General features: G+C 71.1%; 50 protein-coding genes and 1 pseudogene (2 of these 51 only partly in view). 14 read left to right on the forward strand and 37 right to left on the reverse strand.

What is annotated here, in order from left to right; all coding sequences use genetic code 11:
• Both OG948_RS10045 and OG948_RS10050 read right to left on the reverse strand, forming a co-directional pair.
• Positions 1 to 185, reverse strand: partial view of a helix-turn-helix domain-containing protein gene (locus OG948_RS10045; protein WP_020553538.1) — the 5' portion only. Its footprint begins 49 nt before the window's first position; 185 of the gene's 234 nt are visible here — the first part of the coding sequence; its start codon is at positions 183 to 185; its stop codon lies off the left edge, out of view.
• 408 nt (positions 186 to 593) lie between these two features.
• Positions 594 to 2192, reverse strand: a complete 1599-nt coding sequence (locus OG948_RS10050) for an ABC-F family ATP-binding cassette domain-containing protein (RefSeq protein ID WP_406295584.1) — start codon at positions 2190 to 2192, stop codon at positions 594 to 596.
• A 264-nt stretch (positions 2193 to 2456) separates the two neighbouring features.
• On the opposite strand from OG948_RS10050, the gene OG948_RS10055 reads away from it, so the two are divergent.
• Positions 2457 to 2954, forward strand: a complete 498-nt coding sequence (locus tag OG948_RS10055; protein ID WP_406295585.1) for a neutral zinc metallopeptidase — start codon at positions 2457 to 2459, stop codon at positions 2952 to 2954.
• A gap of 119 nt (positions 2955 to 3073) precedes the next feature.
• On the opposite strand, the gene OG948_RS10060 is transcribed toward OG948_RS10055, so the two are convergent.
• Positions 3074 to 3592, reverse strand: coding sequence for a hypothetical protein (locus OG948_RS10060; RefSeq protein ID WP_406295586.1), 519 nt, complete (start codon positions 3590 to 3592; stop codon positions 3074 to 3076).
• A 223-nt stretch (positions 3593 to 3815) separates the two neighbouring features.
• On the reverse strand, positions 3816 to 4304 hold the full coding sequence (locus OG948_RS10065) for an ATP-binding protein (protein ID WP_406295588.1): 489 nt from the start codon (positions 4302 to 4304) through the stop codon (positions 3816 to 3818).
• Between the two features lie 384 nt (positions 4305 to 4688).
• On the opposite strand from OG948_RS10065, the gene OG948_RS10070 reads away from it, so the two are divergent.
• Positions 4689 to 7568, forward strand: coding sequence for a hypothetical protein (locus tag OG948_RS10070; protein WP_406295590.1), 2880 nt, complete (start codon positions 4689 to 4691; stop codon positions 7566 to 7568).
• Between the two features lie 284 nt (positions 7569 to 7852).
• Here OG948_RS10070 and OG948_RS10075 read toward each other — a convergent pair whose 3' ends face one another.
• The 8 genes from OG948_RS10075 to OG948_RS10110 are packed head-to-tail and all read right to left on the reverse strand — an operon-like array spanning position 7853 to position 14518.
• Positions 7853 to 8185 carry a metal-sulfur cluster assembly factor gene (locus OG948_RS10075; RefSeq protein ID WP_355541487.1) on the reverse strand — a complete coding sequence of 111 codons (333 nt, stop codon included), beginning with the start codon at positions 8183 to 8185 and terminating at the stop codon, positions 7853 to 7855.
• Positions 8182 to 8643, reverse strand: a complete 462-nt coding sequence (sufU, locus tag OG948_RS10080) for a Fe-S cluster assembly sulfur transfer protein SufU (protein WP_406295592.1) — start codon at positions 8641 to 8643, stop codon at positions 8182 to 8184. The genes OG948_RS10075 and sufU overlap by 4 nt, the downstream gene beginning before the upstream one ends.
• Before the next feature lie 36 nt (positions 8644 to 8679).
• Complete coding sequence (locus tag OG948_RS10085; protein WP_395862626.1) at positions 8680 to 9939, reverse strand: cysteine desulfurase; 1260 nt, start codon at positions 9937 to 9939, stop codon at positions 8680 to 8682.
• Positions 9936 to 10700 carry a Fe-S cluster assembly ATPase SufC gene (sufC, locus tag OG948_RS10090; protein WP_395862625.1) on the reverse strand — a complete coding sequence of 255 codons (765 nt, stop codon included), beginning with the start codon at positions 10698 to 10700 and terminating at the stop codon, positions 9936 to 9938. Before sufC ends, OG948_RS10085 begins: the two co-directional genes overlap by 4 nt.
• A gap of 7 nt (positions 10701 to 10707) precedes the next feature.
• Positions 10708 to 11025 carry a non-heme iron oxygenase ferredoxin subunit gene (locus tag OG948_RS10095; RefSeq protein WP_395862622.1) on the reverse strand — a complete coding sequence of 106 codons (318 nt, stop codon included), beginning with the start codon at positions 11023 to 11025 and terminating at the stop codon, positions 10708 to 10710.
• Positions 11022 to 12254 (reverse strand): Fe-S cluster assembly protein SufD, encoded by a 1233-nt coding sequence (sufD, locus tag OG948_RS10100; protein ID WP_406295595.1) that lies wholly within the window; start codon positions 12252 to 12254, stop codon positions 11022 to 11024. Before sufD ends, OG948_RS10095 begins: the two co-directional genes overlap by 4 nt.
• Positions 12255 to 12257: 3 nt before the next feature.
• The gene (sufB, locus tag OG948_RS10105; RefSeq protein ID WP_355541505.1) at positions 12258 to 13670 is read right to left on the reverse strand and encodes a Fe-S cluster assembly protein SufB; all 1413 of its coding nucleotides are present in this window, start codon (positions 13668 to 13670) and stop codon (positions 12258 to 12260) included.
• Positions 13667 to 14518, reverse strand: a complete 852-nt coding sequence (locus tag OG948_RS10110) for a helix-turn-helix transcriptional regulator (protein ID WP_406295597.1) — start codon at positions 14516 to 14518, stop codon at positions 13667 to 13669. The genes sufB and OG948_RS10110 overlap by 4 nt, the downstream gene beginning before the upstream one ends.
• 201 nt (positions 14519 to 14719) lie before the next feature.
• Between OG948_RS10110 and OG948_RS10115 the strand changes: the two genes are divergently transcribed.
• The 3 genes from OG948_RS10115 to OG948_RS10125 all read left to right on the forward strand — a co-directional run bounded on the left by OG948_RS10115 (position 14720) and on the right by OG948_RS10125 (position 17495).
• Positions 14720 to 15649 carry an ABC transporter ATP-binding protein gene (locus OG948_RS10115; RefSeq protein ID WP_406295598.1) on the forward strand — a complete coding sequence of 310 codons (930 nt, stop codon included), beginning with the start codon at positions 14720 to 14722 and terminating at the stop codon, positions 15647 to 15649.
• Between the two features lie 74 nt (positions 15650 to 15723).
• A complete protein-coding gene (locus OG948_RS10120) occupies positions 15724 to 16449 on the forward strand; it encodes an ABC transporter permease (protein WP_406300220.1) in 726 nt (241 codons plus the stop codon).
• A 92-nt stretch (positions 16450 to 16541) separates the two neighbouring features.
• On the forward strand, positions 16542 to 17495 hold the full coding sequence (locus OG948_RS10125; protein ID WP_406295599.1) for a COX15/CtaA family protein: 954 nt from the start codon (positions 16542 to 16544) through the stop codon (positions 17493 to 17495).
• Between the two features lie 132 nt (positions 17496 to 17627).
• On the opposite strand, the gene egtD is transcribed toward OG948_RS10125, so the two are convergent.
• The 4 genes and pseudogenes from egtD to egtA form a co-directional block, all read right to left on the reverse strand.
• Positions 17628 to 18605 (reverse strand): L-histidine N(alpha)-methyltransferase, encoded by a 978-nt coding sequence (egtD, locus tag OG948_RS10130; RefSeq protein WP_406300221.1) that lies wholly within the window; start codon positions 18603 to 18605, stop codon positions 17628 to 17630.
• A 252-nt stretch (positions 18606 to 18857) separates the two neighbouring features.
• A pseudogene (locus OG948_RS10135) lies at positions 18858 to 19469 on the reverse strand (hypothetical protein); the annotation flags it as partial.
• Positions 19469 to 20950: an ergothioneine biosynthesis protein EgtB gene (gene egtB, locus OG948_RS10140; RefSeq protein WP_406295601.1), complete on the reverse strand. Its 1482-nt coding sequence runs from the start codon at positions 20948 to 20950 to the stop codon at positions 19469 to 19471. The gene egtB and the pseudogene OG948_RS10135, both read right to left, overlap by 1 nt.
• Entirely contained in the window at positions 20947 to 22197 is a 1251-nt protein-coding gene (gene egtA, locus OG948_RS10145) for an ergothioneine biosynthesis glutamate--cysteine ligase EgtA (protein ID WP_406295602.1), read from the reverse strand. The genes egtB and egtA overlap by 4 nt, the downstream gene beginning before the upstream one ends.
• A gap of 312 nt (positions 22198 to 22509) precedes the next feature.
• On the opposite strand from egtA, the gene OG948_RS10150 reads away from it, so the two are divergent.
• Positions 22510 to 23073, forward strand: coding sequence for a hypothetical protein (locus OG948_RS10150; protein WP_406295604.1), 564 nt, complete (start codon positions 22510 to 22512; stop codon positions 23071 to 23073).
• 168 nt (positions 23074 to 23241) lie between these two features.
• On the opposite strand, the gene sigJ is transcribed toward OG948_RS10150, so the two are convergent.
• On the reverse strand, positions 23242 to 24216 hold the full coding sequence (gene sigJ, locus OG948_RS10155) for an RNA polymerase sigma factor SigJ (protein ID WP_406295606.1): 975 nt from the start codon (positions 24214 to 24216) through the stop codon (positions 23242 to 23244).
• Positions 24217 to 24365: 149 nt separating this feature from the next.
• On the opposite strand from sigJ, the gene OG948_RS10160 reads away from it, so the two are divergent.
• The gene (locus OG948_RS10160; protein WP_406295608.1) at positions 24366 to 25466 is read left to right on the forward strand and encodes a nuclear transport factor 2 family protein; all 1101 of its coding nucleotides are present in this window, start codon (positions 24366 to 24368) and stop codon (positions 25464 to 25466) included.
• 217 nt (positions 25467 to 25683) lie between these two features.
• On the opposite strand, the gene OG948_RS10165 is transcribed toward OG948_RS10160, so the two are convergent.
• The 3 genes from OG948_RS10165 to OG948_RS10175 form a co-directional block, all read right to left on the reverse strand.
• Complete coding sequence (locus OG948_RS10165) at positions 25684 to 26622, reverse strand: MerR family transcriptional regulator (RefSeq protein ID WP_406295610.1); 939 nt, start codon at positions 26620 to 26622, stop codon at positions 25684 to 25686.
• A 126-nt stretch (positions 26623 to 26748) separates the two neighbouring features.
• On the reverse strand, positions 26749 to 27108 hold the full coding sequence (locus OG948_RS10170; protein ID WP_395862606.1) for a hypothetical protein: 360 nt from the start codon (positions 27106 to 27108) through the stop codon (positions 26749 to 26751).
• A 91-nt stretch (positions 27109 to 27199) separates the two neighbouring features.
• Complete coding sequence (locus tag OG948_RS10175) at positions 27200 to 28144, reverse strand: heme o synthase (protein WP_406300222.1); 945 nt, start codon at positions 28142 to 28144, stop codon at positions 27200 to 27202.
• A gap of 424 nt (positions 28145 to 28568) precedes the next feature.
• Here OG948_RS10175 and tkt point away from each other — a divergent pair, with 424 nt between their 5' ends.
• The 6 genes from tkt (at position 28569) to pgl (ending at position 37234) form a co-directional block, all read left to right on the forward strand.
• Positions 28569 to 30659, forward strand: a complete 2091-nt coding sequence (gene tkt, locus OG948_RS10180; RefSeq protein WP_406295612.1) for a transketolase — start codon at positions 28569 to 28571, stop codon at positions 30657 to 30659.
• Positions 30660 to 30785: 126 nt separating this feature from the next.
• Positions 30786 to 31898, forward strand: a complete 1113-nt coding sequence (gene tal, locus OG948_RS10185) for a transaldolase (protein ID WP_402231657.1) — start codon at positions 30786 to 30788, stop codon at positions 31896 to 31898.
• A 194-nt stretch (positions 31899 to 32092) separates the two neighbouring features.
• Positions 32093 to 33775 carry a glucose-6-phosphate isomerase gene (locus OG948_RS10190; RefSeq protein ID WP_406295614.1) on the forward strand — a complete coding sequence of 561 codons (1683 nt, stop codon included), beginning with the start codon at positions 32093 to 32095 and terminating at the stop codon, positions 33773 to 33775.
• Complete coding sequence (zwf, locus tag OG948_RS10195; RefSeq protein ID WP_402231660.1) at positions 33772 to 35328, forward strand: glucose-6-phosphate dehydrogenase; 1557 nt, start codon at positions 33772 to 33774, stop codon at positions 35326 to 35328. Before OG948_RS10190 ends, zwf begins: the two co-directional genes overlap by 4 nt.
• Positions 35325 to 36482 (forward strand): glucose-6-phosphate dehydrogenase assembly protein OpcA, encoded by a 1158-nt coding sequence (opcA, locus tag OG948_RS10200; RefSeq protein WP_406295616.1) that lies wholly within the window; start codon positions 35325 to 35327, stop codon positions 36480 to 36482. The genes zwf and opcA overlap by 4 nt, the downstream gene beginning before the upstream one ends.
• Complete coding sequence (gene pgl, locus OG948_RS10205; RefSeq protein WP_406295617.1) at positions 36479 to 37234, forward strand: 6-phosphogluconolactonase; 756 nt, start codon at positions 36479 to 36481, stop codon at positions 37232 to 37234. Before opcA ends, pgl begins: the two co-directional genes overlap by 4 nt.
• 240 nt (positions 37235 to 37474) lie before the next feature.
• Here the strand turns inward: pgl and OG948_RS10210 are convergent, their stop codons facing one another.
• Positions 37475 to 38086, reverse strand: a complete 612-nt coding sequence (locus OG948_RS10210) for a hypothetical protein (protein ID WP_406295619.1) — start codon at positions 38084 to 38086, stop codon at positions 37475 to 37477.
• A gap of 275 nt (positions 38087 to 38361) precedes the next feature.
• Between OG948_RS10210 and OG948_RS10215 the strand changes: the two genes are divergently transcribed.
• Complete coding sequence (locus tag OG948_RS10215) at positions 38362 to 39726, forward strand: tetratricopeptide repeat protein (RefSeq protein WP_406295620.1); 1365 nt, start codon at positions 38362 to 38364, stop codon at positions 39724 to 39726.
• Between the two features lie 191 nt (positions 39727 to 39917).
• On the opposite strand, the gene OG948_RS10220 is transcribed toward OG948_RS10215, so the two are convergent.
• The 16 genes from OG948_RS10220 to uvrA all read right to left on the reverse strand — a co-directional run.
• Positions 39918 to 40205: an RNA polymerase-binding protein RbpA gene (locus tag OG948_RS10220; RefSeq protein WP_020553570.1), complete on the reverse strand. Its 288-nt coding sequence runs from the start codon at positions 40203 to 40205 to the stop codon at positions 39918 to 39920.
• A 209-nt stretch (positions 40206 to 40414) separates the two neighbouring features.
• The gene (gene secG, locus OG948_RS10225) at positions 40415 to 40651 is read right to left on the reverse strand and encodes a preprotein translocase subunit SecG (RefSeq protein ID WP_026218871.1); all 237 of its coding nucleotides are present in this window, start codon (positions 40649 to 40651) and stop codon (positions 40415 to 40417) included.
• Between the two features lie 126 nt (positions 40652 to 40777).
• Positions 40778 to 41131 carry a hypothetical protein gene (locus OG948_RS10230; protein WP_406295622.1) on the reverse strand — a complete coding sequence of 118 codons (354 nt, stop codon included), beginning with the start codon at positions 41129 to 41131 and terminating at the stop codon, positions 40778 to 40780.
• On the reverse strand, positions 41128 to 42792 hold the full coding sequence (locus OG948_RS10235) for a hypothetical protein (RefSeq protein ID WP_406295623.1): 1665 nt from the start codon (positions 42790 to 42792) through the stop codon (positions 41128 to 41130). Before OG948_RS10235 ends, OG948_RS10230 begins: the two co-directional genes overlap by 4 nt.
• Before the next feature lie 307 nt (positions 42793 to 43099).
• A complete protein-coding gene (gene tpiA / locus OG948_RS10240; protein ID WP_406295625.1) occupies positions 43100 to 43900 on the reverse strand; it encodes a triose-phosphate isomerase in 801 nt (266 codons plus the stop codon).
• A gap of 5 nt (positions 43901 to 43905) precedes the next feature.
• Positions 43906 to 45093, reverse strand: coding sequence for a phosphoglycerate kinase (locus OG948_RS10245; protein WP_406295627.1), 1188 nt, complete (start codon positions 45091 to 45093; stop codon positions 43906 to 43908).
• A gap of 118 nt (positions 45094 to 45211) precedes the next feature.
• Positions 45212 to 46216: a type I glyceraldehyde-3-phosphate dehydrogenase gene (gene gap, locus OG948_RS10250; protein WP_020553576.1), complete on the reverse strand. Its 1005-nt coding sequence runs from the start codon at positions 46214 to 46216 to the stop codon at positions 45212 to 45214.
• A gap of 197 nt (positions 46217 to 46413) precedes the next feature.
• Positions 46414 to 46983, reverse strand: coding sequence for a hypothetical protein (locus OG948_RS10255; protein ID WP_406295629.1), 570 nt, complete (start codon positions 46981 to 46983; stop codon positions 46414 to 46416).
• A 144-nt stretch (positions 46984 to 47127) separates the two neighbouring features.
• A complete protein-coding gene (locus OG948_RS10260; protein WP_406295631.1) occupies positions 47128 to 50253 on the reverse strand; it encodes a M14 family zinc carboxypeptidase in 3126 nt (1041 codons plus the stop codon).
• 280 nt (positions 50254 to 50533) lie between these two features.
• Complete coding sequence (locus OG948_RS10265) at positions 50534 to 51778, reverse strand: GNAT family N-acetyltransferase (RefSeq protein ID WP_406295632.1); 1245 nt, start codon at positions 51776 to 51778, stop codon at positions 50534 to 50536.
• Positions 51779 to 51920: 142 nt separating this feature from the next.
• Positions 51921 to 52901 (reverse strand): DNA-binding protein WhiA, encoded by a 981-nt coding sequence (gene whiA, locus OG948_RS10270; RefSeq protein WP_020553580.1) that lies wholly within the window; start codon positions 52899 to 52901, stop codon positions 51921 to 51923.
• On the reverse strand, positions 52892 to 53857 hold the full coding sequence (gene yvcK / locus OG948_RS10275; protein ID WP_406295634.1) for a uridine diphosphate-N-acetylglucosamine-binding protein YvcK: 966 nt from the start codon (positions 53855 to 53857) through the stop codon (positions 52892 to 52894). Before yvcK ends, whiA begins: the two co-directional genes overlap by 10 nt.
• The gene (rapZ, locus tag OG948_RS10280; protein WP_406295635.1) at positions 53854 to 54747 is read right to left on the reverse strand and encodes an RNase adapter RapZ; all 894 of its coding nucleotides are present in this window, start codon (positions 54745 to 54747) and stop codon (positions 53854 to 53856) included. The genes yvcK and rapZ overlap by 4 nt, the downstream gene beginning before the upstream one ends.
• Positions 54748 to 54771: 24 nt before the next feature.
• Positions 54772 to 56871: an excinuclease ABC subunit UvrC gene (gene uvrC / locus OG948_RS10285; protein ID WP_406295637.1), complete on the reverse strand. Its 2100-nt coding sequence runs from the start codon at positions 56869 to 56871 to the stop codon at positions 54772 to 54774.
• A gap of 39 nt (positions 56872 to 56910) precedes the next feature.
• Complete coding sequence (locus OG948_RS10290) at positions 56911 to 57387, reverse strand: Rieske (2Fe-2S) protein (protein WP_406295638.1); 477 nt, start codon at positions 57385 to 57387, stop codon at positions 56911 to 56913.
• A gap of 102 nt (positions 57388 to 57489) precedes the next feature.
• Positions 57490 to 57494, reverse strand: the end of a protein-coding gene (uvrA, locus tag OG948_RS10295; RefSeq protein WP_395862570.1) for an excinuclease ABC subunit UvrA. It continues 2842 nt past the right edge of the window; 5 of the gene's 2847 nt are visible here — the last part of the coding sequence; its start codon lies off the right edge, out of view; its stop codon occupies positions 57490 to 57492.

Genomic DNA, 57494 nt, shown 5'->3' on the forward strand with positions numbered 1-57494 from the left:
CCCCTGCCTCGGAGGGTCACCCCGGATTCGCTGAGCATCCGGTGCACGAAGCCGTAGGAACGGCCCGTCTCCTCCGCGAGGGCGCGGATGCTGGCACCGGAGTCGTACTTCTTCTTGAGGTCAGCCGCGAGCTGCTCGCGCGCGGCACCGGTCACCCGGCTGCCCTTCTTCAGAGTCTCGGCCACACGTGCCTCCTCATAGGAAGTGCGCTCTGGAATCCCATGATCACCCCTGGGGCATGGCATGGCCAGTGATTCCACCAGGCCCGATGGCTTGATCATCGCGGCGCGTGGCCCGTTGCACACAAAGATCACCCGAGCGGAATCACGCCTTCCTGTGCCGAATGCTTGACCGAATCCTGTGTCCGCCGACAAAGGCGCTGGTCACCCATGAGATTCGGGACCTTGCTCTGTGTCGCCGTCGAGCCTGGTGACCGGCATCACGTACGGACCGGAAGGATGGCTTCCCCTTGTGAGGATTTCGTGGTGAAAACCGGTCGGGGGGACGAAAGCGATCACCCCGTCGGGTTGCCGAGGACGGCGACCCGACGGGGTGTCGGTGGTTCGGGTTCCCGGGCGCGTGCGCCCGAACGATCAGGCGAGCGCGACCAGGTCGGCGTAGTCCTCGTTCCACAGGTCCTCGACGCCGTCCGGCAGCAGGATGATCCGCTCCGGCTGGAGCGCCTCGACCGCGCCCTCGTCGTGCGTGACGAGCACGACCGCGCCCTCGTAGGTGCGCAGCGCGTCCAGCACTTCGGCGCGGCTGGCCGGGTCGAGGTTGTTGGTCGGCTCGTCCAGCAGCAGCACGTTCGCCTTGGAGACCACCAGCGTCGCCAGCGCGAGCCGGGTCTTCTCACCGCCGGAGAGCACCCCGGCCGGCTTGTCCACATCGTCGCCGGAGAACAGGAACGAACCGAGCACCTTGCGCACCTCGACCAGGTCGAGGTCGGGCGAGGACGAGCGCATGTTCTCCAGCACCGTGCGCTCCGGGTCGAGCGTCTCGTGCTCCTGCGCGTAGTAACCGAGTTGCAGCCCGTGGCCGGGCTCGATCTTGCCGGTGTCCGGGTCCTCGACCCCGCCGAGCAGGCGCAGCAGCGTGGTCTTGCCCGCGCCGTTGAGGCCCAGGATGACCACGCGCGAGCCCTTGTCGATGGCCAGGTCGACGTCGGTGAAGATCTCCAGCGAGCCGTACGACTTGGACAGGCCGGTCGCCATCAGCGGGGTCTTCCCGCACGGAGCCGGCTTGGGGAAGCGCAGCTTGGCCACCTTGTCCGACTTACGCTCGCTCTCCAGTCCGGACAGCAGCTTCTCGGCACGACGGGCCATGTTCTGCGCGGCCACCGTCTTGGTCGCCTTGGCCCGCATCTTGTCGGCCTGCGTGAAGAGTTGGTCGGCCTTCTTCTCCGCGTTGGCCCGCTCGCGCTTGCGGCGCCGCTCGTCGGTCTCACGCTGGAGCTTGTAGGCGTTCCAGCCGACGTTGTAGATGTCGATGGTGGTGCGGTTGGCGTCCAGGTAGAACACCTTGTTGACGCACGCCTCCATCAGGCCGACATCGTGACTGATCACGATGAAGCCGCCCTTGTAGGTCTTGAGGAAATCGCGCAGCCACCCGATCGAGTCGGCGTCGAGGTGGTTGGTGGGCTCGTCCAGGAGCAGCGTGTCGGCGTCCGAGAAGAGGATCCGGGCCAGTTCGACCCGGCGGCGCTGGCCGCCGGAGAGGGTGTGCAGTTCCTGACCCAGGATCCGGTCCGGCAGACCCAGGCTGGCCGCGATGGTGGCCGCCTCGGCCTCGGCCGCGTAGCCGCCCTTGGTCAGGAACTCGGTCTCCAGGCGGGAGTACCTGCGCATCGCCTTCGCGGCGGTCTCACCGCTCGCGCTGGCCATCAGACCCTCGGCCTCGCGCATGCCGGAGAGCGCCACGTCCAGCCCGCGCGCGGACAGGATCCGGTCCCGGGCGAGCACGTCCAGGTCACCGGTGCGCGGGTCCTGCGGGAGGTAGCCGACCTCGCCGGTACGGGTGATGGTGCCGGACGCGGGCTGGGTCTCCCCGGCCAGCGTCTTGGTCAGCGTGGTCTTGCCGGCGCCGTTGCGGCCGACCAGGCCGATCCGGTCGCCGGCCGCGACCCGGAAGGAGGCCGGCTCCAGCAGGATGCGGGCGCCGGCGCGTAGTTCGACGTTGGTTGCGTTGATCATGAAGGACTGGACTCCCGGTCGGGGACTGACGAAGACGGACGGTCGCGCGGGGCTCGCGGGGAAGCCGCACCGCTCTAAGGCCGCTCGCGGGGATATCCAGAGAAACCGACCATGCCCACGAGTCTACGGGAGGGCTCGCACCGGATTCCCGGGCGTCCCACGGCCACGAAGGGGACGCCGGCGATAAAAACCCGGAAAAGGGATATCCGTCACCCGACATCTTTCGTCTGGCCCTGTTCCCCCCAGCCCGCAGGCGGTGCCGTGATGCAGTTCGACGACGACGCGGATCTCGACACGTCGCAGATCGAGGACCGTCGCGGCTCGGGCGGCGGCGGCCTGCGCCGGCCGGGACTCGCGGTGGGCGGCGGGGCGGCGGGCCTGATCGCGGTGGTGCTCGGCCTGATCGTCGGCCTGAGCCCCGACCAGCTCGGGCTGAGCGACGACGGCGGAGGCGACCCGGTACCGGCGGACAACCGGGCACTACAGGACTCGTGCCGCAAGGGCACCGACGCCAACGCGCGCGACGACTGCCGGATCGTGGGCGTGGTCAACAGCGTGCAGGCGTATTGGACGGACGAGTACCGGCGCCGGGGCGCGACCTACAAGCCGGCGCCGACCCAATTCTTCACCGGCGGCACCTCGACCGCGTGCGGCGGGGCGACCTCGGCGGTGGGCCCCACCCGAGCACACACACCCCAACCAACCCGCGACACCACCCAGCCCGGCCGGCGCTTGAGGCCACCCAGCCCGTGCGGCGCTTGAGCACACTCAGCCCGGCCGGCGCTTGAGGCCAACCCAACGGAGCCACCACCCAACGCCGGCCGAACACCAAAACAGCCCGGCCGGCGTTTGAGGCCAACTCGCCACCACAAGGCCCGAGTTCAGCCAACCGCGACCCGCGCCCGATCCACGATGTCCTCCGCATCGGCAACAGCCGAAAGATGCCGCGCCAACCGAGACCGGACCTCGCGCCCCCCACCATCGGCAACAACCAGCGAGACCCACGCCGCCGAAGCCTCCAGCGCCGCCCGCGCACTGGCCGCCGCAGCCGCGAGGTACGGAAGCACGTCCTCGTCCCCGCCATCGCGGACCGTACCCGCCAGCCCGATCAGATCCGCCGCCAACGCCGCGATGCGCAAAGGCACTTCCGCCTCGCCCACGGCAACGGAATCCACCCCGGCCGCATGGCCCACCCGCATCGCCCGCTCCCGCATCCGCCCCGCCTCGGCCCGCGCCGCCCGCATCGTCTCCTCGGCGTCGGTCGTGTGCAGCGCCAGCGCGGCCGCCCGCTCGATCAGCGCCGCGGCCTGCGCGGCCTGGAGCGCGGCGGCGGCCCCTCGTACCGCGACGTCGGGACTGGCCAGTCGGTCGAGGTGTTCCCCGATGGTCTGTTCGCGCAACGGACCCTCCTTGCACAGCGTGGACAAACAGTCGAACCGTCCCTGCCAGAGTGCACGCCGAGATCCAATTACGCCATTTTTCCGCCGTGTTGGTTTAAACCCGCCCCAACTCCGATCACCAACCGCACACACCCGCACACCGCACGCGCCCGCCCCCGCCCACGAAGCCCCGCGGACCAAACCCCACGCACCCCGCGCGCCCCACGCGCTTCCGCGCCCGAGTTCACTGCACGGTCTTCACGTCGCACCAGACAACCTTCCCGTCCGGCACGGGATAGCTCCCCCACTCCTCCGCCATCGCGTCCACGAGCAACAACCCGCGCCCGTGCTCGTCGAGCAGATCCACCGCGTCCCCGGGCTCGGGGAGCGCCGGGTCGTGGTCCACGACCGCGATCCGAATCGAGTTCTCCCGACGCAGAATCGCCACCGCGACCGTATGACCCCGCACCGAGTGCTTGACCGCGTTGGTCACCAGTTCCGACAGCAGCAGTTCCAGGGTGTCCACGGGCGCGTCCGGAACCCGTTCCCCCAGCACCCGCCGCAGCGCGTGACGCGCCCGAGGCACCGCCTCCACCGTGGCCGTCAACCTCAGTGACAGGAGCAGTGGGCCGGCCGAAGACTCCCCGGATCGCGGCGATGATGCGGTTTCGCCCACGTCTCCCCCTGTATCCCCGGTATCCCCTGGTGGCGCGAATGAGGCTGCCGGAGGCATCGGCGACCTTTGTCCAAACTAGCCGCCCTTGTCTCCACTGTTGGTGAGATCGACTTCTTTACCCCCGGTGAAACGTGGCGCGGGCCGGCGATGGACGTGCGACCGGCGCTCGATCGGCGCGCACGATCGATACGAGCGCCGTCGGGCGCCCGGGGCGCGGTTCCCGGCCCGCGTCGCGGGGTAGCGATCTGCGACGACAACGCTCCGAGCAGCACGTCGAGGCCGACACGTGACCGGTATCGCAGGGCCCGAGAGGGCGCTCGGGGAACCAACCGATCCGCCGCTTCGTCCCGCAAGCAGATGGCAACGGCCCGGGACACCCGGTGCCGGCTCGCCACCCGGCCGCTAACGTCGGGGGTACCGACCGCGTCACGGAGGACCTGCATGCAGCCCCGGCTCCAGGCCACTCTGGCCGATTTCGTCCCAGCCCTGCGCTTCGTCGCGCCCGAACTCGTCGCCGACTACCTCGAACACGAGGACCTGCCCGCGGCGTGGTGGATGAGCGTGCCCGTGGTGCGGGCCGCGGACACCTTCGGTCGCGACGAGCTCCCGGGGCGGCTCGCCGATCTGGCCTACACCGAGCTTCGCCACCTGCGCCTGGGCGACCTGCTGCCGGGCGCGTGGCTGGCCCGCAACGGCTTCCGGCTGTCCCAGTGGCCGGACGGCGCCCGGACGAACGTGATGGTGCGTACGCCGGACTGGGCGGACCTGCTGACCACGACCGTGCGCGAGGTCGGCGACTGGACCCAGATCGGCACCTCGACGGTACGACCGCTGGTGGCCCGGTTGTTCGAGGAGGTGCTCGGGCTGCTGCCCGCGGACGACGAATCGGTGGACGTGGACGCGGTGTTCGGCACGCCGGAGACCGCCTCGAGCGTGCCGGCCGTCGCCTCGACCCCCGAGCCGGAGCCGCACCCGGCCGAGCCGGAGCCGCACCCCGAGCCGGAACGCGAGCCCGAGCCGAAGCCGGTCCCCACCGTGTCCGACGCGATTCCGGCAGCGCCGCCCGAAGGCGACTGGGACACCCCGGACGAGTGGGGCGACCTGGACGAGGACGAGCTGTACCCGGTCAAGCTGCCCGAGCCGTTGACCGACGAACTGGGCACGGTGGTGCGCTGGCTGGCCGCCCAGGCACCGGACGTTCCGCTGATGGCCCAGCTCGCCCAGGTCACCCTGGAGACCGCGGCCGTGGTCGGCTTGGAGGACGCCACGGACGAGGTCCGGACGGCACTGACCGCGCTGCTCACCCAAGTCCCGTCCGGCCTGCGCGCGTCGCTCGCGATGCCACCCGCACCGGTCGAGGCCGCGCCCGAGGCGGACGAGGCGGAGTCCGCGTCGACCGCCGGCACCACGGCGGGCCGGGACGCGTACGGCGAGGTCCCGCCGCCCACCCGAGCGGACGTGGCCCCGACCGCCCCGACCGGTCGCAAGCCGGCCGAACCGCGCTCCGAGCCCGCACCCGAGCCCACGGCCGAGTCGACGTCCACCGGAAAGCGGCAGCCGCGGGTCCGGACCGAGGACACCTCCGAGGACGCGCCGCCGCGCGCCGTGTCCGCCGAGCCCGCGACCGAGGGCGACTACCCGGGTCTGGACGCGTACGGCGAGACACCACCGATGACCGTCGCGGACATCCCGATCCGCACGATCAAGGACCGCGGCCGGGCCGACGCGCCCGCCGCCCGGTCGCCCAAGCAGGCCCCCGAGCAGGCCGAGGACGAGGACGAGGACCCCGGGCAGGACGCGTTCGGCGAGGTCCCACCGCCCACCGCCGGCGAGCTGCCCGTCGTCGCCGAATCGAACGTGCCGCGCACTCCCGAGGGACTGCGCATCCCGCCGCGCCCGAGCCACCCACCGCGCACCGCGCCCGCCACGAACCCGAGCGCCCGGAATCCGACCACGGCGCTGCCCGCCGCCGAGGCCGCCGCGACCGCCGCCGAGATGCCGTCCGTGCCCGCGCCGCCGGACCACTCGGTGGTACCGCGGACGAACCGCGGTACGAAGGCCGCAGCCGACCCGGAGGCCACCGTCGAGATGGTGCCGGGCACGCTGCCCGGGACCGAGGACGTCACGATGCTCGTCGACCGGCCGCTGCCCCGCGCCGGCGAACCCGGCGGCGGTGACCTCGTCGCGATCCTGACCACGTGGTTCGCCGCTGTCGAACCGCAGCGCAAGGTGCTCGCCCGGGATCGGCTGTTCACCGACGCACCGCGCGAACTGGAGTCGCTGGCAGCCGAGTTCAGCACCTCGCCGGCCGAGGTCAAGATCATGGAGCGGGACCTGCGGCGCACTCTGGACGAACGGATCGCCCGCTCCGACGGCGCGCCGGTCCGGGTCCACCTGAGCTTCGTCCGGGACCGACTCGGCGTGCTCACCACGGTGTCCGAGCTGCGCGCGCTGCACCCCAAGCACACCGAGACCGTGCCGGGTCTGGAGATCCAGGTCTGGCAGGTGCTGCGCGGCCTGCTCGGGCTGCACATGTCGGTGGACGGCTGGCTGTCGAGCGCCCCGCTCGGCGAGTTGTCCGACCGCACCCAGAGCACCCTGGACGCGGCCTGCGCCCACGGCCCGGTCCCGCTCGAGGCGCTGGAGCGGGACCTCGCCGCGATGGGCATCCGCAAGCCGCTCCAGATCGCCTGGGTCGGCCGGCTGGACGGCTTCCAGGTGGAGAACGGTCACGTGCTCTCCCGCTCGGCGGACACCCTGGAACGGCCCGCCCAGAAGCAGCAGTCGGCGCCGATCGGCGACCCGTCCTGGACGGCGGGCTGCTTCCGTGAGGACACCGGCGCGTGGGCGTTCCGGGTGGACGTGTCCACCGCGATGCTCGAAGGCGAGCCGGTGAAGCTGCCGCCGGCGTTCGCACAGTCCCTGGGGGTCACCCCCGGGGGCCAGGTCCGGCTGCACCACGGGCACGGCCCCGCCGCGCTGCGCTGGTCCGATACGCCCTACCTGGTGTCGATGCGGGCGATCCTGACCGGTCTGGCCGCGCACGAGGGCGACATGGTCTTCATCTCGTCCATCCACCAGGGCCGCCTGGAGGCACGCCTGGTTCGCGGCGACGCCACCGTACGCCTCCCCCGCTGGGCCCGCGCGCTACGCCACACCGGCGTCGACCCGGTCCCCGAGCAGGTCAACCTCCCCGAACTCCTCGGCGCCCGGATCGGCCTCGAACCCGGCATCGACCTCAAGGCAGTCCTGCACCGCCTCCAACAACGAGGCGACACCGACGTCCTCGAACTCCTCGGCGTAACCCAACCCCGCCCCTGACCCAACAAAAAAGCGCCGGGCGGGCCGACCCAAGTCGACCCACCCGGCACCCGACACCGGCCAAAACCAAAACCACCCCGGCCGGCACCTGAGCCCACTCGGCCCGGCCGGCGCTTGAGGCCACCCAGCCCGGCCGACACTTGAGGCCACCCCAACCAAACCAAACGCCAACGCCGGCCAAAAGCCAAAATCAGCCCGGCCGGCGCTTGAGGCCGCCGAGGCCGCAGGCCAGGCAACAAGCCCGGCCGGCGCTTGAGGCCAAAGGGCCCAGCCGGCCCGGGAGGCTACAGGTTGAACCCGAGCGCCCGCAGTTGCTCGCGCCCGTCATCGGTGATCTTGTCCGGCCCCCACGGCGGCATCCAGACCCAGTTGATCCGCATGTCCGCGACGATCCCCTCGGTCGCGGTCCGCGTCTGGTCCTCGATCACGTCCGTCAGCGGACACGCCGCGCTGGTGAGCGTCATGTCGATGGTGGCGATGTTCGCGTCGTCGACGTGCACCCCGTACACCAGGCCCAGGTCGACGACGTTGATCCCGAGCTCCGGGTCGACCACGTCGTACATCGCCTCGGTGACGTCCTCCGGCGTAGCCGCGGGACGCGCCTGCGTCTCGGTCATTTCTGCCCTTCCGTCGTCTGCAGCGTCTGCAGCGCCTGCGCGGTGGCGTCCTTGAAGGCCATCCACCCCAGCAGCGCACACTTCACCCGCGCCGGGTACTTGCTGACGCCGACGAACGCCACGGCGTCCTCCAGGACGTCCTCGTCCGGCTCACCCTGCCCCTTGGACTGCATGAGCGCGAGGAACTCGTCCCCGGCGTGCATCGCGTCCTCGATGGTGTGCCCGATCACCAGATCGGTCATCACGGACGCGCTGGCCTGGCTGATCGAACAGCCCTGACCCTCGTAGCTGACGTCGAGAACCTTCTCGCCGTCCAGCTTCACCCGCAGCGTGACCTCGTCCCCACAGGTCGGGTTGACGTGGTGGACCTGGGTGTCGAACGGGTCGCGCAGCCCCTTGTTATGGGGGTGCCGGTAGTGGTCCAGGATGATCTCCTGGTACATCCCGTCAAGCTTCATCTCTTCGCCTCCCGCCCCACTGAGCCGGAACCAGTGCTAACCGAAAAACTGTCGGACATGTTCCAGCCCGGCCACCAGCGCGTCGACCTCGGCCGGCGTGGAGTACAGGTAGAACGAGGCTCGCGTGGTCGCCGGCACTCCGTAGCGCAGGCACACCGGACGCGCGCAGTGGTGACCCACCCGCACCGCGATGCCCTGCTCGTCGAGTACCTGACCCACGTCGTGCGGGTGGATGTCGCCGAACGTGAAGGAGATCGCCGCACCGCGCGCGACATTGTCCGCCGGGCCGATGATCTTCAGACCCTCGACGCCGTTCAGCGCGTCGATCGCATAGCCCGTGATCGCGTGCTCGTGCGCGGCGACGCGGTCCATGCCGATCGCCGACAGGTAGTCGATCGCCGCACCGAGCCCGACCGCTTCCGCGATCGGCGGGGTGCCGGCCTCGAACTTGTGCGGCGCGGGCGCGTACGTGGACGCGCTCATCGTCACGGTCTCGATCATCTCGCCGCCGCCCAGGAACGGCGGCAGTTCCTCCAGCAGACCGAGCCGACCCCAGAGCACGCCGATGCCGGTCGGACCGCACATCTTGTGCCCGGTGAACGCGACGAAGTCGGCGCCCAGGGCCTGTACGTCCAGCACGGTGTGCGGCGCGGCCTGCGACGCGTCGACCACGACCAGCGCGCCGACGTCGTGCGCGCGGCGCACGATCGGCTCCAGGTCGTTGACCGTGCCGAGGATGTTCGAGGTGTGCACCACCGAGACGACCTTGGTCTCCTCGGTGATCACCTGCTCGATGTTCGACAGGTCCAGCCGGCCGTCGTCGGTGAGCCCGAACCACTTGAGCTGCGTGCCGGTGCGCTGCGCGAGCAACTGCCACGGCACGATGTTCGAGTGGTGCTCCATCTCGGTGATCACCACGTCGGCGCCCACGCCGACCTTGAACGGTTCGTCCGCCCAGGTCAGCATGTTCGCCACGAGGTTGATCGCCTCGGAGGAGTTCTTGGTGAAGATCACCTCGTCCCGGCTGGGCGCGTTGATGAACTCCGCGACCTTGTCCCGGGCACCCTCGTACAGCGCGGTGGCCTCTTCGGCCAGCACGTGCACGCCGCGGTGCACGTTCGCGTTGCTGTTCGCGTAGTAGTGCGTCATGGCGTCGATCACCTGGCGCGGGGTCTGCGACGTGGCCGCGTTGTCCAGGTAGACAAGCGGTCGGTCGCCGTGCAGGAGCCGTTCGAGGATCGGGAAATCCTTGCGGATCGCGTCCGTGTCGAGCAGCCCCGGCAGGTGCACTGTCATGCAGTCTCCCCCTTGCCGGTGTAGGCCTCGTAGCCTTCGTCCTCGAGCTTGTCCGCGAGTTCGGCGCCGCCGGATTCGACGATCCGGCCGCCCGCGAAGACGTGCACGTGGTCGGGCTTGATGTACTTCAGGATGCGGGTGTAGTGGGTGATCAGCAGGGTGCCGATCTCGCCGGTCGCCTGCACCCGGTTGACACCCTCGGACACCACGCGCAGCGCGTCGACGTCCAGACCGGAGTCGGTCTCGTCGAGGATCGCGATCTTCGGCCGGAGCAGTTCGAGCTGAAGGATCTCGTGGCGCTTCTTCTCACCGCCGGAGAAGCCCTCGTTGACGTTGCGCTCGGCGAAGGCGGGGTCCATCTGGAGGCGCTCCATGGCCTCCTTGACCTCCTTGATCCACAGCCGCAGCTTGGGGGCCTCGCCACGGGTGGCGGTGGCGGCGGTGCGCAGGAAGTTGGACACCGAGACGCCGGCGACCTCGACGGGGTACTGCATGGCCAGGAACAGGCCGGCGCGGGCCCGCTCGTCGACGGTCATGGACAGCACGTCCTCGCCGTCGAGCAGCACAGTGCCGCCGGTGACCTTGTACTTCGGGTGGCCCGCGACCGAGTACGCGAGGGTCGACTTGCCGGAGCCGTTCGGGCCCATGATGGCGTGGGTCTCGCCCTGCTTCACGGTCAGGTCGACGCCGCGCAGGATCTCGCGCGGACCGTTCTCGGCGTCCACACTGACGTGCAGGTCGCGGATCTCAAGCGTTGCCATAACGGACTCAGGACTCCTGGTTCACTTCGACGAAGACGGCGCCGCCGTCGATCTTCACGGGGTACACGGGGACCGGCAGGTTTGCCGGGGGGCCCGAGGGGCGGCCGGTGCGCAGATCGAAGCGCGAGCCGTGCAGCCAGCACTCGATCGCGCAGTCCTCGACCTCGCCCTCGGAGAGCGACACGTTGGCGTGCGAGCACACGTCGTTGATCGCGTACACGTCGCCCTCGGTGCGCACGAGGGTGACCGGGATGTCGTCGAGCACGACCCGCAGGGGCGTGTCCTCGTGCAGGTCGGTCTCGGCGCAGGCCTTGAGGTAGCTCATCGGGCGCCGCCTTCGAGGCGCGCCTCGATCTGCTTCATCAGGCGCTCCTGGAGGTCGGTGATGCCGACCCGGGCGATCACCTCGGCGAAGAAGCCGCGCACGACCAGGCGGCGAGCCTCGTCCGCCGGGATGCCGCGCGACTGCAGGTAGAAGAGCTGCTCGTCGTCGAAGCGCCCGGTCGCGCTGGCGTGCCCGGCGCCGGCGATCTCGCCGGTCTCGATCTCCAGGTTGGGCACCGAGTCGGCGCGGGCGCCGTCGGTGAGCACCAGGTTGCGGTTGAGCTCGTAGGTGTCGGTGCCCTCGGCCGCGGCCCGGATGAGCACGTCGCCGATCCACACCGTGTGCGCGTCCGCGCCCTGGAGCGCGCCCTTGTAGGTGACCAGGCTCCGGCACTGCGGCACGTCGTGGTCGATGAACAGGCGGTGCTCCAGGTGCTGGCCGGCGTCGGCGAAGTACACGCCGTACAGCTCGGCGTCGCCGCCCGGGGCGTCGTAGACCACGCGCGGGAACAGCCGGACCAGGTCGCCGCCGAGGGTGACCACGACGGACGTGAAGGACGCGTCCCGACCCACCCGGGTCAGGTGCGAGCCCACGTGCACGGACTCGGCGTCCCAGTCCTGGATCGAGACGACCTTGAGCCGGGCGCCGTCGCCGACGACGAACTCGACGTTCTGCGCGTAGGTCGCCGAGCCGCTGTGGTCGAGCACCACGGTCGCCTCGGCGAACCGCTGGACCTCGATGGTGACGTGCCCGAACGCGGTGCCGCCGGTGCCGCGCAGGTCGACCACGACCGGCTCGGCGAGTTGGATGTCCTTGCCGACCACGATCAGCGTGGCCTTCTCGAACGAGCTGTACGCCTGGGCCGCGACCCGGTCGACCGGGCGACCGGCCCGGCCGATCCGCGCGTCGGTGCGGTCCACCGTCTCGACGGTGACGCCCTCGGGCGCGGTCACCGAGACGGTGACCTCGCCGCGGTCGCCCGCGGCGGCGGTGCCGTCGTGCAGACCGCGCAGCCGGGCCAGCGGGGTGAACCGCCAGTCCTCCTCGCGGCCGGTGGGCACCACGAAGTCGGCCACGTCGTAGGACGCGACGGCGACCTGGCGGGCGTCCGCGGGCTGGGCGACCGAACGGCCGGTGCCGGGGCCGGCGAGCACGTTCGCGGCCCCGGCCTCGCGCACGGCGATCGATCCGGCGGTGGTGCTACCGGGAGTGTTGGTGTTCGCAGCCATGGACTAGCCCACAGCCCCTTCCATCTGAAGCTCGATCAGGCGGTTCAATTCGAGGGCGTACTCCATCGGGAGTTCGCGCGCGATGGGCTCGACGAACCCGCGCACGATCATCGCCATGGCCTCGTCCTCGGTCATGCCGCGGCTCATGAGGTAGAAGAGCTGGTCGTCGGAGATCTTGGAGACGGTCGCCTCGTGACCCATCGACACGTCGTCCTCGCGGACGTCGACGTACGGGTAGGTGTCCGAGCGGCTGATCGTGTCGACCAGCAGCGCGTCGCACTTGACCGACGACGTCGAGCCGTGCGCGCCCTCCTCGATCTGCACCAGTCCGCGGTAGGACGTGCGGCCACCGCCGCGCGCGACCGACTTGGACACGATGTTGGACGACGTGTTCGGGGCGCAGTGCACCATCTTCGAACCGGCGTCCTGGTGCTGGCCCTCGCCCGCGAAGGCGATCGACAACGTCTCGCCCTTGGCGTGCTCGCCGAGCAGCCACACGGCCGGGTACTTCATGGTGACCTTGGAACCGATGTTGCCGTCGATCCACTCCATCGTGGCGCCCTCGTGGGCCACCGCGCGCTTGGTCACCAGGTTGTACACGTTGTTCGACCAGTTCTGGATGGTCGTGTAGCGCACCCGGGCGTTCTTCTTGACCACGATCTCGACCACGGCCGAGTGCAGCGAGTCCGACTTGTAGATCGGCGCCGTGCAGCCCTCGACGTAGTGCACGTGGGAGCCCTCGTCGGCGATGATCAGCGTGCGCTCGAACTGGCCCATGTTCTCGGTGTTGATCCGGAAGTAGGCCTGGAGCGGGATCTCCACGTGCACGCCCGGCGGGACGTAGATGAACGAGCCACCGGACCAGACCGCGGTGTTCAGCGCGGAGAACTTGTTGTCGCCGGTCGGGATGACCGAGCCGAAGTACTCCTTGAACAGCTCCGGGTGCTCGCGCAGCCCGGTGTCGGTGTCCAGGAAGATGACGCCCTGCTCCTCCAGATCCTCACGGATCTGGTGGTAGACGACCTCCGACTCGTACTGCGCGGCGACACCGGCGACCAGGCGCTGCTTCTCCGCCTCCGGGATGCCCAGCCGGTCGTAGGTGTTCTTGATGTCCTCGGGCAGGTCCTCCCACGAGGCGGCCTGCTTCTCGGTCGAGCGCACGAAGTACTTGATGTTGTCGAAGTCGATCCCGGAGAGGTCGGAGCCCCAGGTCGGCATCGGCTTCTTGCCGAAGAGCCGAAGGCCCTTCATGCGCTGCTTCAACATCCACTCGGGCTCGGACTTCTTCGCCGAGATGTCCGCGACGACCTCTTCGGAGATGCCCCGGCGCGCGGAGGCGCCGGCGGTGTCCGAGTCGGCCCAGCCGTACTCGTAGGTGCCCAGACCCTCAAGCTCGGGGCGAGCGTCGGTGGTCATGAAGTAGTCCTCCCGGAAGCCGGGGTGGCGTCGGTCGATTCCCGCGAACGGGAAGGGCCCCGGCGCGGCGGATTGTGTTCGGTGTTCAGGCCGGAGGAAACGGCCTTCGGGCCGGACGAGCCGACCCTGCGGCCGGTGGACCCGGCCGATTCAGCCTGCACAGCAGGAACGTGCGTGGTGCAGACGCCGTCGCCGTGGGCGATCGTCGCCAACCTTTGCACGTGCGTACCGAGAAGGCGCGCGAACACCTCGGCCTCGGCCTCGCAGAGCTGCGGGAACCGCTCGGCGACGTGAGCCACCGGACAGTGGTGCTGGCAAAGCTGCTCTCCGCCGGGTGCGGGCCGCGCACTCGCGGCATACCCGTCGGCGGACAGCGCCTCGGCCAGCGCTCGGGCCCGCTCCCCGGGGGGCGCGGACTCGACCGAGGGACGATACCTCTCCTCGCGCGCGGCAAGCCGCTCGCGGGCGAATTTCGTCACGGCCTCGTCGCCGAGATGCTCGGCGACGAAGCTCAGCGCCTCGGCCGCCAGCTCGTCGTACTCCTGGTGGAACCCGGAGCGGCCGACGTCGGTGAGCGCGAACACCTTGGCCGGACGACCCCGGCCCCGGCGTCCGTAGACGCGCTGCTCGGTGGCCTCGACGACCCCCTCGGCGACCAGTGCGTCCAAGTGGCGACGCACGCCCGCCGGGGTCAGCTCCAATCGCTCGGCCAGGTCCGCCGCGGTGGACGGGCCGTGGTCGACGATCGAACGGGTGACCCGGTGCCGGGTGCCCTCGTGACCGTCATGCTCGGGCGTGCCGGCAGCCGCTGCGGTGGCCCGCCGCGGTGCCTCTTCGCTCGTCCGCATGTTTTCCACAACACCATTGTTGCGTTAATCGCGCCCCAGACCAAACGGCGGTCGCGTGCGGTCCGTCACTTAGGTGTGCCTAACAACACATGCCCGTCGAGACCCGTTCCGACCTGCGGATTCTCCTGACGCACCGTCAGATGGACCGATCCGGACAACCCCCGCACCGGGGGCGCCGAGACCTTTCTAGACTGACTCGTCATGGACTCCTCGCCGCCGGCAGTCGCGATCACGGGCCTGGTCAAGCGCTACGGCGACAAGACCGCCGTGGACGGGCTCTCGCTCACCGTCGAACGCGGTCTGGTGACCGCGGTGCTCGGTCCCAACGGCGCCGGGAAGACCAGCACGATCGAGATCTGCGAGGGCTACCGGCGCGCCGACGCGGGCGAGGTACGGGTGCTCGGCCTGGACCCGCAGCGCGACGCCGCCGCGCTGCGGCCCCGGATCGGGGTGATGCTGCAGGCGGGCGGCGTGTACTCGGGGGCACGCGCCGAGGAGATGTTGCGACACGTGGCGATGCTGCACGCCAACCCGCTGGACGTGTCGATGCTGATCGAGCGGCTCGGCCTGGGCTCGTGCGGGCGCACCACCTACCGGCGGTTGTCCGGCGGCCAACAGCAGCGGCTCGCGCTCGCGCTCGCCGTGGTCGGCCGCCCCGAGCTGGTCTTCCTGGACGAGCCGACCGCCGGACTCGACCCGCACGCCCGGCACGCCGGCTGGGACCTGGTGCGCGAGCTGCGCGCCGACGGGGTGAGCGTGGTGCTGACCACCCACCTGATGGACGAGGCGGAGAAACTCGCCGACGAGGTGGCGATCGTGGACCGCGGCCGGGTGATCGCCTCCGGCTCGCCCGAGGCGCTGTGCCACGACGGCGCGGAGAACTCGCTGCGCTTCGCCGGACCGCCCGGCCTGGACCTGGGATCGCTGCTGAACGCGCTGCCGGTGGGCGCCAAGGCGCTGGAGGTCTCGCGCGGCGCGTACCGGATCGAGGGCGAGATCGACCCGCAGCTGCTGGCCACGGTCACCTCGTGGTGCGCGCAGCACGGGGTGATGCCGGAACGGCTGACCGTGGAACGACGCAGCCTGGAGGACGTGTTCATGGAACTGACCGGACGGGAGCTGCGCAGTTGAGCACGCCGACGCGGGATTCGGTGTCGGAGGAACGACACCGCGGTACGTTCGCGCCCGCCCCCGGGGCGGCGCCGATGTCCCGGATGATCGGGGCGCAGACCGCGTTGGAGACGCGGATGTTGTTGCGCAACGGCGAGCAACTGTTGCTGACGGTGATCATCCCGACGCTGCTCCTGGTGGTCTTCGGGTCGGCGGACATCGTCGACACCGGGGACCGCGAACGGGTGGACTTCCTGGCGCCGGGGGTGCTGGCGCTGGCGGTGTTGTCGACCGCGTTCACCGGTCAGGCCATCGCGACCGGGTTCGAACGGCGCTACGGAGTGCTCAAGCTGCTCGGTTCGACACCGCTGCCCCGGTGGGGGCTGATGGTCGCGAAGACGGCGTGCGTGATCCTGGTGGAGATCCTCCAGGTGGCGCTGCTCGTGGTGATCGCCCTGGCGATGGGCTGGTCGCCGCACGGCAATCCGGTCTGGGTGATCCTGCTGCTCGTGCTCGGTACGGCGGCCTTCTCCGGACTCGGCCTGCTGATGGCCGGGACGCTGCGCGCCGAAGCCACCCTGGCCGCCGCGAACCTGGTGTTCATCCTGCTGCTGCTGGGCGGCGGGGTGATCGTGCCGCTGGACAAGTTCCCCTCCGGCGTCGAGCACACGCTCGCGCTGTTGCCGATCTCGGCGCTGTCCGACGGACTGCGGGACGTGCTCCGGGACGGATCGGGACTGCCGCTGGGCGACCTCGCGATCCTGGCGGTCTGGGCGGTTTTGGGCCTGGGCGCGGCGGCGCGCTTCTTCCGCTGGGAGTGAGGTCCGCGAGCGGATCGGGAACGCGTCCGGCCCGGCGTCGGCCGACACCCCTGGTGCGCTTGTGAATTCATTCACGACGTAGCATGTCGCGCATGAGTCTGCAGGCCGTCTCCCCCGTCGTCGCCCGCCGCGTGTTCCTCGCGAACCTGGTGGCGCAGATCGGCATCGTCGTCACGGGCGGTCTCGTCCGACTCACCGACTCGGGCCTGGGGTGCGACACCTGGCCCCGGTGCGACAGCGACACCAGCAACTGGACGCCGCACGAGGCGGTCAGCCACCACGCGTACATCGAGTTCGGCAACCGCATGCTGACCTACGTGGTCGGCGCGATCGCGGTGGCCTGCGTGGTGGCCGCCTACCGGGTGACCGTGCGCCGCAAGGACATCACCACGCTGGCCTGGATCCAGATCGGCACGGTCGTCGGCCAGGCCGTGCTGGGCGGCATCACCGTGCTCACCGACCTGCACCCGATGGCGGTGGCGAGCCACCTGCTCCTGTCGATGTTGCTGATCGCGTCGGCGGTGATGCTGTACGAGCGCGCCGGCGAGGGCGACGCGCCGGCCCGGCTGCTGGTCCGCCCGGAGATCCGCTGGTTCGGCTACGGCACCCTCGCGGTGGCCGGCGCGCTGATCGTGATCGGCACCGTGGTCACCGGCTCCGGACCGCACGCGGGCGACCTCAAGGCCAAGCGCTTCGACGTGGACATCGACCAGATGGCCTGGCTGCACGCGGATCTGGCCTTCCTGCTCCTGGGCGCGGCCGTCGCGCTGGCGCTGGCGCTGCGCGTCACCGACGCCCCGCTCGCCGCCCAGCACCGCGTGTGGTGGCTGCTCGCGGTGCTGATCCCGCAGGGCCTGATCGGCTACGTCCAGTACTTCAACGGCCTTCCCGAGTGGATGGTCCTCACCCACATGTTCGGCGCCGCCCTGACCGTGGTCACCGCCACCCGGGTCCTGTTCGCCCTGCGCATGCGCGGCGACATCCCGCCCCAGGAGGCCGAGGACCTCGACGCCGAGCTGCGCGAGCCGGTCGCCACCAGTTACTGACCGCCCGAAGCCGGGCCCGAAACGGGTCGAACCCTCGCGGGCTCGACCCGTTTCGGCGTTCCGGGTACCCCTCGGCGTTCCGGGTACCCCTCGGCGTTCCGGGTACCGCTCGGCGTTCCGGTACCGCCTCGATCAGCGGCTGGGGACCGCCAACAGGAGGGCGAAGCGCTCCTGCGGGTCGGTCCACCACTGGCGGACCGTGAAGCCCGCCTCGGCCAGCTCGGCGAGCAGGGCCTCGCGGCGGAACTTGGTGGAGATCTCGGTGCGCAGCAACTCCCCCTCGGTGAAGTCCACCGACAGGTCCACCGCCGGGATCTTGACGGTCTGCCCGACGCGGGAGCGCAGGTGCATCTCGATACGTTCCTCCCCGGCGTTCCACACGGCCACGTGGTCGTAGGCGTCCGGGTCGAAGTCGGCGTCGAGTTCGCGGTTGAGCACGTGGAGCACGTTCTTGTTGAAGGCGGCGGTGACGCCCTGGCTGTCGTCGTAGGCCGCGACCAGGACACCCGGGTCCTTTACCAGGTCCACGCCGAGCAACAGGGTGTCGTCCGCGCTCAGCGCGCGGCGCAGGATGCGGTAGAAGTCGGTGCGCTGGGCCGGGTCGAGGTTGCCCAGCGTGCTGCCCAGGAAGCTGAGCAGCCGTGGGCCGGGTTCGTCGGCCAAGGCCAGGTCGTGTTCGAAGTCGGTGACGGTGGCCGCGACCCGCAGGCCGGGATAGTCGCGGCAGAGCGCCTCGCCGGCCTGGGTCAGTGCCGAGTCGCTCACGTCCAGTGGCACATAGCGGTCCAGCGTGCCGGCCGCGGTGAGCGCGTCCAGGAGCAGCCGGGTCTTGCGCGAGGAACCGGAGCCGAGCTCGATCAGCGTGTGCGCCCGGGTGGCGGCGGCGATCTCGGCCGCGCGCCGGGTGAGGATCTCCTGCTCGGCGCGGGTGGGGTAGTACTCGGGCAGGTGGGTGATCTGTTCGAACAGTTCGCTGCCGCGCGCGTCGTAGAACCACTTGGGCGGCAGCGACTTGGTCGGTGCCGTGAGGCCCCGGAGCACGTCGGCACGCAGCGTGGTGTCGAAGTAGTCGGCCGGCAGCCGGTGGTCGAGGGTGAAGCGGCTGTTCATGGGACGCCGTTCCTGTGGGGCGGATGACGGACGTGCGGCGACGGCCCCTACCGGGCGGATCGCGGCGATGCGGACCCCGCTGCGGGTGGCCAGCAGGAGGGAGTGTTCGGGTACCTCGAGCCACTCGCCCCAACCGCCGCCCGTGTTCGCGTCGGGCTCGGAGGCGACCAGGACCCGGCCGGGGGCGGTGCGGTACCACAGCGTGTCGCCGTACCGGGTGGCGAAGACGGTCCGGCCGTCGGTGAGCAGCAGGTTGAGCCGGGCGTTCGGACGCACCTCGGCGATCCGCCGGACCAGGTCGGCCAGCGCGCCGCCGACCGGCTCCCGCTGCCGGAGTCGGCGCGCGAGCATGGCCCAGAGCAGCGCCGAGTCGCAGCGCGACTCCAGGGCGAGCAGGTCGGCCGGATCGAGCGCGGGCCCGATCGGCAGCCGGGTCCAGTCCGGGATCGCGCCGTTGTGGCTGAACAACCAGCGGCCGTCCCGAAACGGCGCGGCAGCGGCCTCGTCCTGGCTGGTGCCCGCGGTGGCGCTGCGGACGGCGGCCAGGAAGGCGCCGCTGCGGACGGTGCGCGCCAGGTCGGGCAGGTTGGGATCGGCCCAGATCGGCAACGCCCGCCGGTAGCGGGCGGGTTCGACGTCGTCGGCCCCGGCACCGGCCTCGGCTTCCGCTTCGGTTTCGGTTTCGTCCCGGGACGCCGAGGCCGGCCCGCCCGGATACCAGCCGAAGCCGAAGCCGTCCACGTTCACCGTCCCGTACCGCTGCCGACGCGGCGCCCAGGACTGTTCGTACAGGCCCTGTGCCGGGTCCACCAGGACCTCGGCGAGGGCGATCTCCGGTCCCAGATAGGCCAGATGACGGCACATCAGCGCGCCTCCCGGGGCGCCGCGTCGCGGGCGGTCCGGAAGCCGGCGAAGATCTGCCGGCGGATCGGCAGGTCCCAGTTGCGGAACGTGCCCCGGGCGACCACCTCGTCCACCCCGAACGCGCCGCCGCGCAGCACCTTGTGCCCGGGGCCGAAGAACACCTCGGAGTACTCCCGGTAGGGGAACGCGGCGAACCCCGGATAGGGGGTGAAGTCGGAGGAGGTCCACTCCCAGACGTCGCCGATCAACTGCCGGGCCCCGCACGCGGCGGCGCCCGCCGGGTAGGCGCCGGCCGGCGCCGGTCGCAGGTGCCGTTGGCCCAGGTTGGCGTGCTCGGGCGTGGGGTCGGCGTCGCCCCACGGATACCGCCGCGAGCGGCCCTCGACCGGATCGTGCCGGGCGGCCTTCTCCCACTCCGCCTCGGTCGGCAGCCGCCGCCCGGCCCAGCGCGCGTACGCGTCGGCCTCGTACCAGCACACGTGCAGGACCGGCTCGTCGAGCGGCACCGGCTCGGTCCGGCCGAACCGCCGGATCAGCCACGTGTCACCGTCGCGCCGCCAGAACAACGGGGCGGTGAGCTCGGCCTCCTGTCGGTGCCGCCGACCCTCCGGGCTCCACCAGCGGTCGTCCGCGTACCCGCCGTCGGCGATGAACTCCAGGTAGGCCGCGTTGGTCACCGGCACGGTGTCCAGCCAGAACGCCGGTACGTCCACCGTGTGCGCGGGTCGTTCGTTGTCCAGTGCCCACGGATCGGCCGTGGTGCCCATCTCGAACGGCCCGGCGGGGACCAGGACCTCACCGTCGAGCGCGTCCGCATCGGCCGCGCCCGGCGGTTCCGGGGCGTGCAACACCGCTGCCCCGGACCGAAGTTGATGGGTCGCCAGCATGGTCTCGTCGTGCTGCTGCTCGTGTTGGGCGAGCATGCCGAACACGAATCCGTCGGCCAGGAGCGGATCGCCGCCCGTGCCGAGATCGGCGGATTCCAGGACGTCGAAGGTGTGTTCCCGCACCCGCCCGACGTACTCCCGGGCCTGCTCGGGCCCGAGCAGGGGCAGCGCGGGCCGGTCGGCGCGCGGATGCCGGAACGCGTCGTACAGCGGATCCAGGTCCGGGCGCAGCGCCGGCCTCCCGCCGGCGCGGCGGACCAGCCACAGCTCCTCCTGGTTGCCGATGTGGGCCAGGTCCCAGACCAGCGGCGACATCAGCGCGGAGTGCTGGGCGGTCAGTTCCTCGTCGGTCAGGCAGTCGGTCAGGGTCAGGGTCCGACGTCGGGCCCGGGTCAGCGCGGCCCGGGCTATCGCACGGCGATCGGTGGTCGAGGGTTCCGGATGAGATGCGCCGGATCCCGCGGACCCCGTGGACCGTGTGGCCCCTGTGGATGGTGTGGATGGTGTGGGCTGCGACGTCTTCGACGCCGCCGGGCCGGACCGCTTCGACGGCTTCGGCGCCTTCGGCGACTGCGATGGCTTCAACGACTTCATCGACGGGTCCTTTCCAGCAGGTCGTCCGCGGGACATCGGCCCCGTTCGGCGTAGCGCCGGGTGAATTCGGCGACGGCCGCGCGCAGCGGGCCGGGGGCGCCGCCGTCGGCCAGGGCGTTCTCGGTGGCGGCGAAGCACGCGCGGACCACCTTGCCCAGCACCGGGTCGGCGGGGCCGAGCCGGGCGGCCCGGGTCCACATCGACTCGTCGGGTACCGCCGCGCCGTCGGGGCACAGCGGCTCGGTCGCCGCCCAGGCCGCCTCGGCCGCGACCGGGTCGTCCAAAAGGGTGGCGGCCATCGCGGCGGGGACGACCCAGTCGTCGCCGCACTGGGCGTCGATCATCCGCAGCTCCAGCCAGCCGCGCGGGCGGACCGGCGGGAAGAGCGTGGTCAGGTGGTAGTCCAGGTCCTCCAGGGTGGGTGGGCGCACACCGGGTGCGCCGCGCAGCCAGGAGCGGAAGGTCAGTCCCTCGGGTGCGGTCCAGCCGTCCTCCTCACTGCCGCGCACACACAGCAGCGGGGCGTCCAGCGCGTAGCACGCCCAGGCGGCGCGCGGGTCCGGGTCGGCTCCCGGCTGCGGCTCCGGCGGCCGGGTGCGGCCGGGGTCCATCCGGGTCCAAACGAGTTGTCGGGTGGACCGCCAGCCGGTCGGTCTGCCCTGCCACAGCGGCGAGTTGGCGAACGCGGCGACCAGTACCGGGCCGAGTCGGTGGGTCAGTTCCCAGCGCGACCGATAGCCCTGACGGCCCTCGCCCTCGTCTCCCGCGTCCAGGTTGACCTGCACGGACGCGGTACCTCGCATCATCATCCGGCCCCACGAGCCGGCGCGGTCGAAGTACGCCTCCATCGCCCGATAGCGGGGATGGTCGACGATCCGCGATGGGTTTCGATACGGCTCCAGGCCGTGGCCGGCGAGCACCAGTCCGCTCGCGGCCAGCGCCTGCTCCAGGGCGACCATGTCGGCCCGGAGGTCCTCGGCGCATCCGGCGAGCGTGGCGGCGGGCGGTGAGCTGAGCTCGACCTGCCCACCCGGCTCGCGGGTCAACCTACTGCCGAACGGCAGCCCATCCGCCTTCAGCGGGGCCAGGGCCTCGTCCAGCCGCTCCGGCGCCACCTCCCGGCGGGCGTCGGCGCCGTCGTGCACGATCCATTCCAGCTCGATCCCCACCCGTGCGGGTGGGCCGGTCTTGAAGCACACCCCGTGTACGTGGGCCTGTGCGTCGTCCTCCCTCAGAGCGGCAGCCATCGCCCTCACTCCTTCGGTCCATCGTGTGGGCCCGTGGCCGGTCCCACTCATGGCCCCATTTTGGTCCCTCACGTCACTTTCCCGCTCTGCTGTACCCGGCGAACGGGACCGGAACACCCGTACCCCGATGAACCCGGAACCACGCCCCGGTTACGCCGGGGCGACCCCTCCGCCGGTCGATCCGGTTGCCCATCGGGGCCCGGATGGTGGTTCGTTCGGCCGTGCGACCGGGTTCGGCCGGACAGGTGGAAGGACCACAGGCGGTCGATCTCGATGCTGGACAACGCCGCACCGGTGCCCTGTCATGGTGCGATGACCGCCGCGCAGCCGACGCCGACGTCGCCCATCGACCTGGACGGCTACACCGGCGCGCACGCCCATGACTTCCCGCTGCACCGAGAGCGCGGCTTCGCCTTCTTCGCCCCGCCGCCCGAGGGCACGACAGCGGACCCGGGTCGGCAACTCGAGTCGGCCCGGCGAGACAAACTCCTCTTCGACCTCGCCTCCTGGCACCACGACATCGCGCCGACCCACGCCCGGGCCCGCGCGGCGGCGGAGCACGCACACGAGGTACTGCGAACCGGCAGGCGTCGCGAGGAGGCGCCGCAAGCGGTCAGGACATATGCCTGCGCCCGCTCCGATCTACTCACCCTCCTCGACCGCCGACCCATGCCCCGCGGCGCCGAACCCCTCTACGAGCACTACGTCCCCGCCCCCACCCGCATCGACCCGACCACCCTCCCGCCGGAAGCCGACCTCCGCCGCCGCGCCGGTCTGCTCCGGCCGGACCGTGACGCACAGCACCGCGTGGGCGAGCCCTTCGCCCGGCCGCCCGATGGCGGCGAGATCGGCACTCGAAGCGAGAACCCGGCCTGATTCGAGTGCGGGTCGGCGCACGGCGTGCCGGCCGGAGCGGGATGTGTCACCGAGGCACCCGACGAGGCCGATCCCGGCGTCGTCGAGTCTCGATGACGTGTCGATCGGAGCAGGGGTTCCGGTGCGGGAAGGCTGGTCGAGGGCCCTTCGGTTCCCCGTACCGCCGGGTCACGGTTCGATCCTCGCGGTGTTCGGGATCGCTCCTCGGCCGATCCGCCAGGGACGGAGCTTCTCGGGGTTTCGCACCGCCCAGATACGCCTGATCCGGTCGTTCGCGATCTCGAACGCGAACACGGTCGCGATGTCGCCGTCCTGCCGCGCCACCAAACCCGGCAGGCCGTTGACCGTGCACTCCAGGAACGTCGTGCGGTCGCCCGACACGCGGGCGATCTCGGCGTAGGCACGTGCGATCCGCTCGCCGCCCACGATCGGGCGCAGGTGGGTGACGGCCAGCCCGCCGCCGTCGGCGGTCGCGGTGGCGTCGGGGTCGATCAGGCTGATCAGGGCGTCGATGTCCTTGGCCTCCCACGCCGTTTTGAACCGCCTGACGATGCCGGCCTGCCCGGCACCGGGACCCGCCGGGGTCTGCGCGGTACGGATGCGACGGCGCGCGGACGAGGCCAATTGGCGGCACGCCGCCGGAGTGCGGCCGACGATCTCGGCGACCTCGCCGAAGGGGTAGCGGAAGACGTCGTGCAGGACGAACGCGACGCGCTCGGCCGGAGTCATCGCTTCGAGGACGACCAGGAAGGCCATCGTCACCGACTCGTCGAGGGTGACCCGATCGGCCGGGTCGATCCCGTCGACGCCGGAGTGCCCGGTGATCCACTCCGTGGGCTCCGGCAGCGGCTCCGGGATCCAGTCGCCCACGTACGTCTCCCGCCTCGCCCGCGCCGAGCCGAGCAGGTTCAGGCAGATGCGGCCGGCGACCGTCATCAGCCAGGCGCCGGGCGACTCGATCGCCTGCTGCTCCCGTGCGGACATCGCGTACCAGCGGGCGTAGGTCTCCTGCACGACGTCCTCGGCGTCGACGAGGGAACCGAGAAGGCGATAGGCGAGGTTGATCAGCCGGCGCCGCTCGCTGATGATCGCGCTGAGGCCCGGCTCGCTCCGATCGTCACCGGGCTCGGCTCTGGTGGTCATGGTCCGGCCGTCTCCCTCGCTCGCTTCCGTGGCTCTACCCGTTACGACAAGACAGCGCACCGGATTGTGAGGCCGCCGCGCCGGCTCACATTTCGAAGGGCTGCCTTGTCGTACCGGTGAGGACGACGACAAGACGAAGAGGGACTCTGATGAACGACTTCCGGACCATCGCGGATCGCGTCGAGATCGAGGCGCTGCGCGGCGAGTTCACCGACGCGGCGATGATGCGCGACCGACCCCGCCTGGCGTCGCTGTTCACACCGGACGGTGCGCTGCGCATGCCCGAAATCCCCGCCGAGCAGGTCGGCCGCGAGGAGATCCGCGCCGGGGGCGAGCGGCTGCAGAGCCAGTGGGACTTCTTTGTACAGACCACACACCCCGGCACGATCCTGCTCGACGGCGACACCGCGACCGGCCGCGCCTACGTCCAGGAACTCGCGCGCACCCTCGACGGACGCCAGGGTCTGAACTACGCCGTCTACCACGACCGCTACCAACGGACCGAGGAGGGATGGAAGTTCGCCGAGCGGGTGTACGAGGTCAGGTACCTCGACACCTCCCCGTTGGCGGGCACGGCGCCCGACGCGACCCAGGGCTCCGGAACCGACCAGGCGGACGGCACGGCCACCCCTGCTCCGGACGCGTCGTTCGCCGACCCGGCATCGGCCGAACGGCTGGAGCGGGTGGCCGCCGCATTGCGTGCCAACGGCTTCGCCGCCGAGATCCTCGACGACGCCGAGGCCGCGCGCACTCGCGTCCGGGATCTGATTCCCGAGGGCGCCGACGTGTTCACCGGGGCAAGCGAGACCCTGCGACTGTCCGGCATCGACGAGGACATCAACGCCGGCGGCCGGTATCGCGCCATCAGGCCGCGCGTCCTGGCCATCGACCGCGCCACCGGCGCCGACGAGATCCGAAGGCTGCTCGCCTGCCCCGAATTCGTCGTCAACAGCGTCGCCGCCGTCACCGAGTCCGGCTCGCTCGTCCTCGCCTCGGGCAGCGGCAGCCAACTCCCCGCCAACGCGGGCGGCGCCGCCCACGCGATCTGGATCGTCGGCGCGCAGAAGGTCGTGCCCGACCTGAACACAGCGCTGCGCCGGGTCGAGGAACACGCCCTCCCGCTGGAGAACACCCGGGCCCAGGCGGTGTACGGGATGCCCAGCGCGATCAACCGCCTGCTCATCCTCAACGCGGAACCCCGGCCGGGGCGCGGCACCGTGCTGCTTCTCCGCGAGGCCATCGGCTACTGACCCCGCCCACGACTACTCGACCCACGGGCTCGAAGTCGGTCACCGGGAGGCGGCGAGGCCGAGCCCCCGGCGCCGGAACGTCCCTCCGACCCGCACCGACACGCGGGGCCGCGCGGCGGAAAGGGATCCGTCGTGACTGTCGCCCGCGGCCGCGGTAGGCCGATGCTCGGCCGCCTTCGGGTTGTTCACCGCCGTGGCCGGAAGTCCCGGCTCTTGGTTACGTCGGTGTCCCGGCGCGCAAGGCGTGGATGGACCAGGCGAGTTCGGGGGCGGGGTCGATCGGGGCGGGCCAGCCGTTGATGAGTGCGAGGAGGTGGAGGTAGCGGTGGCGGCGGGGGTCGTTCGCGGAGCGCAGCCGGGTGAGTAGCCGGCGGCGCAGGTGGGCGTCGTCGGGGAGGCCGGTGGTTCGGGCGCAGTCCGCTGTCAGTGCGGCGACGATCGGGGCGGCTTCGGGTGCGGTCGGGGGGATGCCGGCTGCCAGGGCCGCTGCCGCGTGGGTGCGGGCGACGGCGATGGTGTCGCGGCGCGGGACCGTGGCTCCGGACCGGGTGCGTTCGGTGCAGTGTTGCTCGGCCAGGCGTCGGAGGGCGGTGCGGAAGTCCGGGTCGCGGGTGAGTTCGGCCAGTTCGACCCACGCCTCGACCTGTTCCGGCTCGGGGTGGTCGGGGAGCTCGGGCGTCATCGAGCGGATGATCCCGGCGAACGCGGGATCGGCGTCCGGGTCGCCGAAGGTCGACGTGAGGAAGTCGGCGATCAGGTGTCGGCGTTCGTCCTCGGAGAGCTTGGCCAGGGTGTGCAAGAGATCCATCTCCTCGGGGCCGGCCTCGCGTCGAGCCGCCACCGTGAGCACCGCGCGACGCAGGCGCAGTGTGTGGATCTGCGCCGCCAGGGCCTCGGCGTGTGCCGCCGCGACCTCCGGGAGGGACAGCTCGCGGTCCACGACCCGGCGGATCGTGGGCAGGTCCAGTCCCAGGTCGCGCAGTGTGCGGACGAGGTCCAGGCGGGCGACGGCGTCGGTGTCGTAGCGGCGGTGGCCGGCGGGGCCGCGGTCGGTGGGCGGCACGATCCCCGAGTCGGAGTAGAACCGGATGGCCTTGACCGTCAGCCCGGTCCGCCGAGCCAGGTCCCCGATCGTGTGGAGCGCGTCGCCGTTCATGCCCCCACCCTCACGGCTCCCCCTACCGGAGGCGCAAGTCCCCGCGTCGCGGCGGACACACCCCGCGCCCCGGCCGGGTGAAGCGCCGACGGGTAGTCGGACGAGCCACACCACGGTCCGACCGGGTCAGCCCTGCGAGCCGCCCAGTTGCATGCCCGCCATGCGGTTCCACTCGTACTTGGTCGTGCGTACCTTCGCCGCGAGGTCGTTCGGGAACTCCTCGTGCAGCGTGACGCCCGCCTTCACGATGGCCGCGCGCGCGATGTCCGGGTTGCGGACGACCTGGTCGCCCCACGCCCCGTCGGTCCCCACGAGCACGATCCGGGTCGCGTCGCGCCCGACGTACTCGACGATCGCGTCGCCTCCGCCGCCGTGCGCGGCGGTGAAGCGCTCGATGTGCTTGGCGATCCTGCGCACCTGTCGCTCGACCCGCGTGTCCGGAGTACCCGGGTCCGGCGTGGCCGTCGTGGTATCGGTGTCCGTCATGGCGCCCACATTACCGAGGGCGCGTCGCCGGATCCGAGTGAACCCACGTGGTCCGGGTCACGTCCCCGGAGCCGACCGACGGCGGGTCGGCTCAGAACACCAGCGGGTCCACCGCCACCGCGACGAACAGCAGCGTCAGGTAGGTGATCGACCAGTGGAACAGCCGCATCTCCTTCAGCTTGCCGCCGGTGACCTCGGCCTTGGCCCGACGCTGGAGACCGTGCGCCTCCCACAACCACGCGATGCCGAGCAGCGCCGCCGCGATCGGGTAGAGCGGGCCGGTGTCGGCGGCCGGCCACAGCAGCATCGAGACACCGACCATGACCCAGCTGTAGGCCACGATCTGGTTCGCCACGACCTTGTTGCCCGCCACCACCGGCAACATCGGCACGCCGGCGTTGGTGTAGTCGTCGGTGAACTTCATGGACAGCGGCCAATAGTGCGGCGGCGTCCAGAAGAAGACCACCGCGAAGAGCACCACCGGCGCCCAAGCCAGCGAATTCGTCACCGCGGTCCAGCCGATCAGCACCTGCATGCAGCCGGCGATGCCGCCCCACACGATGTTCTGCGGCGTGCGCCGCTTCAGCAGCATCGTGTACACGACCACGTAATAGAAGATCGCGAAGACCGAAAGCGCCGCCGACAGCGGATTGACCAGGAACCAGAACCACGCGGTGGAAATCACCCCCAGCGCGCTCGCGAACACGATCGACTCGCGCGGCGACACCATCCCGGTGACCAGCGGTCGCCGCTCGGTGCGGTGCATCAACCGGTCGATGTCCCGGTCGATGTACATGTTGAAGGCATTGGCACTGCCCGCCGAGAGGTAGCCGCCGAAGACGACCAGAAGCACCAGGCCCAGATCCGGCAACCCGTCGGCCGCGAGGAACATCACCGGAATCGTGCTGATCAGCAGCAGTTCGATGATGCGCGGCTTGGTGAGGGCCACGAATGCGAGAACCCGGGCCATCGGCGGGCGGGCGCCGGCGGGCGCATTTCCCACCAGCCCGGCCGGTCGGGATTCGACGGCTGTCACGAACACCCCATCAGCAGCGTTTTCGGCCGGGCCCGGGTGCCGCCCGGAAGCCGGTTTGCTCGTCAATATGTAAGCGGTATCGAGCGGCGTCGGGATGTCGAGGCCCGGACCCACTAGCAGGAAACTGTAGTCCCTCACCAGGGGCACAAACCCTCCGGGGCATGCCCACCGCACGCCGGGGTAGCCGAGCCGAAGGCGCCACGCGTCGAGTCCCGCGCCCACCGCGTGTCCCGCCTCGTCCCGCCCGTACCTCCCGTCCTGTCCACCAGGTGAACGTCACCACCCGGGTGGCCGTCCTCCGAGCGAGCGAGCAGGTCGCCCCCGGTAGGCTCGGCCACGTGCCTGAGGCGCCGGGGCGTAGACCCCGAGCCGGCCGCTTTTTTTCGGCCTACACCGGAAGACCCCGGAAGGAGCCCTGACCAGGGTGAGCACCAAGCCGACCCCCGACAACAGCTCTCTCGACTGGAGCGACCTCGACAAGCGAGCCGTCGACACCGCTCGCGTGCTGGCGATGGACGCCGTTCAGAAGGTCGGTAACGGCCACCCCGGAACGGCCATGAGCCTGGCCCCCGCGGCCTACCTCATCTGGCAGAAGTTCCTGCGCCACGACCCGACCGACCCGGACTGGACCGGCCGCGACCGCTTCGTGCTGTCCCCGGGTCACACCAGCCTGACCCTGTACACGCAGCTCTACCTGTCCGGCTACGGCCTGACCCTGGACGACCTCAAGTCGTTCCGCACCTGGGGCAGCCGCACCCCCGGCCACCCCGAGCACGGTCACACCGCCGGCGTCGAGACCACCACCGGGCCGCTCGGCCAGGGTGTGGCCAACGCGGTCGGCATGGCGATGGCGGCCCGCTACGAGCGGGGCCTGTTCGACCCCGACGCCGCCCCCGGCACCTCGCCGTTCGACCACACCATCTGGGTGATCGCCTCCGACGGCGACCTGGAGGAGGGCATCTCCGCCGAGGCCAGCTCGCTCGCCGGCCACCAGAAGCTGGGCAACCTCGTCGTGGTCTACGACGACAACCACATCTCGATCGAGGGTGACACCGAGACCGCGTTCAGCGAGGACGTCCTCGCCCGCTACGCGGCCTACGGCTGGCACACCATCCGGGTCGAGCCGCAGGCCGACGGCGACATCGACGTCGCGGCGCTGAACGCGGCGCTGGAGGCGGGCAAGGCGGAGACCGGCCGGCCGACCATGATCGGCATGCGCACGATCATCGCGTGGCCCGCGCCGAACGCGCAGAACACCGGCAAGGCGCACGGCTCGGCGCTGGGCGCCGAGGAGGTCGCGGCCACCAAGCGGATCCTGGGCTTCGACCCGGAGCAGAACTTCGAGGTCGCCGCGGACGTACTGGCGCACGCCCACAAGGTGGTCGACCGGGGCCGTGCCGCGCACGACGCCTGGAAGAGCGCGTACGCCAAGTGGGCCGAGACCAACCCCGAGCGCGCCGCCGAGCACACTCGGATCTCCGCCCGTCGGCTGCCCGACGGCTGGGAGAAGGTGCTGCCGGAGTTCGAGGCCGGCAAGCCGGTCGCCACCCGCAAGGCCTCCGGCAAGGTGCTCGCCGCGCTCGGCGCGGTCATCCCCGAGCTGTGGGGCGGCTCGGCCGACCTGGCCGAGTCCAACAACACCACCATCGACGAGGGCAGTTCGTTCCTGCCCGAGGGCAACCCGCTCAAGGGCGCGAGCCCGTACGGCCGCACCGTGCACTGGGGCATTCGCGAGCACGCCATGGGCTCGACCATGAACGGCATCGCCCTGCACGGCGGGACGCGCATCTACGGCGGCACGTTCCTGGTGTTCAGCGACTACATGCGCCCGGCCGTACGGCTCGCCGCGCTGATGAAGCTGCCCACGACGTACGTGTGGACGCACGACTCGATCGGCCTCGGCGAGGACGGTCCCACCCACCAGCCGATCGAGCACATCGCCGCGCTGCGCGCGATCCCCGGCCTGGACGTGGTCCGCCCGGCGGACGCGAACGAGGTCGCGGTGGCCTGGCGCAAGATCCTGGAGACCACGGATCGCCCGGCCGGCATCCTGCTCACCCGCCAGGACGTACCGACCTGGGACCGGGGCGAGTTCGGTCCGGCCGAGGGCACCGCGCGCGGTGGCTACGTGCTGGCCGAGGCGTCCAGCGGCACCCCGCAGGTGATCCTGATCGGCACCGGCTCCGAGGTGCAGACCGCGGTCGCGGCGCGCGAGGTGCTGGAGGCCGAGGGCGTGCCGACCCGGGTCGTCTCGCTGCCGTGCCTGGAGTGGTTCAACGAGCAGGACCAGGCGTACCGCGAGCAGGTGTTGCCGCCGTCGGTCAAGGCGCGCGTGTCGGTCGAGGCGGGCATCGCGCAGGGCTGGCGCGAACTGGTCGGCGACGCGGGCCGGATCGTCTCGCTGGAGCACTTCGGCGCGTCGGCGGACTACAAGAAGCTGTTCGCCGAGTTCGGGCTGACCCACGAGGCGGTCGTTTCGGCCGCCCGGGAATCCCTGGCGCAAGCCGGTAGCTGAAGGTCACGTAACCCTGTGGGCGGTGTCGGGTGGGAACACCCGCCCGACACCGTCCACGACGGGCGCCGGTCCGGCACCCAAGAGCGATCCGGACCCGGCCGCCGACTCGAGAAGGAGCAAAGTGTCATGACGGAACCCCTGCGTCGCCTGTCCGCCGAGGGCGTGGCCGTGTGGCTCGACGACCTGAGCCGGACGCGGCTGGAGTCCGGCAACCTGCACGAACTCGTCCGCGACCGCGAGGTCGTCGGCGTGACCACCAACCCGGCGATCTTCCAGAAGGCGATCACCGGCAACGACGTCTACGACGCGCAGGTGCGCGACCTCGCGGTGCGCGGCGTCACCGTCGAAGAGGCCGTGCGAATGATCACCTCGGCCGACGTGCGCCAGGCGTGCGACGTGCTGCGCCCGGTCTACGAGGCGACCGACGGTGTCGACGGCCGGGTGTCGATCGAGGTCGACCCGCGGCTGGCGCACAAGACCGAGCCGACCATCGCCGAGGCCCGCCAGCTCTGGTGGCTCGTGGACCGGCCGAACCTGTTCATCAAGATCCCGGCCACCAAGGCCGGCCTGCCCGCCATCTCGCAGACCCTCGCCGAGGGCATCAGCGTCAACGTCACGCTGATCTTCTCGCTGGCCCGCTACCGCGAGGTGATGGAGGCCTACGTCGAGGGCATCGAGCGCGCCCGCGCGGCCGGTCTGGACATCTCCAAGATCGAGTCGGTGGCGTCCTTCTTCGTCTCCCGCGTGGACACCGAGATCGACAAGCGACTGGCGGCCCTGGGCACCGACGAGGCCAAGGCCGCGGCCGGCAAGGCGGCGGTCGCCAACGCGCGACTGGCCTACCAGGCGTACGAAGAGGTCTTCGGCACGGAGCGGTGGCAGGCCCTCGCCGCTGCCGGCGCCCGGCCGCAGCGCCCGCTGTGGGCCTCGACCGGCGTCAAGGACCCGGCGTACCGCGACACGATGTACGTGGACGACCTGGTCGTCAAGGGCGTCGTGAACACGATGCCCGAGGCCACCTTGAACGCGGTCGCCGACCACGGCGCCATCACCGGCGACACCGTGCACGGCACGTACGAGTCGGCCCAGGCCGACCTGGACGCGATCGCCAAGCTCGGCATCTCCTACGACGAGGTCGTCGACCTGCTCGAGGAGGAGGGCGTCGAGAAGTTCGAGACCTCCTGGAACGAGCTGCTCGCGTCCGTGCAGGGCGAGCTGGACCGGCTCGCCAAGGGCTGACGCCCGCCGGACCGACGAGCAGTCGCTCGAGAGACCGCAGGACCCGGTCGGCCTCCCTCGCCGACCGGCGCAGCACCCCTTCGTCCCGGCGCCGCCGAACGTGACCCGTTCGGCGGCGACGGGACGGATACTCCACGCAATCAGGGCATGATTTCAGCACACTCCCACCCCATTAATAGGAGGGCTGACCGCCCGTGGTACACGCAAACGACGAACGCGTGACCGCCGGCGGCGTGGACGTCACCGTTTCCGGTGACCTATCGCACGCCGCCGCAGTCGCCGAAGTCATCACCGCCTGCGTCGTGGACAAGGTGCCCGCGCGCCTGGTCGCCTCCGACGCCACCCTGTGGGGTCCGGAGGCCGAGTCGTTGGCCGCGATCCGGCTGGGTTGGGTCGATCTGCCCGCCTCCTCGCGCGCGCTCCTGCCGCAGCTCGCCGAACTGCGCGAGCGGCTGAGCGCCGAGGGCCTGGACCACGTGGTCCTGGCCGGCATGGGCGGCTCGTCGCTGGCGCCCGAGGTGATCGCCGCCACCTACGGCAAGAAGCTCACCGTCCTGGACACCACCGACCCCGCCCAGGTCCGCCGCGCGCTCGGCGAGGACCTGGAGCGCACCGTCGTGGTCGTCTCCAGCAAGAGCGGCGGCACGGTGGAGACCGACAGCCACCGCCGCGCGTTCGAACAGGCCTTCCTGGACGAGGGCGTGACCAACGACCAGCTCGCCGGCCGGATCGTGGTCGTCACCGACCCGGGCTCGCCGCTGGAGAACACCGCACGCAACGCCGGCTACACCATCGTGCTCGCCGACCCCAACGTCGGCGGCCGCTACTCGGCGCTGACCGCGTTCGGCCTGGTGCCCAGCGCGCTGGCCGGCGTGGACGTCGAGCAACTCCTCGACGACGCCGCCGCGCTCGCGCCCGCGCTGGCCGGCGACCGGGACAACCCGGGGCTGCTGCTGGGCGCGGTGCTCGGGGCCGCGGCCAACCACGGCCGGGACAAGCTCGTACTCGCCGAGACCGGCGACATCGTCGGGTTCGGCGACTGGGCCGAGCAGTTGATCGCCGAGTCCACCGGCAAGCAGGGTCGGGGCATCCTGCCGGTCGTGGTCGAGGGCGTGGACGCGCCCGGGTTCGGCCACAAGGTGGGTGCCGACGCGGTGCGTACCATGATCGGCGCCGAGGAGATCGAACGACCCGACGTCGACCTGCGCGTCGGCGGACCGCTGGGCGCGCAGTTGTTGCTGTGGGAGTACGCGACGGCGGTCGCCGGTCGGGTGATCGGCATCGACCCGTTCGACCAGCCGAACGTGCAGGAGTCCAAGGACAACACCGGCGCGCTGCTGACCAAGGCGGGCGACGACGGCCCGCTGCCGGTGGGCACGCCCGCCTTCGTCGACGGCGCGGTCGAGGTGCACGGCGACGCCGCGCTGCTGGAGGGCGCGAGCGACCTCACCGGTGCGCTGCGCGCGCTGCTGGCGACGGTGCCCGACAACGGCTACCTCGCGGTGATGGCCTACCTGGACCGGCTCGGCGACACCGACGCGCCCAAGCTGCGGCCGCTGCTGGCCGAGGCTCTGGACAACGAGCAGGTCACCTTCGGCTGGGCGCCGCGATTCCTGCACTCCACCGGCCAGTTCCACAAGGGTGGCCCGCCGGTCGGGGTGTTCCTCCAGATCACCGGCGCGAACGCCGAGGACCTGGACGTGCCGGCCAAGCCGTACAGCTTCGGCCGACTGCAACTGGCCCAGGCCCTGGGCGACCTCGGCGCGATCACCTCGCGCGAGCGCCCGGTGCTGCGCCTGCACCTGACCGACCGCGCGGCCGGACTCGGGCAACTGCTCGACGCCGCCCGCGCCCTCGTGGACGGAGCGGCTCGATGAGCCCCAAGGCCGCCAAATCCAAGCCCGCCGTGTGGCCCGAGAACCCGCTGCGCGACCCGCAGGACCGCCGACTCCCGCGCATCGCGGGCCCGTCCGGTCTGGTCATCTTCGGCGTCACCGGCGACCTGTCCCGCAAGAAGCTGATGCCGGCGATCTACGACCTGGCCAACCGCGGCCTGTTGCCGCCGGGCTTCGCGCTGACCGGCTTCGCCCGACGCGACTGGGAGAACCAGGACTTCGCCCAGGTCGTCTACGAGGCGGTCAAGGAACACGCCCGAACCCCCTTCCGGGAAGAGGTCTGGCAACAGCTCTCCGAGGGATTCCGGTTCGTCCAGGGCGAGTTCGACGACGGCAAGGCGTTCGACCAGCTCCGCCAGACGATCGACGAGCTGGACGAGCAGCAGGGCACCCAGGGCAACCACGCGTTCTACCTGTCGGTGCCGCCGAAGGCCTTCCCCGAGGTGGTGCGCCAGCTCAAGGAGCACGGCCTCGCCGATCCCAAGGCCGACTCGTGGCGCCGCGTGGTGATCGAGAAGCCCTTCGGGCACGACCTCAAGAGCGCGCGCGAGCTGAACAAGGTCGTCGACGAGGTCTTCCCGCCCGAGGCGGTCTTCCGGATCGACCACTACCTGGGCAAGGAGACCGTCCAGAACATCATGGCGTTGCGCTTCGCCAACACCATGTTCGAGCCGCTGTGGAACCGGTCCTACGTGGACCACGTACAGATCACCATGGCCGAGGACATCGGCATCGGCGGCCGGGCCGGGTACTACGACGGCATCGGCGCCGCGCGCGACGTGATCCAGAACCACCTGCTCCAACTGCTCGCGCTCACCGCGATGGAGGAGCCGGTGTCCTTCGACGCCGACTCGCTGGTCGCCGAGAAGCTCAAGGTGCTCAGCTCGGTCAAGCTGCCCGACGACCTCTCGCGCGGCACCGTTCGGGCCCAATACACCCGCGGCTGGCAGGGCGGCGAGCTGGCCAAGGGCTACCTCGAAGAGGACGGCATCCCGCCGGACTCGCGCACCGACACCTACGCCGCGATCAAGCTGGAGATCGCCAACCGCCGCTGGGCGGGCGTGCCGTTCTACCTGCGCGCGGGCAAGCGGCTCGGCCGCCGGGTCACCGAGATCGCGGTGGTCTTCCAGCGCGCGCCGCACCTGCCCTTCGACGCCACCGCGACCGAGGAGCTGGGGCAGAACGCCCTGGTCATCCGGGTGCAGCCGGACGAGGGCATGACGGTCCGGTTCGGCTCCAAGGTGCCCGGCACCGCGATGGAGGTGCGCGACGTGAACATGGACTTCGCGTACGGCGAGTCGTTCACCGAGTCGAGCCCGGAGGCGTACGAGCGACTGCTGCTCGACGTCCTGCTCGGCGACGCGCCGCTGTTCCCCCGGCACGAGGAGGTCGAGCTGTCCTGGAAGATCCTCGACCCGATCGAGGAGCACTGGGCGCAGCACGGCAAGCCCGAGCCCTACGTGTCCGGGACCTGGGGTCCCGACGCGGCCGACGAGATGCTCGCACGTGACGGACGGAGCTGGCGCCGCCCATGATGATCGATCTGACGGACACCAAGTCGAGCAAGATCAATGCCGCACTGGTGGAGGCCCGCCGAGGAATGGGCAGCCCCACCCTCGGCATGGTGCTCACCCTGGTCATCGTCACCGACGAGGCCAACCAGTACGACGCGATGAAGGCCGCGAGCACCGCCGCCCGCGAGCACCCGTCCCGGATCCTGGTGGTGATCGGCCGCCCCGGCCAGGAGATCAGCCCCCGGCTGGACGCCGAGGTCCGGGTCGGCGACTCGGGCGTGGGCGAGACCGTACTGCTGCGCATGCACGGCGAGTTGGCCAACCACGCCGAGTCGGTCGTGCTGCCGCTGCTGCTGCCGGACGCGCCGGTCGTGGTGTGGTGGCCCGGGCGTGCGCCGGAGGTGCCGAGCAAGGACCTGCTGGGCGCGCTGGCCACCCGCAGGGTGACCGACGCCGCCGCGCCGCCGCGCCGGGCCGATGTGCTGCGACTGCGCGCGAGCGCGTACACGCCGGGCGACACCGACCTGGCCTGGACCCGGACCACGCCGTGGCGCAGCCTGCTGGCCGCGGCGCTGGACCAGAAGTACAGCCGGATCCTGCGCGCCAAGGTCGGCGCGAAGGCGGGCAACCCGAGCGCGGAACTGCTCGCGCTGTGGCTGACCGACCGGCTCGAGGTCGACGTGGAGCGGGTGGAGACCGGCGGCCCCGGGATCACCTCGGTGACGCTGGTGACCGAGGACGGCGAGATCGTGATCGACCGCCCGGACGGGATGATGGCGTCGTTGTCCTCGCCCGGCCAGCCGGACCGCGTGGTCGCGCTCAAGCGCCGCGAGGCCTCCGACCTGGTCGCCGAGGAACTGCGCCGGCTGGACCCGGACGACGTGTACGCGGCGACCCTGGCCCGGGCCGCGCTGGAGGCGGCGCGCGATCCCTCGCCGGGCTCGTTCACCGAGCCTCCGGTGTCGCAGACCCCGGTGCGGGACGTGGAGCGCGCCGAGGAGGGCGAGGCGCCGCGCCCGAAGGCGACCAAGGACCTCGGTACGGCTCCGCCGCTCAAGCGCACGTCGAGCGCGGCGGCGACCAAGCGGGTCGCCACCCGCAAGGCCGTCGACAAGGGCGAGGCCAAGCCCGCCGCGCCGCGCACCCCCCGGAAGAAGAAGGACGGCGACGCGTGAGCGCGCACGGGCCGGTACGGGTGCACGCGGACACCGTGCTGATGGCCAAGGCGGCGGCGACCGGGCTGATCCAGCGGGTCGCGGACGCCCAGGCCGAGTTCGACGTCGCGCACCTCGTGCTGACCGGTGGCCGCAACGGCAACGCGCTGCTGCACGAGTTGTCGCTCACGCCCACGCTGGGCGCGATCGACTTCGACCGGCTGCACATCTGGTGGGGCGACGAGCGCTTCCTGCCGGCGGGTCACCCCGACCGGAACGAGACGCAGGCGCGCGAGGCGTTGCTGGACACCGTCCCGGTGTTGCCGGAGCTGGTGCACGCGATGCCGGCCAGTGACGGTCCGGACGGCGACGACGTGGACGCGGCGGCGCGGCGCTATGCCGCCGAACTGGCCGCCGCCGCGTCGGACGGCGCGTCGGTGCCAGCGTTCACGCTGGCGATGTTCGGGGTCGGCCCCGACACGCACGTGGCGTCGCTCTTCCCGGGCTTCGCCGCGACGGCGGAGTCGGTGCGCACGGTGGTCGCCGTACGCGAGGCCCCCAAGCCGCCGCCGACCCGGATCACCCTGACCTTCCCGGCGATCCGAGCGGCGCACGAGGTGTGGCTGCTCGCCGCGGGCGAGGACAAGGCGGACGCGGTCGCCACGGCCCGGACCTCCACGGACGCCACGAAGACCCCGGCTGCCGGGGCCTACGGAACGGGCGCGACGTTGTGGCTGCTGGACCGGGCGGCGGCGGCGAAGCTGCCCGAGTAGGTCGAAGCGGCTTCGGCCGTGGGCGGGTCGCGAAGAAGGGGTGGGGCGGGAGCCGTTCGGCTCCCGCCCCACCCCTTCGCAGGTGCCGTGCGGGTCCGGGCGGGCCGTCCGCAACCGCCGCGGCACGGCGGCCCGTCTTCGTCGCCGGGAGGTTCCACGGGTCGATGGCGTCCTCTCGAGGTCGACCCGGGCACGCCCACCCGCCGGCCCCTTTGCGTCTCGATCGGACCCGCGTCCCGCTCAGGAGTGGAAGATCTCCTTGATGTCGGTGATCTCGTTCGCCGCGTTCAGGGTGATGTCGTACGCGCCGTTGGACGAGCACATGTTGTCGCCGTCGGGCTGATGGGACAGGCACTTGTCGATGTGCTCCCAGATCTGGCCGATGTACTCCGCCTTCCGCGCCGGCGGGCCGGCGAAGGTGCCGGTGGCCTTGGGGGCGAACAGCAGCGGCGTCTGCTCGGCGCCGACCGGCTCGTAGTGGCCGTCGTTGGGGTCGCACACGAACTTGGTGCTCTTGTAGTACAGCGAGCCCTTGGTGGGCAGCTTGGTCGGATACACGATCTTGTGCCCGGCCTTGGCCGCGGGCGGCGGGCCGCAGTCCTCACCCGGTTCGCCGCTCGCGCCGCCCGTCGACGGCTTGGCGGACTTCGGCGCCTGGGTGCGCGCCGGGCCCGAGGCGGTCGGACCGCCGCTGGGCGCGGGTGCCACCACCGGTGCCGTGACGGCCGGCGTGTCGACCGCCTTCGGTGTGTCCTTCTTGTCCTTGTCGTCCGCATCACACGCGACCAGCGCGAGCGCGGCGACCGTCGCGGCGGTGATTCCGCCCAACATCCTGCGAGTCGTCGGATACATCGAACCCCCTGTACGCCGGGCGCCGAGCGCCCGCACTTCGATGGAACTCGCACACATTAGCGATCTTGGAATCTCGCCATACGTGAACCAACACGCGTAAGGTAAAGGTAATCTCAAGATAACTACCGACTCGGGTAAAATCGCGCTCGGTGGACATCTCGTCACCACACGGACGAGCCGGCCGTGGCCGGATCCGCACCCGTTCGGCCCCGTCGGCGGCCCGCTCGCGATAGCGTCACGCGGAGGTCTTCGGGACCAGAGGCGAGGTGGGACCCGTGCGGTTCGGATGGCTGCGGCGCCATGAGCGTCACCTGGAGGAATACCGGCACCGGCGCGAGCTGGAGTCGCCGTGTCCGGGCCGTGCCACGCCCGAAACCCCGCCCGCCGCGCCGTCCTTCGCCGAATTCGCCCGCCGCGAGGGACACAATCCGGCCGAACCGGAATCGAATCCGCCGGGCGGCGCAGGCCCGCCGGCCGAGTCCGACGACGCCGAGGCCACCCGGGCGCGGATGCTCACCGAGAAGGCCCAGCAACTGACCCGGGCCGGCCGGCACGCGGACGCGGCGGCGCCCGCCCGCGCCGCGGTGCGGATGCTGGGCGCGTTGGCCGGCAAGGACCACCACCGGCACGGGCCCGCGCTGGTCGGCGGGTTGCGCGCGTTCGCCGCCGTGCTGGCGGCCGACGGCCGGGCCGAGGACGCGGTCAAGGTGGCCACCAGCGCCACCGAACACGCCCGCCGACTGGCCGCGCTCGATCACCGCGCGCACCGCCCGCTGCTCGCGGTGGCGCTGCGCGAACTCGGCGCGCGGCTCGGCGACCACGGCGACGAGTCGGCGGCGCTCGGCGCGCTGCGCGAGTCGGTCCAGGTGTTCCGAACGCTCGCCGCCCAGGCGCCCGAGCGACATCGCGCCGAACTGGCCATGTCGCTGGACGAACTCGCCGGTCGACTGGCCGCCACCGGAGGCACCGAGGCCGCGCTCGCCGCGTTCACCGAGGCCGAACGGCTGCTCGGGATCGGCCCGCCGCAGGCCCGCCAGGCCGCCGTACTGCTGCGCCACGCGACCCTGCTCGCCCGGCTCGGCCGAGGTCCCGAGGCGATCGCGCTGGCCACCGACGCGGTCGAGGTCCGCCGGGGCCACGCGGGCGCCGAGCACGCCCCGGCCGGCCGCCGCGAGGACGAACTCGCCGCGTCCCTGCAGAGCCTGGGACTGCTGCACAGCGCCGGCGGCGCGCACGACGAGGCGGTGGACGCGCTGGAGGAGGCGGTCCGGCTGCGGGCCCGCCGGGTCAGGGCCGACCCGGTGCTGGCCCGCCGCCCCGAAGTCCCGGTCACCTACGCGCTGTACGGCATCGTCCTGGTCGCCGCGGGCCGGCCCGCAGACGCCGTCCCACCCCTTGCCGCGGCACTGGGCGTGGGCACCGCGCTGAACCTGGACCGGGTCTCCGACCTGGCCGGCGACACCCTGGTCCGGGCGCATCGCGCCGACCCGGAAGCGGTCCGCAACCGCTGGATCGCGGCCACCGGCGAGGAGTTGCCCGCCTGGATCGAACGCGGCCAACGCCCACTCCCGCAGCAGGCCAACCGCCGCCAGGTGCAGCAGCGCCCCGAACCCCGCGAGGCGCTGCCCGTCCACGACTGACCTCGCGTGGCGACCCCGCGGCCCACGACGAAGGCGCACGACAAAAGAGCCGCCGGGAGCGGCGACGCACCCGAAGGTGTATCGCTACTCCCGGCGGCTCACCCACGACGGCCCACGGCCGTACGTGTGGGTCGAGACTCACCGACTCCTCGCGACTCGCCGACGTGCCGACTCGTCGAGGCTCGGAAAACTCAGAGCTCGCCGCGCAGCTTCGCCAGCGCCTCGGCGAGGATCGCCTCGCCGTCGGCATCGCTGCGACGCTCGCGCACGTAGGCGAGGTGCGTCTTGTAGGGCTCGGTACGCGGGGCGTCCGGCGGGTTGTGCTGGTCCTGCCCGGCGGGCAGGCCGCAGCGGGGGCAGTCCCACGTCTCGGGGACCTGAGCGTCGGTCGCGAAGCTCGGCTGCGTCTCGTGCTTGTTCGCGCACCAGAAAGAAATACGGAGACGTGGGGCTGCTTCGCCGCGCTCTGCCTCCCCCATCGGGCCGGCGCCGACCCGACTCCCACGGATGGCGTTGCCACTTGCCACGGTAAAAACTCCCCTTGGTCCTTGAGGTCGCGCCCCCGTTGCGCGGCTTGGCGTCCAGTGTACGTGCGCCTCGCGCAAGGTTGAACCGAGCGGTGGGCCTTTTCCGACAGTCCGTCAGAAAGGCCACCGCGCGGGTGGAAACAGCGGCCGAACCGGCGCTGTCAGTACGTGTTCTTGAGCAGCAGACCGAGTACGACGATCGTCACGAACCAGCACACACCGACGATGATGGTCATGCGGTCGAGGTTCTTCTCGACGACGGACGAACCGCCGAGCGAGGAGGACATGCCGCCGCCGAACAGGTCGGACAGGCCGCCGCCCTTGCCCTTGTGCAGCAGCACCAACAGCACCATGAGCAGGCTGAAGACGATCAGGGCGATCGAGAAACCGGTGACCACGGCCGGGCCCAACTCCTTCTGGCGGAACGCGGGGGCCGAGGATTCCCGGCCATCGGACAGAGTACGCTGCCGCGCCCCGCATGTGGGAGCCGTGCGCCCCTTCGGCTAATCCGGCGGATCATACTATTACGGTCGACCGGCCTCGGACCCCTCCCCCGTCGAGCCGTGCCCTCGGGGCTCCTGCCCGGCGTCGCCGCCCGGCTCCGGAGCGGCCGGATCCACGTCGCCGGTGTCCTCGACCTCCACCTCGTGGCCGGTACCGCCGACCAGCGCACCCGTGCTGGTCAGCGGGTGCCCGGGACCGGCGCCGCGGGACCCGCGGGCGGAGCCCGTACGACGCACCGCGACGCGGTTGTCGCCACCGGCGACGATCGCTCCGGTGTTGGTCACCGGGCCACCCGACAGGCTGATCCCGTCGTTGCCGCGCGGCTCGTCCTCGTCCTCGTCCGGTTCGTCGGCATGCGACGCGGAATCGTTCACGTGGTACCTCCCGGTGTCGATCGTGCGCCCGATCCGGCGGCACCGGAACCCCGTACGGACGCCTGATTGCCCCGCCCGGCGACGATCGCGCCGCTGTTGTTCAGATCACCCGAGACGTGCTGGATGACGCCGTTGTTCAGGACCAGCTCGTTGCGCTGCCGATACTCGGTCACGTCCACGTGCCGGCGCTGGAGGAAGTCCAGCACGAACACGGTGAACTTGCGCTCGATCAGCTTGAGGTACTTCTCCGCGTCCGAGTTCTGGAAGAACGTCGCGTAGTTCGCCGACGCGCCCAACTCGCGCACCGACGCCCGGGCCCCCCGGTCCACCGGGAGGTTGCGCGCCGCGCGCTCCTCCGCCGCGCGCAGATTGCCCGACCGGCGCCACCACGAGGCCCACACCCGCATCAGTCGACCCGCCGAGGAGACCATCAGCCCCGGCGCATCCACCAGCGAACGGCCGAACGCGCCCCACAACGTCGCCGCGTCGGCGGTGTGCAGCCACTCGTCGGCCACGTGGTAGGCGGGCCGGATCGGCGGCAGCACCAACTCGTGCAGTTCGGTGTACAGCAGTCGACCGTCCATGGTGAAGCGGATCAGCACCGAGACCACCACCTCCTGCGACCACGTGCCCACCCGCACGCACAGGTACCGCCGGGTGGCCTCGGCCGGCGGCGGCACCGCGCCGCCGGTGATCCCGCTGCTGAACTCGTGCATCTGCACGCTCAGTCCGGACAACCGGTGCCGGCCCTCCTCGGACCGGGCCAACTCCTCGAACGACGTGCAGATCGCGCTGGTCAACTCCTCGACGGTGAACGGCGTGAAGGCCTTCGTCCCGCCGGACGGGCGCGCCGCCTCCAGCACCGAGGGCTCGGCCCCGCGCAACTCGACCGGGAAGGTCCAGCTCTCCACCAGTTCACCCGCGCCGACGAACGGCAGGTATCCGCTGTAGCGCACCGTGGAGGGAATCGGCGGGCCGGGCGGGAGCGTCCCGGCCGGGCCGCCGACCGGTGCGTGCGTCGGGCGCGGCGGCAACACCTCGGCCAGGGCCTCCTGGAGGGTTCCCGGCGGGACCGGCGTCGCGTCGCCGGCCGGCGGCGCCGTCGGCATCCAGGTCCGCCCCGGCCCCAGGTCCGTGACCACGGTGGCCCGCTGCTGCATGCGCTCGATCCACACCACGAACACCACGACCGCATACGTCGGCAACACCGTCGCCGCCAGCGTGCCGGCGGACGGGAAGCCGCTTTCCCCGCCCGCGACGTACAACATCAGCCCGAACAGCAGCGCCGCCACCCACGACACCTGCGCCGCCGCCCGGGTCCGGAAGTCGCGGACGCCACCGCCCCCGGCGACCCCGGTGCGCACCGTCACCAACCCGACGAAGACCACGATCGCGAGCCAGAACAAGCCGGGCGCGAACCCGAAGCCGATCAGGAACATCACCGCGGGCACCAGGAACGCGATCACATCGCGCAGGATCCGCCGCCGTCGAGCGGCCAACGCGTGCTCCAGGACCGCCTGTTCGTTGTATCCGTAGGACGGCGCCCGGTCGCGGTGGGCGTTCTCCCACAGTTCCTCGATCACCCGGGCGGCGAACCGCTCGTCGATCTCCGCACCCGTACACAGATACCGCGTCGCTCCGGTATCCCCTGTTCTGGACATGTCTGGAAATGGCACCCGGACCCCCTGGGGTCGGCCGACCGAAACGCCCTGGAGGGGCGACTACCGGCCACTTGGCGATGACTTATGGTCAGGTACCGGTTACGGGAGGGGCAAGCGGATTGGAAATACTTGCGTGCGGTTTATGAGGAACGAACGATTCCGGCCGGCGACCGGATCGCGGACGGTCCGGCGATCTGTGCGGACGCGCATCGGACGCTCCCGAACAGCCGCCCGGGGACATGGCGAAGGCCCGGAGCGATACCCCGCTCCGGGCCTCCACCGCGGGTCACCCGCGAGCGCGCGACCGCTAGGCCTTCTGCTCCTGGTAGCGCACGATCTGCGCGAAGTCCTCGGCCGCCAGGCAGGCGCCGCCGACCAGGCCGCCGTCCACGTCCGGCTGCGCCATCAGCCCCGCCACGTTGCCGGGCTTCATCGAACCGCCGTACAACACCCGGACCCGGTCCGCGAGTTCCGGCGTGTACAGCTCGGCGAGCTTGCCCCGGATCGCCGAGCACACCTCCTGCGCGTTCTCCGGAGTGGCCACCTCGCCCGTGCCGATCGCCCAGACCGGCTCGTACGCGACCACCACGGACTCGGCCTGCTCGGCCGTGATGCCCTTGAGCGCGCCCTCGACCTGCGCGAGCGTGTGGGCCACGTGCTCGCCCGCCTTGCGCACCTCCAGACCCTCGCCGACACAGACGATCGGCACCAGGCCGCTGCGGTACGCCGCGTGCGCCTTCGCGTTCACCAGCGCGTCGTCCTCGGCGTGGTACTGCCGCCGCTCGGAGTGCCCGACCAGCGCGTAGGTGCAGTTGAGCTTGGCCAGCATCGCGCCGGAGATCTCGCCGGTGTAGGCGCCGCCCACGTGCTGCGAGATGTCCTGCGCACCGTAGGTGAACCGGAGCTTGTCCGCGTCGACCATGGTCTGCACCGAGCGCAGGTCGGTGAACGGCGGCAGCACCGCGACCTCGACCCGGTCGAAGTCCCTGTCGTTCAGGGTGAAGGCGAGCTTCTGCACCAGGGAGATGGCCTCCAGGTGGTTCAGGTTCATCTTCCAGTTGCCCGCCATCAGCGGGATGCGACCGGAGCTGTTCTTGACGGCAGACATCGGGTTCAGCCCTCCAGGGCTTCGAGGCCGGGCAGGGACTTGCCTTCGAGGTACTCCAGGCTCGCGCCGCCACCGGTCGAGATGTGACCGAAGGCGTTCTCGTCGAAGCCCAGCGTGCGGACGGCCGCGGCCGAGTCGCCGCCGCCGACCACGGTGAACGCGTCGGAGTCGATCAGGCCCTGCGCCACCGCGCGGGTGCCGTGGCTGTACGGCTCCATCTCGAACACGCCCATCGGGCCGTTCCAGAAGACCGTCTGCGCGTCCGCGAGCTTGTCCGCGAACAGTTCGCCGGACGCGGGGCCGATGTCCAGCCCGAGCCGGTCCGCCGGGATCGCGTCGGCGGAGACCACCGCGTGGTCCGCGTCGGCCGCGAACGCGGTGGCCGCGATCACGTCGACCGGCAGCACGAACTCCACGCCCTTCGCCTCGGCGCGCGCGAGGTACTCGCGGACCCGGTCGAGCTGGTCCTTCTCCAGCAGCGACTTGCCCACCTCGTGGCCCTGGGCGGCCAGGAAGGTGAACACCATGCCGCCGCCGACCAGGATCCGGTCCGCCTTGTCCAGCAGGCTGTCGATGACGCCGAGCTTGTCGGACACCTTCGAGCCGCCCAGGATCACCGCGTACGGACGCTGCACGTCCTCGGTGAGCCGCTCGAGCACGTCCAGCTCGGTGGCGATCAGGCCGCCGACCGCGTGCGGCAGCCGGGCCGGCACGTCGTACACCGAGGCGTGCTTGCGGTGCACCGCGCCGAAGCCGTCGCCCACGTACACGTCGGCGAGCTCGGCGAGGCGGTCCGCGAAGGCGCCGCGCTCGGCGTCGTCCTTGGCCGTCTCACCCGGGTTGAAGCGCAGGTTCTCCAGCAGCGCGACCCGGCCGTCGGCGAGCTCGCCGACCGTTGCCTGCGCGCTCTCGCCGACCGTGTCGGTCGCGAACGCCACGTCGGCGCCCAGCAGTTCGCCCAGCCGCCCGGCCACCGGCGCGAGCGAGTACGCGGGCTCGGGAGCGCCCTTGGGCCGACCCAGGTGCGAGCACACGATCACCTTGGCGCCGCGGTCGACCAGTGCCTTGATGGTCGGCACGCTCGCCCGGATCCGGCCGTCGTCGGTGATGCGTCCGCCGTCGAGCGGGACGTTGAGGTCGGCGCGCACCAGGACGCGCTTACCGGATACGTCGATGTCGTCGATGGTCTTCAAGTTCGACTCGTCCTCGGATGTCGAAGAAACGGGTGGGGTAGCGCAAGAAACGGGCCCGAGTGACGACGTGTCACCCGGGCCCGCATCGTCAAGCGTTATCGGTGCGTGTGCCGCACCCTCAGAGCTGACCACCGATGTAGCCGACCAGGTCGACCAGGCGGTTGCTGTAGCCCCACTCGTTGTCGTACCAGCCGACGACCTTGACCTGCTTGCCCTGGGCCATGGTCAGGCCCGAGTCGAAGGTGCACGAGGACGGGTCGGTCACGATGTCCGAGGAGACGATCGGGTCCTCGGTGTAGGTGAGGTAGCCCTTGAGCGAGCCCTCGGCGGCCTTCTGGAAGGCGGCGTTGACCTCATCGCGGGTCACCTCGCGCTCCAGCTCGACGACCAGGTCGGTGACCGAGCCGGTGGGAACCGGGACGCGCATCGCGATGCCGTCCAGCTTGCCCTTGAGCTCGGGGATGACCAGGGCGGTGGCCTTGGCGGCACCGGTCGAGGTCGGGATGATGTTGGTCGCGGCGGCCCGGGCGCGGCGCAGGTCCGAGTGCGGGAAGTCCAGGATGACCTGGTCGTTCGTGTACGCGTGGACCGTGGTCATCATGCCCTTGACCAGGCCGAAGTTCTCCAGGAGAACCTTGGCCATCGGCGCGACGCAGTTGGTCGTGCAGGAGGCGTTCGAGATGATCGTGTGCGCGGCGGCGTCGTACTTCTCGTGGTTGACGCCCATCACGATCGTGACGTCCTCATTCTTGGCCGGAGCCGAGATGATGACCTTCTTCGCGCCGGCCTCGATGTGCTTCTTGGCCTTCTCGGCGTCCGTGAAGATGCCGGTGGACTCGATCACGATGTCCGCACCCAGCTCGCCCCAGGGCAGCGCGGCCGGGTCACGCTCGGCGATGACCTTGAAGGTCTTGTCGCCGACGGTGATCGCGTCATCGGTGTAGGTGACCTCCTGGCCGATCCGGCCGAGGATGCTGTCGTACTTCAGCAGGTGGGCCAGGGTCGCGATGTTCGTGAGGTCGTTGACCCCGACGATCTCGAAGTCCGCGCCCGAGGCCAGCGCCGCGCGGAAGAAGTTGCGGCCGATACGGCCGAATCCGTTGATGCCTACCCGGATCGTCACGAACCGATCTCCTCTGTCGAACGCCGAATGCCCTGATGGTGAATGGCCGAGGAGATGGTCAGTGGAATCTGCGATATCCCCGGCCATGTCCGACCCTACCGTGACGCCCCGGGCACCTCCACGCAGGCTTGCTGCGCAAGACGCCCGGAGCCGTACGGGTCATCACAAAAGCGGATCAACGGCGCTCGATCTCGCGGTCACTTCTCGCCGACGGTCTTGGTGATACCGAAGGCCGCGAACCCGGCGAAGACGAAGACGAGGTAGTCGCTGAACTCCAGCGCTTCCTTCCAACCCCGGAAGAGCTCGCTGCCGAAATCGGTGACCACATCGAGCACCGGGATGCCCAGTTCGTCGGCGGCGACCAGGGCGACCGCGGTGAGCTGCCCCAGCGCGACACCGACCAGCGCGAGCAGCGTCGCGACGACCGGCAGCACCGGGTTCGCACCGCCGATCCGTCCCATCGCGAGCGCGATCAGCGCCGCGACGCCCACGCCGAACCAGGTGCTCTGGATCTCCAACGACTTCATGATCAGGCCGTACACGCCGGCGGCGACCAGCATCGCCACCACCCCGGCCGCGACGGCCAGTCCGGCGTTGCCCTGCCGACGCGGCGGCACCGGCGGCGGGCCGCCGTACGGACCCGGCCCGAACGGCCCGGGCGGACCCGGCTGTTGCTGCCACTGGCCCTGGCCCGGTTGCGACCCCCACTGCCCCGGACCGGGCTGCCCCTGCGGCGGTCCCCAGGGGCCGGGCGCGTTGTTGCTCAAGGTGATTCCCCCCGAATAAAAACTCGACACGCGGGAACTCGCGTGTGCGCAGAGACGTTAATGGCCCCCGACGGAGGAGTCTCCGCCGGGGGCCATCGTTTGGCTACCGCTTTTCGCCGATCAGCACATCGTGATCATCGGCGCCTACTTGTACAGCTCCCGCAGGATCCGGTCGACGACCACCTTGCGGTCCTCGGCCGAGGCCAACTGCTCCAGGCCGAAGCCGAAGAGCATGGTGTCGTCGGTGGCGATCACCGACGAACCGAACGCGGCCTGGCTGCGGCTGAAGCCGACGAGCGCGAGGTCACCGGGCGGCGGGCCGGCCAGCGCCCACGGGCCCAGACCGGTCTCGAAGCCCTCGGCGTCCACGACGCCGGCGCTGGTGGTGACCTTGGTGTCGTCCACGAACAGGCCGGTGCCACCGGTGTTCGAGTCGCTCACGTACGAGATCGAGACCTCGATCTTCTTGCCCGCGTACGCGGACAGGTCGAACGCGACCGGCTTCCAGCCACCCGAGTTGCCGGTGAAGGAGTTCCACGCGCCGGTGGTGCCGTTGCTCAGGCACTTCGGGGTGGTCACCGTCAGGTAGTGCCGCAACTGCGTGTGGGTCCGGACGAAGTCGCCACCCTCACAGGAGGTGGGCGGCCTGGTGCTGGTCGCGCCGTTGAGGTCGGGCAGCGTCGTCCAGTCGTCGGCGCCGACCGTGTGGGCCTCGACGATCGCGTGGTCCCACTCGCGCTCGGTGTCGTACGAGAACTGCGCGGTGAGCTTCGCCGCGTCCGCCGCCGACACTCCGGTGAGGTCGATCGTGCGGGTCAGTCGCTTGTACGCGTTGTCCGAGTGCAGGCCGTTGATGTACCACGAGCCCTCGGCCGGCGAGTACGGCCCGGACGTGTTGCCCGAGTAGGTCGCCACCGAACGGCTGTCGAACATCGGGAACTGCTCCGGCGTCAGGATCGCGCTGGTGGGCAGGAAGCCGCCCGCCTCGTTCAGCGGGTTGCTCGCCGTGCCCGGCAGCGGCTTGTCGACGCCCTGCAGCGGCGGGGCCGAACCGACCACGCCGGTGGCGCCGTTGGTCGCCGACCGGTCGTACGCGCCCAGCCAGTACTGGCTGAAGTCGTCCGAGACGATCAGACAGTCGCCGGCCGCGTCGGCGGTGACCTTGCAGGGCTGGTCCGGGTGCCCGTTCAGGCCGTAGTAGATGCCGCCGCCCGCCGCGCTGCGCAGGGGACCGTAGTAGGCCGCGGTCTCGCCGAGGAAGGCCAGCTTGCCGCCCTCGTTGAGGAAGTCGCGCACGTTGACGGTCACGTCCTGGACCACCGGGGTGACCTGGGCGTCCTGGACCGGCTCACCGAAGAAGTCGGTGTTCTCCCGGGCCGCGTCCTGGGTCAGTCGGTTGTCGCCGAGGTACCAGAACACCCCCTTGAAGTGCGAGAGCACGCCGAGGTGATGCGGTGCGCCGAGCTTGTCGACGTCGTACACCGCCGCCTTGATGCCGTTGGCCGCCAGCGCGTCCACGTACTGCTGGGCGTACTTGGGGCCGACCGTGTTCGGCGGGTAGGTCGGGTTGACGCCCTTGTAGTCCTCGTTGGCCAGGACCAGCGTCTCGGTCTTCTCGGCGATGCCGCTCTCCACCGTGAAGGTGAAGCGATCGCTCTCCACCTTGCCGGTGCTGGCCTTGTCGCCGGTGAACCACACCTCGATCCGGTCACCGGTACGCACGTTCTTGATGTCGCCGCGGTACTCGGCGTAGTAGTCCGAGCCCTGCTCGCCGTACCGCTTGCCACCCTTCCACTCCTTGACGCCCGCGGTCTTGGCCGGGCCGCCGTTGACGCGGTAGTTGAGCTTGCGGTTGGTCAGCGCACGCTTGGCGATCACCGCGACGGTCTGGTCGTCGTGGTCCTCGGCGTAGGAGTGCGCGAACCGGTCGGCCACCAGGTCGGGGGCCTTGCGCCCGACCGAGGAGATCGGGTCGTCCGGGTCCTTGGCCGACTTGGCCACCGAGAGCGCGAACGCCTGGTTCTTGGCGTACTCCATCCCGACCAGCGTCTCGTCGTTCGGGAAGCTGAAGATGCTGCCGCAGTTCTCCACCGTGTACGGGTCGTCCGGCAGGTAGCCGGCGGCCGTGGCGCACGTGGACATCTCCGGGGTGAACGACAGCGTCTTGTACGCCTCGTTCATCTGCCCGTCGGTGTCGCCGTTGGTGGTGTACAACTCGGCCGACAGGTCCGGGTCGAAGTCCGGGACCGCCGGGTGCTCGTCGTCGCCGGCGAGCGCGATCATGATCTCGTCGTCGGGGCTGGGCGTGGCCACCTGCGAGCCGACGCCGTACAGGAGCAACTGCGCGGCGGAGTGGTAGTTGACCACGAACTCCGCCTTGATGCGCTTGGCGAAGTTCTGGATGGCCTGGGTCTCCGGCTCGGAGGCCGGAGCGGTGCCCCGGTAGGTCTCGTTCAGCGGGTCGGGCGAGGAACCCTCGTTGTCGTAACCCCACTTGTAGTCGAAGTTGCGGTTGAGGTCGACGCCGTCGCCGGCGGTGATCACACCGTCGCCGTTGTTGTCGCGCAGGTTCTTGCGCCACAGCCGCTGGCCGGTCTGGAAGGTCCAGTCGTAGCCGTCGGGGTTGGCCGAGAGCACGAACCACAGCTCGTTCTCCGAGACCAGCTTGGTGGCCTCGTCGTCCGTGCCGTAGCCGTCCACGTAGTGGTGCAGGAGCCGGCGGGTCATCTCCGGCGTGATCCACTCACGCGCGTGCTGGTTGGACATGTACAGCACGCCGGGCTTGGATCCGTCCGCGCTGGTCCGGACGTTCTTGGTCACCTTGACCGCGAGGATGTCCTGGCCGAGCACGGTCTTGCCGATGCTGACGGTCTTGGCGATGTCGGGGTGGTCCTTGGCGATCTGGACCAACTCCGCGCCGAGGCCGCCTGGGCCGCTGTACTTGCGGAAGACGCCCGCCGCGGCGGGCGCGGCCTGCCGGTTCTGGACCTGGGACTTCGCCTCCAGGGCAATGCCGGCGGCACGCAGCTTGGCGGCCTGGGCATCCCCCAGGACCACGTCCAGCTTGGCCTTGCCGTCGGCCGCCTTGGTCACCTGGGTCTCGTGTCGGTCCACGCCGAGGTCGAAGATCTGCTTCAACTGCGCGGCGTCGGCCGTGACGGAATAGGACTGCGGACCGCTGTCGCCCGCCGGAGGAAGTTTCGCTTCCGGCGGTGCACTGGTCACTTCGGGATAGGAGACCGGATTGTCGGCGGGTGCCGCGGTGCTCACCGGCGCTGCGGTCAACAGACCGAGCGCCAGTGAGAGCGCCGCGATTCCCGTCGTTCCGATCCGGACTCGTGTGGTGGTGCCCCTGGAACGATGACGCCTCATCGACCCCCCAGTCGTGTGGTCGGCGTGCATAGGGACGGCGCGAAATCACGACCTAAGGGACGGAACGTGACTCCTGCGCCCGGGTGTTGCGCATGCTACGGCAACTACCGTGTGGTACACGAGACCTGACGGACGGTCATATTCGGTCAAGGCTACGCGCAAAGATTCCGCATTGTGGTCAGAACCAGTCGGGGCACCACGGCTCGCGCGGCGTCCGCAACAGGGCTTCGGCACGCTCGGCCGCACCGGGCGTGCGCTCGGATATGCGGTCGGCGACGGCGAGCCGCACCGGCGATCCCGAGCCCAGGTACAGCGCGCCCAGCGTCGAGGCGTCCAGGACCAAGTCGGCCGGGTCGCCGGTGGGCACACATCGCGCGTCCTCGGCCGCGCCGTCGATCGCGAACCGACCCGCGGCGTAGCCCATGTCGTCGCGCACCTCGACCACGAGCCGGTCTCGGGCGCCGTACGTGCGGGCCGAGAACGCGGCGGGCACGTCCAGGATCCGCGCCCACACGAAGTCGCGGCGCGACTGCGTGGTGATCGCCCGCGGGTCCCGCACCAGCATCGGCAACAACTCGTCGGGACTGCGGTCGGGGCCCTCGATGCGCTCGACGTAGTCGACGCTCGCGCAGAACCGCCACAGCGCGATCTCCGCCGCCGGGGTGAGCGCGAGCAGCGAGTCCACGGTCAGCGTGACCTTGGGTACGAACTCGTCCCAGTGGTCGTCGGTGCGATAGCTCACCAGTCCGGCGACCTTGCCGGAGGGATCGCGGTACACCGCGTGGAAGCGCGGCGGCACCGGGTTCATCGGCAACGAGACCAGACCGGTGTACATCTTCCACCACAGCGGGGTGCGGCCGATCGCGCCGGGGCGCAGCGGGCGGAACTCCTCGTGCAGCGGCGGGCCCAGCTCGGCCACCTCCTCGGCGGAGACCAGCTCGATCCGGGCGCCGGGCTCCACCGGCGCGTCCGGCACGAAGTCGGTGCGCACCGCGTCCAGGGTCAGCTTCTGGTACTCGGTGGCCACTCCGAAGCCGAACCGGCCGTAGATCCGGTACTCGGCGGCGATCAGGATGGCCAGCGCCTCGCCGCGCGCGGCGGAGTCCGCCAGGTCCAGGCCCATCATCTCGGTGAGCAGGCCTCGGCGGCGGTGGGTCGGCGAGACGGTGACGTTGGTGATCGCCGAGACCGGCACGATCGCGCCGCCGGGCACGGTCAGACCGGTGGCGAAGCTACGGAAGGTGCCGACACAGCGTCCGCCGTCGAAGGCGCCGCGCGTACGGGCGAGGTCGGCCCGCTCGCGCCAGTGCTCGATCCGCTTCTCCCGAGTCTCCTTGGCATCGTCGGGAACCCGGAGAAAACCGATGCCGACGGCGTCGGTCCAGGGGATGATCTCGTCCTCGCCGATCGTGCGGATGTCCACTGCGGTGGTTCCTTCCTCGCGTGTGCGGCCTCCCTCCGGCTACGGACGAAGGCGCCGACCCGGAGACCCTACGTCTCGCGGTTCGACGCCTTCGAATGGTTTTCGGGTGCGCCGGTCCACATCCGGACCGGTCGGGGCCGGATCAGGACACGAGTATGTCCACCGACAGGCCGGCGTCGGTGCCGGGCATGCCCAACTCGCCCGCGCGCTTGTCGGCCATCGCGAGCAACCGACGGATGCGACCGGCGACCGCGTCCTTGGTCAGCGGCGGCTCGGCCAGCCCGCCCAGTTCCTCCAGGGACGCCTGCTTGTGGTCCAGCCGCAGCTTGCCGGCCGCGGCCAGGTGCTCCGGGACCTCCTCGCCGAGGATCTCCAGGGCCCGCTGTACGCGCGCGCCCGCCGCGACGGCCGCCCGGGCCGAGCGGCGCAGGTTCGCGTCGTCGAAGTTGGCCAGCCGGTTCGCGGTGGCCCGCACCTCGCGGCGCATCCGCCGCTCCTCCCAGGCCAGCACGCTCTCGTGCGCGCCGAGCCGGGTGAGCAGCGCGCCGATCGCGTCGCCGTCGCGGACCACCACGCGGTCCACGCCGCGCACCTCGCGCGACTTGGCCGCCAGGCCCAGCCGACGGGCCGCGCCGACCAGCGCGAGGGCCGCCTCCGAGCCGGGGCAGGTCACCTCCAGGGCCGAGGAGCGGCCGGGTTCGGTCAGCGAGCCGTGTGCCAGGAACGCGCCGCGCCAGGCGGCCTCCGCGTCACAGGTCGCGCCGGAGACGACCTGGGGCGGGAGACCCCGCACCGGGCGCCCGCGCGCGTCCAGCAAGCCGGTCTGCCTGGCGAGCTGGTCGCCGCCGACGGCGACCCGGACCACGTAGCGGCTGCCGCGCCGCAGCCCGCCGGGGGCCACCACCACCAGGTCCGAGCTGTGCCCGTAGACCTCCAGGATGTCCTTGCGCAGGCGGCGCGCGGCCATCGCCGTGTCCAACTCCGCCTCGATGACGATCCGCCCGCCCACGATGTGCAGTCCGCCCGCGAAGCGCAAGAGCGCGGAGACCTCCGCCTTGCGACAGCACGACCGGGTGACCGGGAGGCGGCTGAGCTCGTCCTTCACTGCTGCCGTCATCGCCATGGAGCGATCCTTTCACGATCGACGAAGATCCGGCCGTAGGCTGCGGCCAACCGTTCGGGGTCGTGTCGCGGGGAGCCGTCGACCGCCGAAACGGGGGCCAGGTGGACGTGTCCACCGAGCGCCGCCGTGGCCCGTTCCAGGCCCGGTACGTCCTCCACACGGTCGCGGTCGCCGAGGACGATGTCAAAGGTCAGTCCCGGCGCGTGCGCGGCCAGCACCTCCAGGTGCTGCTGTGGCGAGAAGCCCGCCGTCTCACCCGGCTGCGGGGCCAGATTCAGCGCCAGCAGCCGCCTGGCCTTGGTCTCCACCAGGGCCGCCGCCAACTCGGGAACGAGCAGGTGGGGCAACACCGAGGTGAACCAGGAACCGGGCCCGACAACCACCCAATCGGCGTCACGAACCGCCGCGACCGCCTCCGGCACGGCGGGCGGATCGCCCGGCAGCAGCCGGATCCCGCGCACGTCGCCCGGGGTCACCGCGACCTGCGCCTGCCCGCGCACCACCGACACCTCGTCCGGTCGGGCCGGGTCGTGCCCGGCCACGTCCGCCTCGATGTCCAGCGGGACCGCCGACATCGGCAACACCCGCCCGTGCGCGCCGAGCAGCCGCCCCATCCAGTCCAGCGCCGCGATCGGGTCGTCCATCAGTTCCCACAGGCCGACCAGGAGCAGGTTGCCGACCGCGTGTCCGTTCAGCTCGCCCTCGCGGCGGAACCGGTGCTGGATGACCCGGCTCCAGGTCACCCCCCACTCGTCATCGCCGCACAGCGCGGCCAGCGCCATCCGCAGATCGCCGGGCGGCAACACGCCCAGGTCCTTGCGCAGCCGCCCGCTGGAGCCGCCGTCGTCGGCGACCGTGACGATCGCCGTCAGGTCGTCGGTGAGCCGGCGCAGTGCCGCCAGCGAGGCCGAGAGCCCGTGTCCGCCGCCCAAGGCGACCACCTTGGGGCCGCTCATTCCCTGCCCATGTCGCGGTGCACGAGCACGGTGTCCAGGCCGTCCTCGGTGAGCCGGCGAGCCAGTCGCTCCGCCATCGCCACGCTGCGGTGCTTGCCGCCGGTGCAGCCCACCGCGAGCGTCACATAGCGCTTGCCCTCGCGGCGGTAGCCCTCGGTGACGATGTGCAGCAGCTCGGCGTAGCGGTCCAGGAACTCCTTGGCACCGGTCTGGTCGAACACGTAGCGGCTGACCGCCTCGTCCATGCCGGTGTGCGGGCGCAGCTCCGGGATCCAGTGCGGGTTGGGCAGGAAGCGGCAGTCGACCACCAGGTCGGCGTCCACCGGCAGGCCGTACTTGAAGCCGAAGGACATCACGGTGGCCCGCAACTGCGGCTCGCCGGTGCCGGCGAACCGGTCGTCCATCCGCGCGCGCAACTGGTGCACGTTGAGGTCGGACGTGTCGATCACCAGGTCGGCCTCGCCGCGCAGCTCGCGCAGCAGTTCGCGCTCGCGGGCGATGCCGTCCGGGATCCGCCCGTCGCCCTGGAGCGGGTGCGGCCGGCGCACGCCCTCGAAACGACGCACCAAGACGTCGTCGGAGGCCTCCAGGAAGACGATCCGCCGCACCACGCCGGCCGCGTCCAACTCGCTGAGCGCCGAGCGCAGGTCGTCGAAGAAGGTACGACCGCGCACGTCCACGACGACCGCTATCCGCGCGACCGCACCCTGGGTGCGGGCCCCGAGGTCGACCATCGCGGGGATCAGCGACGGCGGCAGGTTGTCCACCACGAACCAGCCGAGGTCCTCCATGCCCTTGGCGGCGGTACTGCGACCGGCACCCGACATGCCGGAGATGATCACCAGCTCCGGAGTGCCCTCGACCTCTGCGTTCGTGATCTCGGTACTCATGCGTCCCCCCGGTGCGTGCCGCACCTACGGCTGGGCGAGTTCAACGCTTCCTCCTGCTGTTTCCTGCCTCGGGGGTACAACCGGGACCGCCTCATCGGCTTCGGCAACCTCATCCACCGCAACAACGGCGTCGTCTTCAATGATCTCGCCCGTCGCGGTGTTCACCGCCGGCGCCGCGGGCGCCCGCGCGGCGAGCGACGCCACGATCGCCGCCGCGGTGGCGCGGCCGATCCCGGGCACCTCGGTGATCTGCTCGATGGTCGCCGTGCGCAGCCGCTTGAGCGAGCCGAAGTGCGCGAGCACCGCCTTGCGACGGGTCTCGCCCAGCCCCGGGATGTCGTCGAGCGCGCTCGCCGTCATCGCCTTGGACCGCTTGGAGCGGTGATAGGTGATCGCGAAGCGGTGCGCCTCGTCGCGGATGCGCTGGAGCATCAGCAACGCCTCGCCGCTGCTGCGCGGGAGCACGACCGGGTCGTCCTCGCCGGGCACCCAGACCTCTTCGAGCCGCTTGGCCAGCCCGCACACGGTGACGTCGACCACGCCGGCCTCCTCCAGGGCCCGCACGGCGGCGGCGACCTGGGGCTGACCGCCGTCGACCACGATCAACTGCGGCGGGTAGGCGAACCGCTTGGGCTTGCCGGTCTCGGGATCGATCGGACCGGTGTTCTCCGCGTCGTCCGCGCCGTCCACGCCGCCGCCGTCGGCCGCGTCCGTGGCCGCGTCGCGCGCGAGGTCGGACCGGTACCGCCGGAACCGCCGGGTGAGCACCTCGTGCATCGCCCTCGGGTCGTCCTGGCCCTCGAACGTCTTGATCGCGAAGCGCCGGTACTCGCTCTTGCGCGGCAGACCGTCCTCGAAGACCACCATCGAGGCGACCACCTCGGTGCCCTGCAGGTGCGAGATGTCGAAGCACTCGATGCGCAGCGGCGCGGTGTCCATCTCCAGCGCCTCGGCCAGTTGCTGGAGCGCGAGCGAGCGCGCGGTCAGGTCGCCGGCCCGGCGCAGCTTGTGCAGGTTCAACGCCTGCGCGGCGTTGCGCTGCACGGTCTCCTGGAGCGACTTCTTGTCGCCGCGCTGCGGCACCCGCAGTTCCACCTTGGCGCCGCGCAGCTCGCACAACCACTGGGTCAGCGCCGCGGTGTCCGCGGGCAGCGCGGGCACCAGCACCTCGCGCGGCACCGCCTCGCCGCGCTGCTCGCCGTAGAGCTGCTGGAGGAAGTGTTCGACCAGGTCGGCGGTGTCCACGTCCTCGACCCGCTCGGTGACCCAGCCGCGCTGACCGCGGACCCGGCCGCCGCGCACGTGGAAGATCTGGACGGCGACCTCGAGTTCGTCCTCGGCCAGCGCGATCACATCCGCGTCGGTGCCGTCGCCGAAGACGATCGCGTTCTTCTCCAGCGCCCGGGTCAGCGCCGTTATGTCGTCCCGCAGCCGGGCCGCCTTCTCGTACTCCATCGCCTGCGCGGCCCGCTTCATCTCCCGCTCGACGCGCTTGATGTAGGGGCCGGTGCGGCCGGCCATGAACTCGCAGAAGTCCTCGGCGAGCGCGCGGTGGTCCTGCGCGGAGATCTTGCCGGTGCACGGCGCCGCGCACTTGCCGATGTAGCCGAGCAGGCACGGCCGGCCGGTGCGGTGGGCGTTCTTGAACACGCCGGCCGAGCAGGTCCGCACCGGGAACACCCGCAGCAGCAGGTCGAGCGTCTCGCGGATGGCCCACGCGTGCCCGTACGGGCCGAAGTAGCGCACGCCCTTGCGATGCGGACCGCGCATCACCTGCGCGCGGGGGAACTCCTCGTCGAGGGTCACCGCGAGCGAGGGGTAGCTCTTGTCGTCGCGGTACTTGACGTTGAACCGCGGGTCGAACTCCTTGATCCAGGAGTACTCCAACTGGAGTGCCTCGACCTCGGTGCCGACCACTGTCCAGTCCACCGCCGCGGCGGTGGTGACCATGCTCTGGGTGCGCGGGTGCAGGTTGGCCAGGTCCTGGAAGTAGGACGAGAGCCGGGCACGCAGGTTCTTCGCCTTGCCGACGTAGACCACGCGCCCGTGCTCGTCGCTGAACCGGTACACACCGGGCGACGTCGGGATCTGGCCGGGAGCGGGCCGGTACGACGACGGGTCCATTTCTCCACCCTATGTGCTGGCTCCAACAGATTTTCGCGGTCAACCCACGACGATCTCACCGTTCGCGACCGCGACCGGCAGCGGCGTCAGGCCGCGCCTGGCGGGCCGGCGAACGACGGAGCCGTCGTTCATCGAGAACTGGCTGCCGTGGCACTGGCACTGGATGACACCCTGGTCGACCTTGGTGACCAGACACCCCTGGTGCGGACAACGGGCGTCGAACGCCTTGTAATCGTCCTTGGCGGGCTGGGTGACCACAATCGAGGTGTCGGTGTACACCTTGCCCTTGCCGACCGCCACGTCCTCGGACCGACCCACCGTGACCGGTCCGTCCAGCAGCTTCTTCTCGTGCGGCGACGCGGCCTGGTTGTCCGCGGTGCACGCGCTCAGGCCGAGCCCGGCGGCGCCGACCGCGCCGACCACCGCGGCCCCCCGCAGCAGCGTGCGCCGGTCCGGTCCGTGATCGCCCTGCGGGTCGGTCGCGGTCTCGGGCCGGGGCTGCTGCTGCGCGGTCATGCGGGATCTCCTTGTGAACGGTGACGCCGGTGGCGTGGCCCGAATGGGCCACGCCACCGTGAGGCCGGTCAATCCTCGCACCCGGCCCGGATGCCACTCACGTCACC

It is taken from the genome of Embleya sp. NBC_00888 (genome assembly GCF_045207655.1).
GTDB lineage: Bacteria > Actinomycetota > Actinomycetes > Streptomycetales > Streptomycetaceae > Embleya.

Excerpts from the sequence above, each read along its gene's own strand:
- OG948_RS10050 (WP_406295584.1), bottom strand. The coding sequence starts at position 2,192 with ATGATCAACGCAACCAACGTCGAACTACGCGCCGGCGCCCGCATCCTG.
- OG948_RS10055 (WP_406295585.1), top strand. The coding sequence starts at position 2,457 with ATGCAGTTCGACGACGACGCGGATCTCGACACGTCGCAGATCGAGGAC.
- OG948_RS10065 (WP_406295588.1), bottom strand. The coding sequence starts at position 4,304 with ATGCCTCCGGCAGCCTCATTCGCGCCACCAGGGGATACCGGGGATACA.
- OG948_RS10070 (WP_406295590.1), top strand. The coding sequence starts at position 4,689 with ATGCAGCCCCGGCTCCAGGCCACTCTGGCCGATTTCGTCCCAGCCCTG.
- OG948_RS10075 (WP_355541487.1), bottom strand. The coding sequence starts at position 8,185 with ATGACCGAGACGCAGGCGCGTCCCGCGGCTACGCCGGAGGACGTCACC.
- sufU (WP_406295592.1), bottom strand. The coding sequence starts at position 8,643 with ATGAAGCTTGACGGGATGTACCAGGAGATCATCCTGGACCACTACCGG.
- OG948_RS10085 (WP_395862626.1), bottom strand. The coding sequence starts at position 9,939 with ATGACAGTGCACCTGCCGGGGCTGCTCGACACGGACGCGATCCGCAAG.
- sufC (WP_395862625.1), bottom strand. The coding sequence starts at position 10,700 with ATGGCAACGCTTGAGATCCGCGACCTGCACGTCAGTGTGGACGCCGAG.
- OG948_RS10095 (WP_395862622.1), bottom strand. The coding sequence starts at position 11,025 with ATGAGCTACCTCAAGGCCTGCGCCGAGACCGACCTGCACGAGGACACG.
- sufD (WP_406295595.1), bottom strand. The coding sequence starts at position 12,254 with ATGGCTGCGAACACCAACACTCCCGGTAGCACCACCGCCGGATCGATC.
- sufB (WP_355541505.1), bottom strand. The coding sequence starts at position 13,670 with ATGACCACCGACGCTCGCCCCGAGCTTGAGGGTCTGGGCACCTACGAG.
- OG948_RS10110 (WP_406295597.1), bottom strand. The coding sequence starts at position 14,518 with ATGCGGACGAGCGAAGAGGCACCGCGGCGGGCCACCGCAGCGGCTGCC.
- OG948_RS10115 (WP_406295598.1), top strand. The coding sequence starts at position 14,720 with ATGGACTCCTCGCCGCCGGCAGTCGCGATCACGGGCCTGGTCAAGCGC.
- OG948_RS10120 (WP_406300220.1), top strand. The coding sequence starts at position 15,724 with ATGTCCCGGATGATCGGGGCGCAGACCGCGTTGGAGACGCGGATGTTG.
- OG948_RS10125 (WP_406295599.1), top strand. The coding sequence starts at position 16,542 with ATGAGTCTGCAGGCCGTCTCCCCCGTCGTCGCCCGCCGCGTGTTCCTC.
- egtD (WP_406300221.1), bottom strand. The coding sequence starts at position 18,605 with ATGAACAGCCGCTTCACCCTCGACCACCGGCTGCCGGCCGACTACTTC.
- egtB (WP_406295601.1), bottom strand. The coding sequence starts at position 20,950 with ATGAAGTCGTTGAAGCCATCGCAGTCGCCGAAGGCGCCGAAGCCGTCG.
- egtA (WP_406295602.1), bottom strand. The coding sequence starts at position 22,197 with ATGGCTGCCGCTCTGAGGGAGGACGACGCACAGGCCCACGTACACGGG.
- OG948_RS10150 (WP_406295604.1), top strand. The coding sequence starts at position 22,510 with ATGACCGCCGCGCAGCCGACGCCGACGTCGCCCATCGACCTGGACGGC.
- sigJ (WP_406295606.1), bottom strand. The coding sequence starts at position 24,216 with ATGACCACCAGAGCCGAGCCCGGTGACGATCGGAGCGAGCCGGGCCTC.
- OG948_RS10160 (WP_406295608.1), top strand. The coding sequence starts at position 24,366 with ATGAACGACTTCCGGACCATCGCGGATCGCGTCGAGATCGAGGCGCTG.
- OG948_RS10165 (WP_406295610.1), bottom strand. The coding sequence starts at position 26,622 with ATGAACGGCGACGCGCTCCACACGATCGGGGACCTGGCTCGGCGGACC.
- OG948_RS10170 (WP_395862606.1), bottom strand. The coding sequence starts at position 27,108 with ATGACGGACACCGATACCACGACGGCCACGCCGGACCCGGGTACTCCG.
- tal (WP_402231657.1), top strand. The coding sequence starts at position 30,786 with ATGACGGAACCCCTGCGTCGCCTGTCCGCCGAGGGCGTGGCCGTGTGG.
- zwf (WP_402231660.1), top strand. The coding sequence starts at position 33,772 with ATGAGCCCCAAGGCCGCCAAATCCAAGCCCGCCGTGTGGCCCGAGAAC.
- opcA (WP_406295616.1), top strand. The coding sequence starts at position 35,325 with ATGATGATCGATCTGACGGACACCAAGTCGAGCAAGATCAATGCCGCA.
- OG948_RS10210 (WP_406295619.1), bottom strand. The coding sequence starts at position 38,086 with ATGTATCCGACGACTCGCAGGATGTTGGGCGGAATCACCGCCGCGACG.
- OG948_RS10220 (WP_020553570.1), bottom strand. The coding sequence starts at position 40,205 with ATGGGGGAGGCAGAGCGCGGCGAAGCAGCCCCACGTCTCCGTATTTCT.
- OG948_RS10235 (WP_406295623.1), bottom strand. The coding sequence starts at position 42,792 with ATGTCCAGAACAGGGGATACCGGAGCGACGCGGTATCTGTGTACGGGT.
- tpiA (WP_406295625.1), bottom strand. The coding sequence starts at position 43,900 with ATGTCTGCCGTCAAGAACAGCTCCGGTCGCATCCCGCTGATGGCGGGC.
- whiA (WP_020553580.1), bottom strand. The coding sequence starts at position 52,901 with ATGGCGATGACGGCAGCAGTGAAGGACGAGCTCAGCCGCCTCCCGGTC.
- yvcK (WP_406295634.1), bottom strand. The coding sequence starts at position 53,857 with ATGAGCGGCCCCAAGGTGGTCGCCTTGGGCGGCGGACACGGGCTCTCG.
- rapZ (WP_406295635.1), bottom strand. The coding sequence starts at position 54,747 with ATGAGTACCGAGATCACGAACGCAGAGGTCGAGGGCACTCCGGAGCTG.
- uvrC (WP_406295637.1), bottom strand. The coding sequence starts at position 56,871 with ATGGACCCGTCGTCGTACCGGCCCGCTCCCGGCCAGATCCCGACGTCG.
- OG948_RS10290 (WP_406295638.1), bottom strand. The coding sequence starts at position 57,387 with ATGACCGCGCAGCAGCAGCCCCGGCCCGAGACCGCGACCGACCCGCAG.